General features: G+C 69.9%; 47 protein-coding genes and 1 pseudogene (2 of these 48 running past the window's edge). 23 read left to right on the forward strand and 25 right to left on the reverse strand.

Annotation, left to right across the window (positions count from 1 at the left end):
- From RWE79_RS01920 to RWE79_RS01935, 4 genes are all read right to left on the reverse strand, one after another.
- Positions 1-499, reverse strand: partial view of a lytic polysaccharide monooxygenase auxiliary activity family 9 protein gene (locus RWE79_RS01920; protein WP_475938234.1) — the 5' portion only. It extends 581 nt beyond the left edge of the window; only the first 499 of its 1,080 coding nucleotides appear in the window; it begins with the start codon at positions 497-499; the stop codon falls past the left edge of the window.
- A 554-nt stretch (positions 500-1,053) separates the two neighbouring features.
- Positions 1,054-1,698, reverse strand: a complete 645-nt coding sequence (locus tag RWE79_RS01925; protein ID WP_475938235.1) for a dihydrofolate reductase family protein — start codon at positions 1,696-1,698, stop codon at positions 1,054-1,056.
- 1,224 nt (positions 1,699-2,922) lie between these two features.
- Positions 2,923-3,519, reverse strand: coding sequence for a DUF4184 family protein (locus RWE79_RS01930; protein WP_475938236.1), 597 nt, complete (start codon positions 3,517-3,519; stop codon positions 2,923-2,925).
- Between the two features lie 23 nt (positions 3,520-3,542).
- Positions 3,543-3,989: an anthrone oxygenase family protein gene (locus RWE79_RS01935; RefSeq protein WP_475938237.1), complete on the reverse strand. Its 447-nt coding sequence runs from the start codon at positions 3,987-3,989 to the stop codon at positions 3,543-3,545.
- Positions 3,990-4,079: 90 nt separating this feature from the next.
- On the opposite strand from RWE79_RS01935, the gene RWE79_RS01940 reads away from it, so the two are divergent.
- Positions 4,080-4,658 (forward strand): TetR/AcrR family transcriptional regulator, encoded by a 579-nt coding sequence (locus RWE79_RS01940; RefSeq protein WP_475938238.1) that lies wholly within the window; start codon positions 4,080-4,082, stop codon positions 4,656-4,658.
- A 221-nt stretch (positions 4,659-4,879) separates the two neighbouring features.
- Here RWE79_RS01940 and RWE79_RS01945 read toward each other — a convergent pair.
- The 5 genes and pseudogenes from RWE79_RS01945 to RWE79_RS01965 all read right to left on the reverse strand — a co-directional run.
- A pseudogene (locus RWE79_RS01945) lies at positions 4,880-5,514 on the reverse strand (transposase); the annotation flags it as partial.
- Between the two features lie 239 nt (positions 5,515-5,753).
- The gene (locus RWE79_RS01950; RefSeq protein WP_475938239.1) at positions 5,754-5,966 is read right to left on the reverse strand and encodes a hypothetical protein; all 213 of its coding nucleotides are present in this window, start codon (positions 5,964-5,966) and stop codon (positions 5,754-5,756) included.
- Positions 5,960-6,691: an HD domain-containing protein gene (locus RWE79_RS01955; RefSeq protein ID WP_475938240.1), complete on the reverse strand. Its 732-nt coding sequence runs from the start codon at positions 6,689-6,691 to the stop codon at positions 5,960-5,962. Before RWE79_RS01955 ends, RWE79_RS01950 begins: the two co-directional genes overlap by 7 nt.
- A 104-nt stretch (positions 6,692-6,795) precedes the next feature.
- Positions 6,796-7,143: a PadR family transcriptional regulator gene (locus RWE79_RS01960; protein WP_475938241.1), complete on the reverse strand. Its 348-nt coding sequence runs from the start codon at positions 7,141-7,143 to the stop codon at positions 6,796-6,798.
- A 290-nt stretch (positions 7,144-7,433) separates the two neighbouring features.
- On the reverse strand, positions 7,434-8,303 hold the full coding sequence (locus RWE79_RS01965; protein WP_475938242.1) for a helix-turn-helix transcriptional regulator: 870 nt from the start codon (positions 8,301-8,303) through the stop codon (positions 7,434-7,436).
- A gap of 209 nt (positions 8,304-8,512) precedes the next feature.
- On the opposite strand from RWE79_RS01965, the gene RWE79_RS01970 reads away from it, so the two are divergent.
- Positions 8,513-9,256 carry an SDR family oxidoreductase gene (locus RWE79_RS01970; protein WP_475938243.1) on the forward strand — a complete coding sequence of 248 codons (744 nt, stop codon included), beginning with the start codon at positions 8,513-8,515 and terminating at the stop codon, positions 9,254-9,256.
- Positions 9,257-9,618: 362 nt separating this feature from the next.
- Here the strand turns inward: RWE79_RS01970 and RWE79_RS01975 are convergent, their stop codons facing one another.
- Entirely contained in the window at positions 9,619-10,080 is a 462-nt protein-coding gene (locus RWE79_RS01975; protein WP_475938244.1) for a MarR family winged helix-turn-helix transcriptional regulator, read from the reverse strand.
- An 85-nt stretch (positions 10,081-10,165) separates the two neighbouring features.
- On the opposite strand from RWE79_RS01975, the gene RWE79_RS01980 reads away from it, so the two are divergent.
- Both RWE79_RS01980 and RWE79_RS01985 read left to right on the forward strand, forming a co-directional pair.
- The gene (locus tag RWE79_RS01980) at positions 10,166-10,726 is read left to right on the forward strand and encodes an NADPH-dependent FMN reductase (RefSeq protein ID WP_475938245.1); all 561 of its coding nucleotides are present in this window, start codon (positions 10,166-10,168) and stop codon (positions 10,724-10,726) included.
- Between the two features lie 184 nt (positions 10,727-10,910).
- Positions 10,911-11,906, forward strand: a complete 996-nt coding sequence (locus RWE79_RS01985) for an LLM class flavin-dependent oxidoreductase (RefSeq protein ID WP_475938246.1) — start codon at positions 10,911-10,913, stop codon at positions 11,904-11,906.
- 363 nt (positions 11,907-12,269) lie between these two features.
- On the opposite strand, the gene RWE79_RS01990 is transcribed toward RWE79_RS01985, so the two are convergent.
- From RWE79_RS01990 to RWE79_RS02010, 5 genes are all read right to left on the reverse strand, one after another.
- Positions 12,270-12,824, reverse strand: coding sequence for a dihydrofolate reductase family protein (locus RWE79_RS01990; RefSeq protein ID WP_475938247.1), 555 nt, complete (start codon positions 12,822-12,824; stop codon positions 12,270-12,272).
- A gap of 96 nt (positions 12,825-12,920) precedes the next feature.
- Positions 12,921-13,640, reverse strand: coding sequence for a helix-turn-helix domain-containing protein (locus tag RWE79_RS01995; RefSeq protein WP_475938248.1), 720 nt, complete (start codon positions 13,638-13,640; stop codon positions 12,921-12,923).
- A gap of 632 nt (positions 13,641-14,272) precedes the next feature.
- The gene (locus tag RWE79_RS02000) at positions 14,273-16,012 is read right to left on the reverse strand and encodes a WD40 repeat domain-containing protein (RefSeq protein WP_475938249.1); all 1,740 of its coding nucleotides are present in this window, start codon (positions 16,010-16,012) and stop codon (positions 14,273-14,275) included.
- Between the two features lie 380 nt (positions 16,013-16,392).
- Entirely contained in the window at positions 16,393-17,145 is a 753-nt protein-coding gene (locus RWE79_RS02005) for a DUF6585 family protein (protein WP_475938250.1), read from the reverse strand.
- Positions 17,146-17,189: 44 nt separating this feature from the next.
- Complete coding sequence (locus tag RWE79_RS02010) at positions 17,190-17,621, reverse strand: MerR family transcriptional regulator (RefSeq protein WP_475945549.1); 432 nt, start codon at positions 17,619-17,621, stop codon at positions 17,190-17,192.
- A 116-nt stretch (positions 17,622-17,737) separates the two neighbouring features.
- On the opposite strand from RWE79_RS02010, the gene RWE79_RS02015 reads away from it, so the two are divergent.
- The 4 genes from RWE79_RS02015 to RWE79_RS02030 all read left to right on the forward strand — a co-directional run bounded on the left by RWE79_RS02015 (position 17,738) and on the right by RWE79_RS02030 (position 20,335).
- On the forward strand, positions 17,738-18,811 hold the full coding sequence (locus RWE79_RS02015) for an alkene reductase (protein WP_475938251.1): 1,074 nt from the start codon (positions 17,738-17,740) through the stop codon (positions 18,809-18,811).
- A 378-nt stretch (positions 18,812-19,189) separates the two neighbouring features.
- A complete protein-coding gene (locus RWE79_RS02020) occupies positions 19,190-19,624 on the forward strand; it encodes a hypothetical protein (protein WP_475938252.1) in 435 nt (144 codons plus the stop codon).
- A 350-nt stretch (positions 19,625-19,974) separates the two neighbouring features.
- Positions 19,975-20,136: a hypothetical protein gene (locus tag RWE79_RS02025; protein ID WP_475938253.1), complete on the forward strand. Its 162-nt coding sequence runs from the start codon at positions 19,975-19,977 to the stop codon at positions 20,134-20,136.
- Positions 20,126-20,335, forward strand: coding sequence for a DUF6011 domain-containing protein (locus tag RWE79_RS02030; protein WP_475938254.1), 210 nt, complete (start codon positions 20,126-20,128; stop codon positions 20,333-20,335). The genes RWE79_RS02025 and RWE79_RS02030 overlap by 11 nt, the downstream gene beginning before the upstream one ends.
- Here the strand turns inward: RWE79_RS02030 and RWE79_RS02035 are convergent.
- Together RWE79_RS02035 and RWE79_RS02040 are read right to left on the reverse strand one after the other, a co-directional pair.
- The gene (locus RWE79_RS02035) at positions 20,332-20,643 is read right to left on the reverse strand and encodes a hypothetical protein (protein ID WP_475938255.1); all 312 of its coding nucleotides are present in this window, start codon (positions 20,641-20,643) and stop codon (positions 20,332-20,334) included. The genes RWE79_RS02030 and RWE79_RS02035 overlap by 4 nt on opposite strands.
- 63 nt (positions 20,644-20,706) lie before the next feature.
- Positions 20,707-21,024, reverse strand: coding sequence for a Ku family protein (locus RWE79_RS02040; protein WP_475938256.1), 318 nt, complete (start codon positions 21,022-21,024; stop codon positions 20,707-20,709).
- A 284-nt stretch (positions 21,025-21,308) separates the two neighbouring features.
- On the opposite strand from RWE79_RS02040, the gene RWE79_RS02045 reads away from it, so the two are divergent.
- Positions 21,309-21,608, forward strand: a complete 300-nt coding sequence (locus RWE79_RS02045; protein WP_475938257.1) for a hypothetical protein — start codon at positions 21,309-21,311, stop codon at positions 21,606-21,608.
- A 9-nt stretch (positions 21,609-21,617) separates the two neighbouring features.
- On the forward strand, positions 21,618-21,869 hold the full coding sequence (locus RWE79_RS02050; RefSeq protein WP_475938258.1) for a hypothetical protein: 252 nt from the start codon (positions 21,618-21,620) through the stop codon (positions 21,867-21,869).
- A gap of 173 nt (positions 21,870-22,042) precedes the next feature.
- On the opposite strand, the gene RWE79_RS02055 is transcribed toward RWE79_RS02050, so the two are convergent.
- From RWE79_RS02055 to RWE79_RS02065, 3 genes are all read right to left on the reverse strand, one after another.
- Complete coding sequence (locus tag RWE79_RS02055) at positions 22,043-22,225, reverse strand: hypothetical protein (RefSeq protein WP_475938259.1); 183 nt, start codon at positions 22,223-22,225, stop codon at positions 22,043-22,045.
- 115 nt (positions 22,226-22,340) lie between these two features.
- Positions 22,341-23,642 carry an MFS transporter gene (locus tag RWE79_RS02060; RefSeq protein WP_475938260.1) on the reverse strand — a complete coding sequence of 434 codons (1,302 nt, stop codon included), beginning with the start codon at positions 23,640-23,642 and terminating at the stop codon, positions 22,341-22,343.
- A gap of 348 nt (positions 23,643-23,990) precedes the next feature.
- Positions 23,991-24,665, reverse strand: coding sequence for a TetR/AcrR family transcriptional regulator (locus RWE79_RS02065; RefSeq protein ID WP_475938261.1), 675 nt, complete (start codon positions 24,663-24,665; stop codon positions 23,991-23,993).
- A 121-nt stretch (positions 24,666-24,786) separates the two neighbouring features.
- On the opposite strand from RWE79_RS02065, the gene RWE79_RS02070 reads away from it, so the two are divergent.
- The 3 genes from RWE79_RS02070 to RWE79_RS02080 all read left to right on the forward strand — a co-directional run bounded on the left by RWE79_RS02070 (position 24,787) and on the right by RWE79_RS02080 (position 28,827).
- A complete protein-coding gene (locus tag RWE79_RS02070) occupies positions 24,787-25,557 on the forward strand; it encodes an SDR family NAD(P)-dependent oxidoreductase (RefSeq protein WP_475938262.1) in 771 nt (256 codons plus the stop codon).
- Between the two features lie 134 nt (positions 25,558-25,691).
- Entirely contained in the window at positions 25,692-27,314 is a 1,623-nt protein-coding gene (locus RWE79_RS02075) for a GMC oxidoreductase (protein WP_475938263.1), read from the forward strand.
- A 13-nt stretch (positions 27,315-27,327) separates the two neighbouring features.
- On the forward strand, positions 27,328-28,827 hold the full coding sequence (locus tag RWE79_RS02080; RefSeq protein WP_475938264.1) for an alpha/beta hydrolase domain-containing protein: 1,500 nt from the start codon (positions 27,328-27,330) through the stop codon (positions 28,825-28,827).
- Positions 28,828-29,581: 754 nt separating this feature from the next.
- Here RWE79_RS02080 and RWE79_RS02085 read toward each other — a convergent pair.
- Complete coding sequence (locus RWE79_RS02085; RefSeq protein WP_475938265.1) at positions 29,582-30,589, reverse strand: LysR family transcriptional regulator; 1,008 nt, start codon at positions 30,587-30,589, stop codon at positions 29,582-29,584.
- Positions 30,590-30,684: 95 nt separating this feature from the next.
- Here RWE79_RS02085 and RWE79_RS02090 point away from each other — a divergent pair, with 95 nt between their 5' ends.
- Positions 30,685-31,815 (forward strand): nuclear transport factor 2 family protein, encoded by a 1,131-nt coding sequence (locus tag RWE79_RS02090; protein ID WP_475938266.1) that lies wholly within the window; start codon positions 30,685-30,687, stop codon positions 31,813-31,815.
- Positions 31,816-32,090: 275 nt separating this feature from the next.
- Here RWE79_RS02090 and RWE79_RS02095 read toward each other — a convergent pair whose 3' ends face one another.
- Positions 32,091-33,356, reverse strand: coding sequence for an IS701 family transposase (locus tag RWE79_RS02095; RefSeq protein ID WP_475938066.1), 1,266 nt, complete (start codon positions 33,354-33,356; stop codon positions 32,091-32,093).
- A 143-nt stretch (positions 33,357-33,499) separates the two neighbouring features.
- On the opposite strand from RWE79_RS02095, the gene RWE79_RS02100 reads away from it, so the two are divergent.
- Positions 33,500-34,485 (forward strand): IS5 family transposase gene (locus RWE79_RS02100; RefSeq protein ID WP_475938267.1). Its coding sequence is split into 2 segments (ribosomal slippage): positions 33,500-33,886 and positions 33,889-34,485, totalling 984 coding nucleotides; the frame shifts between segments, so codons are not numbered across the junction.
- A 91-nt stretch (positions 34,486-34,576) separates the two neighbouring features.
- Positions 34,577-35,755: an IS4 family transposase gene (locus RWE79_RS02105; RefSeq protein WP_475938055.1), complete on the forward strand. Its 1,179-nt coding sequence runs from the start codon at positions 34,577-34,579 to the stop codon at positions 35,753-35,755.
- Between the two features lie 401 nt (positions 35,756-36,156).
- Here the strand turns inward: RWE79_RS02105 and RWE79_RS02110 are convergent, their stop codons facing one another.
- Positions 36,157-36,720: a dihydrofolate reductase family protein gene (locus RWE79_RS02110; protein ID WP_475938268.1), complete on the reverse strand. Its 564-nt coding sequence runs from the start codon at positions 36,718-36,720 to the stop codon at positions 36,157-36,159.
- Between the two features lie 413 nt (positions 36,721-37,133).
- On the opposite strand from RWE79_RS02110, the gene RWE79_RS02115 reads away from it, so the two are divergent.
- The 6 genes from RWE79_RS02115 to RWE79_RS02140 all read left to right on the forward strand — a co-directional run bounded on the left by RWE79_RS02115 (position 37,134) and on the right by RWE79_RS02140 (position 45,529).
- Positions 37,134-38,489: an enolase C-terminal domain-like protein gene (locus RWE79_RS02115; RefSeq protein ID WP_475938269.1), complete on the forward strand. Its 1,356-nt coding sequence runs from the start codon at positions 37,134-37,136 to the stop codon at positions 38,487-38,489.
- On the forward strand, positions 38,486-39,253 hold the full coding sequence (locus tag RWE79_RS02120) for an SDR family NAD(P)-dependent oxidoreductase (protein ID WP_475938270.1): 768 nt from the start codon (positions 38,486-38,488) through the stop codon (positions 39,251-39,253). Before RWE79_RS02115 ends, RWE79_RS02120 begins: the two co-directional genes overlap by 4 nt.
- 37 nt (positions 39,254-39,290) lie before the next feature.
- Positions 39,291-40,334: a sugar ABC transporter substrate-binding protein gene (locus RWE79_RS02125; RefSeq protein WP_475938271.1), complete on the forward strand. Its 1,044-nt coding sequence runs from the start codon at positions 39,291-39,293 to the stop codon at positions 40,332-40,334.
- A 45-nt stretch (positions 40,335-40,379) separates the two neighbouring features.
- Positions 40,380-41,930, forward strand: a complete 1,551-nt coding sequence (locus RWE79_RS02130; RefSeq protein ID WP_475938272.1) for a sugar ABC transporter ATP-binding protein — start codon at positions 40,380-40,382, stop codon at positions 41,928-41,930.
- Positions 41,923-42,957 carry an ABC transporter permease gene (locus RWE79_RS02135; RefSeq protein ID WP_475938273.1) on the forward strand — a complete coding sequence of 345 codons (1,035 nt, stop codon included), beginning with the start codon at positions 41,923-41,925 and terminating at the stop codon, positions 42,955-42,957. Before RWE79_RS02130 ends, RWE79_RS02135 begins: the two co-directional genes overlap by 8 nt.
- Positions 42,958-43,048: 91 nt before the next feature.
- Positions 43,049-45,529 (forward strand): SpoIIE family protein phosphatase, encoded by a 2,481-nt coding sequence (locus RWE79_RS02140; protein ID WP_475938274.1) that lies wholly within the window; start codon positions 43,049-43,051, stop codon positions 45,527-45,529.
- A gap of 62 nt (positions 45,530-45,591) precedes the next feature.
- Here RWE79_RS02140 and RWE79_RS02145 read toward each other — a convergent pair whose 3' ends face one another.
- Positions 45,592-46,077, reverse strand: coding sequence for a hypothetical protein (locus tag RWE79_RS02145; protein ID WP_475938275.1), 486 nt, complete (start codon positions 46,075-46,077; stop codon positions 45,592-45,594).
- Positions 46,078-46,102: 25 nt separating this feature from the next.
- Positions 46,103-56,965 carry a LamG-like jellyroll fold domain-containing protein gene (locus tag RWE79_RS02150; RefSeq protein ID WP_475938276.1) on the reverse strand — a complete coding sequence of 3,621 codons (10,863 nt, stop codon included), beginning with the start codon at positions 56,963-56,965 and terminating at the stop codon, positions 46,103-46,105.
- 301 nt (positions 56,966-57,266) lie between these two features.
- Here RWE79_RS02150 and mycP point away from each other — a divergent pair, with 301 nt between their 5' ends.
- A protein-coding gene (gene mycP / locus RWE79_RS02155; RefSeq protein WP_475938277.1) for a type VII secretion-associated serine protease mycosin crosses the window boundary here: on the forward strand, positions 57,267-57,671 show its 5' portion. 786 nt of this gene lie beyond the right edge of the window; the window shows 405 of its 1,191 coding nt (coding positions 1-405); it begins with the start codon at positions 57,267-57,269; the stop codon falls past the right edge of the window.

Genomic DNA, 57,671 nt, shown 5'->3' on the forward strand with positions numbered 1-57,671 from the left:
CGTCCCGAATGGCGGCGGCCGCACGGCTGCGCGGGTGGTTGACGGTGCCGTGGCGCGGTGCCGCGTCCCTGCCCTTGGGGGTCTGCCGCGGCTGTTGCGGGGACGACCAGGGCCGGGAACTCGCCGGACGCACGGTCACCTCATTGGTGAACGGAGTGAACTGGCCGTCCACCTTGGCACGGATCTTCACGCTGTACTCGCTGTCCGGCTCCTCGCCCAGGTCCACCCAATGGGAGTTGGACGGTGTCCAGTCCCAGGCGGGCCAGAAGAGGAAGACGGTCTGCCGGGCCTCGCCGTTGATCCACACCTCGTAGACGTGCGGGTAGGGCGCTGCGCCGTTGTTCCAGTCCTCCGGGGGAGGCCACGTCCCCTGCTCGGGGCTGTTACCGCCGATCTGCCACCGCAGGCTGATGCCGCGCATCGTATGCGGGCCGTCAGCGCGGTGCCTGACGTCGGCGCGAAGGTCGGACGGGGCCGAGTTCTGAGAGCGGCCGCTCATGATGTCCCTCTTCCTGGAGAATGCGTCCTGCGGAATATCACCGTGAGACGTTTTAAATGACACATAGCGGCGCATCTCCGGACGCCGACACGCCCGACGCAAAGGCTACGTTCGCCCATTCATGTGGCACTCGGTCGAATGTGAGTACCTCTTATCAAAAGCTCGTATGCCAGCGGCGCGGGCGTTCCGCACCCGGCCCCGTGACGGTCATGTCCCACTCTCAAACGGCTACGGCGAACGGACATGCGGTCGCCGTGTGGCGCCCCGGCGGGCCCTCGCGGGATCGGAATGCTCGCTGAGGGAGGAGCCCTGACCGGTCGGTCAGGGTGCGGTTGAAGGTGAGCGGGCCACCCCTTTTGACGCTCCGTCCCCAACTCACAGAAAATTGCGCCAGACTCCAGAACAAGTGCTTACGGACACCCGGGCCCTGCACGCGACCCTCTGGCGAGGCTCTTCGTCGCGGCGTCGGCACCACGAACCGCCGACGCCGTGACGGAATGCCGACCTGACGGATTCACCGCCGACGACACGGACCCACCTGACGCGGGGCGGCTTCAGTCGTCGCGCCCGGCACCGCGATCGGGTGCGCTCATGTCGCCCGTCCCGGGCGTGCCATCGGCGAGCCCGTAGCGCAGGTACACCGTGCCCTTCGGAGCGGCTACCGGCGGTCCGAGGAGTGTGACGTTCGTGGGCACCGCGCCACCGTCGAACACCTTCTTCCCGACGCCGAGCACGACCGGGTGGACCCAGAGGTCGAGACGGTCGAAGAGCTTCTCGCGCAGGAGGGTCTGCACCAGGTTCAGGCTCCCGACGACCTTCACGTGCTCGTGCCGGTCGCGGATCTCGCGCACCGCGCCGGCCAGATCCGGGCCGAGCTGCGTGGACCCGGACCACGCAAGGTCGGGCCCGCCGCGGGAGGCCACGTACTTCGGGACGCTGTTGAAGAGCGTGGCGATCTTGTTGTCCTCGCCGCCCTCCTGGTACGGCCAGTAGGCGGCGAAGATGTCATACGTGCGCCGGCCGAGCAGGAGCGCGTCCGTGCCCTCGTACGCGGCAGCGACCTGCGCCCCGGTGACCTCGTCCAGCAGGGGCGCCTGCCAGCCGCCGAACGGGAATCCCTCCGGGTCCTCGTCGGGGCCGCCGGGCGACTGCCCGACGAGGTCGAGGGTTGCGAACAGCTCGATGTGGATGAGGCCCATGCCGTACTCCCGATGAGTTGGTTGTCCCGGTCGGGAGGTAGACCTGTGGGCGCCGGCAGACTCATCGCTGCGACGGCAACCAGTCTCGTACTCGTCGACCGTGACGGATTTGCCGCGGCGGAGCTCTACGGTGATCACCGCGACCTGCGGTCGGCTCTCTGACCGCCGCGGGTGAGGTGTACGCACTTCTCCGGCCACGTACACGAGCGCGGTCGAGCGGTATCTCACCGGCGCGGGCATCGCGAAGTCCTCCGCGCGGATCCACCGGATCTCGCTGACGACGTGGGGGGATGGTCGCCGGGGAGTCGGCACCGACCGGGCGGGCCCGCCGCGGCGCGAAGCCACCCGCGGTCCCCGTCCCTGTCATCGATGGCCCTGCGCCGCCCCAGGTGCTGGCCGAGCTGGCCGCCGCGCGGGCGGACGAGATGGACGCCGACACCGTCAACCGCGAGTTGTCCATCGCGCGCAAGGCGAGCGGGCTGGTGTCAGCGACAGGGCTGGATCACCTGCGATCCGACGATCGGCATCGAATGGCGCCCGGCCCCGCCGGACCGCACCAAGGCCCTGGCCGAGAGTCAGATCGCTGCCCTGTGGCGGCTGGAGGTGGCGCTGAGGGAGAAGACCTTCTGGAAGTTGCTCTACGAATCGGCTGCCCGAGCCGACGAGGTGCTGTGCCTGAACGTGCAGGACCCGTACCCGCAGGACAAGCGCGGCAAGATCACCGCCAAGGGCGGGGCCGACCGAGTGGATCCACTGGCAGTCCGGCACCGCCCAGCTCCTGCCCCGCCTGATCGCCGGCCGCACACGCGGGCCGCTGTTCCTGACAGGCCGCAAGGCCCCGGCCGGGGCGGCGACGCTGGACGTGTGTGAGGAAACCGGTCGGGCCCGGCTCTCCGGCCGCCGGGCGGAGGAGATCTTCGAGACCTCCCCCCGGCTGCTGGCCAACCCGCTCGCCCGGCCCGAGGATACCGAGGACCTGGAGGGGTGGACCCTGCACCGGCTCAGGCACAGTACGTTGACGCCCGACGCGGAGAAAGGCACGTCCACGCCTACGCTGTCGGCCCGCTCCCGCCACGCCTCCGTACGGTCCCGGGAACGGTACGCCCCGCCCCGGCGTCGACGCGGGACGCCCGGCACGTGGCGCAGCGCGACCCCATCGCCCGTCGCCGGAAGTGGACCAGGCACATCGGCGGTCAGGGCACGGATACCGTCTGCCGAGCGCCGTCACTTCCCGTCCTGAGTCGGTTGCGGCGAGGGGGCGGGGCTGGACGCCGTCGCCGGCCGGCGCGAGATAGCGCAGATCTGCCAGGTGGCGGAGTACAGCAGCAGTGCGACCGCCAACGAACCGCCCGCTCTCTTGGCGGCCCCGGTCAACACGCCTTCGGCGAGGGTCCCCCACGGAGCTTGGACCGTCTTGGAGGGATAGCTGGTCTCGCTCGCGCCGTCGCCCAGGTCGACGGTAGTCGGTTGGCTGTAGTCCACTTCGGTCACATAGCGGTAGGCGTTGAAGTCGTCACGGATGTTGACGGCGCCACCCAGCACGGGTGCCGCAACCAGCAGAGTCACCACGCTCCACCGCATGACGGGACCCAGGCGGGCAACGGCGTCGGTGCCGCCGTGGGTGCGCAGACGGTCCCGGCGCCGCCAAAGATGCCAGCCGCCGGCCGCCAGGCCGAAGGCGGTGCTCGCGTACTGCAGCAGCCGGGCGACCGTGAAGCCTCCCAGAGCCGAGGCGCGCAGCGGCTGCATGTGGGTGACCAGGAAGCCGTCGCGGGATTTCGGTGGCCCGCTGCCGCCCGGGGAGTGGAAATTGTGCGCCACCAGCGCGGTGTCGGCCTGAGGGATCAGGCGAGGGCGGCGGCCAGCAGGGCGAAGGCGGCGATGATGACGGCGACGCGGACGTAGTGGAAGCGGTCCCAGCGGTTCATCTGCTCCTTCCAGTCCTCGGGCCGGTTCTCGGTGGTCCACGCCTTGCCCCGGTTGTTGATCGGGACGAGCAGCAGGAGCGACATGACCACGCTGAGGATCAGCAGCGCGCCGGCGGTGACGACAAGGCCGGCGCCGTCGTGGTGCCATCCGGCGATGGCCCAGACCGCGCTCAGGACGAGCGAGCCGATGTACCAGAACGGCATCACGGCGCCGAGCATCCGGGCCCCGTGGCTTCGGCCGCGTTGGCTGCTGTCGTCGGGGAGGGCGTTGAGGATCGGGTTGATGACGAAGGCGACGGAGAACTCCACCCCCACCATCAGGCCGACGACCACGGTGGTGACGATCTCAAGTGCGTTGAGCACGATGACCTTCCCGGGTTCTAGTGTTGCTAGCTGATGAGGCAACGCTAGTTCTGCTGCCGCTTGATTGTCTAGCGGTGCTAGGGTCGAATCGTGTCGGTACAGGAACGCAAGGAGCGCGAACGGGCGGCCCGCGAGCGCCTCATCGTGGCGACGGCCCGCGAACTCGCCGAGCAGCAGGGCTGGGACGCGGTCACCACCCGCCGGCTCGCCGAGCGCATCGAGTACAGCCAGCCTGTCCTCTACAGCCACTTCCGCGGCAAGCGCGAGATCATCGGCGCCGTCGCCCTCCAGGGCGCCGCCGAGATGGCCGCGGCGCTGCGGGCCGCGGCCTCCGCCGCGGACGGCCCTCGCACCCGGGTCACCGCCCTCGCCCGCGCCTACCTCGAGTTCGCCGAGCGCAACCCGGCGGTCTACGACGCCATGTTCCAGCTCGACGGCGGCCTGGCGTTCGCGAACGAGGACACCCCGGAGCCACTGCAGGACGCCTTCGCCGCCCTGCTGGAGACTCTCGGCGAGGTCGCCGGGGACGGCGTCCACCCGGCACTGTTCACCGAGGCGTTCTGGGCGGCCCTGCACGGGCTGGCCACCCTGACCCGGGCGGGACGGCTGCCGCCGGAGGACACCGAGCGGAGGGTGGAACTGCTGGTGGACCGGCTCGCCATGGTCTGACACACCGTCCCGGCGGGCACGCAGCCGGGTCCTCGGGCCCCGCTGCCTGCCTGCGGCATCACTTCCGGTCACTCGCGCCCACACGGCGCAGCCGCAGATCGCCGGGCCCCCTACCCCCGACGCGGCACCCGCCCCGGAAGCTGCGGTGCTCATTGATCACGACCCGATACGCGCCCTGGTACTGCGGGGGAGGCTGAGGGGGACGAGGTCGGAGGATCCCCTTCGACGGCCCAGCGGCTTCCGGCAATGCGGATGAGTTCGTCCAGCCGCAGCGCCAGCCAGCCGAAGGAGATCTCCCACTACATCGCCTACTGCCCGGCCGGCACCACACGGGCCAGGACCCAGTGTTGCCGGTCCTGGCGATGCCAGGGACGCACCTCGACGCGGGCCCAGCCGAAGACGCGCGGCCCGTGGGCGCCGTCGCCGCACGAGCGGCGTTTCCACTTCTGCCGCGGCAGGCCGGGGAACAGGTCGTGGACGGGGTGGTCGATGGCCCAGCGGGTGACGACTGTGTCGTGCCGGGTGGTGGCCATGACGTGGAAAACATCAGCCTGCTCAAGCTCGCCGCCGGCCTTTGCTGAAGCCGTAGGCGGCGTCCGCGGTCACCCACCGGAACGGGATCTTGTCCGCGATCGCCCGGCGGACCATGGTCTTGGCCGTCACCACCTTGGTGTCGAAACCCACGTCGTCCTTGACGCCGGCCCTGCGGCACGGTCGGCAGATACAGTCTGCGGTCGATCGGAGTGCTCGCCGGTGGTGCCCGCGCCGACGTTCGGGCACCAGCGTCAGGTCCACCGGCGAGACCACCGGACCGTCCACGCACAACATCGCATCCGCGAGTTCGAAGAAAATTCGTCCCGCCGGGCGGTCAGACACTCATAGAACTCGCCCAGCAGGCTCACCCTCACGGCCTTCGCAGTGGCCACGTGCACCTTGGTCGGAGCACCTGATCAGACGAAGGCCGCCCCCACGTCCAGCGATTCCCCTTGCGAGCGATCCGTTCGAGACGCCGTTCGAGACCGTGGCACCATGTACCGCATGACGACGAACCGAAAGGATCGGCGCCCCACTGGAGGATTTCCGGAGCAGAAACCCTCAGGGGCGTGCGTGCCAGGCCTGGATCAGCCTGACCAGTCGGCGGGCCGGGACGTCGCTGCGGACGAAGAGCACGGCCGCGAGCAGGAGCAGCATGCCCAGAGCGAGGGCGCCGGCCGCCCCTGCGGTGAGGCCTCCTCGTGCCATCGCCGCGGCGAAGGCCCCGACGGTGCCGAGCGTTCCGGCGATCCTGGCTGCGGTCGTGCTCACCATGGCGCATCACCCGTCCGAGGCGGATGGTGAAGGATCAGTGACAGACGCGGTATGCCGAGCAGCACCCGGGCGGTGAAGCGGGTTCGTGCGCGCCGCGTTGGGAGCGTGGCCAGTTCGCCGATCCACTCCTGCAGCCACCGCGCCCGCACGGTGGGAGGCAGCAGCAGGGTAGTTGCGGCGAGCACCCGCTGAGAAACCGTGTGGAGGGGCGCAGGTGGGCGAAGGGCGGCCGAGGCGAGGTCCTGGAGTTCGCTGCTGAGCGTGTCCAGCCCGAGCGCGCGGGCGACCGGGGCTTGGATGTCCAGGGTCTCCTGGGCCTTGCGCAGTTGGGTCGCGCGGGCCAGGAAACGGACGGTGCGTATGTTGTGCAGCCGATCGGCCAGTTTGAGCACCAGGACGGCTCGTTCGCGGTCCGGCAGAGTCGGCGTTAGGTTCGTGAGGGCTGTCAGGGCCCGCCGGACTCGCGTGTCGTCGGCTTGGCCGGCTACCAGGTCGGCGATCTCCTCGCCGAATTCGTCGCGGAGCCGGTCGGCGGGGTACGCCGTGTCCTCCAGGAGGTCGTGCAGCAGCGCTGCACACACCACTTGGTGGTCCATACCGACATCGGCGGCGATCGTCGCGACCGCGACCGGGTGGGTGATGTAGGGGTGACCGCTTTTGCGTTTCTGGCCGTGGTGCCAGTGCGCGGCCACCGCGTAGGCGCGTTCGATCAGCTCCACGTCCATCTGCGGGTGCCGGGCCCGGACGGTCTCCAGCAGGGCCCCGAACGCCAACTCCGCGGCAGCTTCGGGCTGGGTGCCCGGTCCTGCGCCTGACCGCCGCGGGCGTTTCATGGCTGTCCCCCGCCGGTGCCGGGCTGGGCGGCGACCCAGCCCGGCACCGGCCGCCTGCCGGAACGGTAGGCGCGGGCCAGGGCGTCCCGGGCCTGTTCGGCCCCGTCGATGGTGATCCGGTAGAAGCGGCGGCGCGGCCGCCCGGCCTTCTCGTGGACCGCCGGGTCCTCCCAGGCGCTTTCCACCCAGCCGACGCCTTCGAGTCGGGCGAGGATCGGGTAGATCGTGCCCGACGGCAGTCCCGCCAGGTCGCACAGCTCAAGGCCGTAGCGTTCCTTGGCGGGTTCCTCCAGTAGTGCCCGCAGGACCAGTTGGGTCTGCAGGGTCATCCTCGGTGTACCCATACCCGTACTCTACATAGCCTGTATATGGCATGTCTAGATGCCGGAATTGGGTGCCGGTGCGGCAGGGCGAGCCGACCGGGACGGCGCAGGTGGACATCGGACGCGCGTGCGATTCCACGCGCCTGAAGTCGTCGGTCACGAGCGCTGACTGTGAGGGCGTTTCAGACGTCCAAGCGTTTGCAACAACTCATGACACATGAAAATCCGCAGCATGATCGGCGACCGTCGCCGTGTTTCACGAGCGAACATCTATGAAAAAACCCTCTGGCTTCTCCAGGACGGCTGGCGCGTCAAGTGGACGTATGCCGCGTGCGCGGCGGGTCAGTGGTGAACTGCTGGTGTCCTATGACCGAGAGCAGTTGGAGTTTCCCGTGGCTCTCCGTGCCGGGACGCGTGGTCATCACCAGAAGGGTCTGTGCTCGGTTGTCGGTGAACAGGACCTGGCAGTCGATGTCGATACGGCCCAGCTCGGGGTGAACGAGGGTTTTGTGGTCCTCGAACCGCTTGGCGACCTCGTGCCGATCCCACACGCGGACGAATTCGGGGCTGCGTTCGCGTAGTTCGGCGACGATCTGCGCGGCTCTGGGGTTGCTGCTGTCGGCGGTCAGCGCGGCGCGCAGCGCGGCTGCCTGAATTCGGCTCTGCCTCGGGTGGTCCTCTTCCGGGTAGCGAGTCCGCTCGGCCGGGTCGGTGAACCAGCGGTAGTAGGCGCTGCGTCCCAGACCGGTGTGGCGGGTCTGGTCGCCGAGCAGTGCGATCGCGAGCGGGTTCTGCACCAGGACGTCGGCGAGATCGGACAGCACCAGGGCCGGGGTGTCGTCGAGGCGGTCCAGGACCCGCATCAGAGCCGGGCTGACGTGCTCGGAGCGAAGGAAACGGGCCGGGGCACTGTGCCCGATGAGGCGGAAGAGGTGGTCGCGTTCGTCCAGGGTCAGGCGCAGGGCGCGGGCCAGGGAAGCTGCGATCTGCTCTGAGGGCTGCGGGCCGCGCCGCTGTTCCAGTCGGGCGTAGTAGTCGGTGGACATGCCGGCGAGTGCGGCGACCTCTTCGCGGCGCAGTCCCCGGGTGCGCCTGCGTGGGCCGTCGATCAGTCCGATATCGCCGGGCTGCAGCGTCTCACGCCGCCGGCGCAGGAAATCCGCCAGTCCTTCTCTGTCCATGCCCTCCATGGTGGCTGCTGCCTGCCCATTCATCCAGGGACCGCCGATCCGCGGCTCAGCCCCCTTCGCAGGCCGGGTCAGCCGCCGGCGGGGCTCGGGCAGGGATCGCCGGTCCCTGGACAAGCGCTCCTCTCCCGCCCGGCCACAGACGCCCGCAAGGTAGGTGGTGCGGGGCGCACCGGCTCCCGCAACGAAGGAGAGAACATCCCTTGAAGACCACTGGCAACACGATTCTGATCACAGGCGGCACCTCGGGCATCGGGCTCGGTCTGGCCCTGCGCTTCGTTCAGGCCGGCAACAAGGTGATCGTCGCCGGGCGGCGCAAGGACCTGCTCGACCAGATCACCACCGACCACTCAGGCATCGAGACGATCGTCCTCGACGTCACCGACCCCACCTCGATCGCCCGCGCCCGCGAGACGGTGACCAGCACCTATCCGGAGGTGAACGCCCTGGTCAACAACGCGGGCATCATGCTGCCGGAATACCTCCTCGACGCCGACTCCCTGCGCGTCGCCGAGGACACCGTCACCACCAACCTGCTCGGCCCGATCCGGATGGTCAACGCCTTCCTGCCCCACCTGTCAGCCAAGGACGACGCGGTCATCATCAACGTCAGCTCCGGGCTGGCGTTCGTACCGCTGCCGATCACCCCGACCTACAACGCCACCAAAGCCGCGGTCCACTCCTTCAGCGAGAGCCTGCGCGTCCAGCTCGCCGGCACTTCCGTCAAGGTCATCGAACTGGTCCCGCCGGCCGTGCGGACCGCCTTGATGGGGCAGCAGGAGAGCGCGCGGGCCATGCCGCTGGAGGACTTCCTCTCCGAAGTCATGACCCTCCTGCGCACGCAGCCCGACGCCAGGGAAATCCTCGTCGAGAACGTCAAGTTCCTGCGCCATGCCCAGGCCAACGGCACCTACGACAACGTCCTGGCCATGCTCAGCGGCCACTGACCCATCGTCTGGGCCCTGGTGCCGGCGAGCCGGCAGGAGTCCGGTGCCGGTCTGGATGATGTTCCCGCCGACGGTGCGGCAGAGCTGACGGGGCTTGGCAGCAGAATCCGGCGTGCAACGCGACGCCGGTTGCGATGGCGTACGGCCGGATCGGCGGCGCCGGCAGTGCTGCCGGCGGCGCGATCTCCAGGGCGATGACCGCGACGGCCACCGTCCGCCGGACCCGCACGTTCCCTTCGCTCAGCGACCCCCGGGCTCGTGCGGTTGACGGCGGGCATCCAGCGCTCCGGCGGGGACAGGTGCACGCGAGGGGATCAGACGTCGCCGCGCTGCCGAACGACCAGGAGCGTCTGTTCGTACGGTCAGGGTGCGATCGCCACGCGTTCGAGTGCGGCGGCGAGTGCGGCGAGGTCGTGACCTGCGAGGTTGTCGAGGACGTGCCGTCGGATGCTGGCCAGGTGGGCGGGCCAGGCCTGCTGGAGGCGGGCGAGGCCGTCGTCCGTGAGGACGGCGTTCCAGCCACGCAGATCTTCCTGACACTGGGCTCGTTGGACGAGTCCCTGCCTTTCGAGGCGCTTGACGACTCGGGTCATTCCGCTGAGCGAGAGGTTGCAGGCAGCGGCGAGCTCGCTCATGCGCATCCGGCCGTGGGGCGCCTCGGACAGGAACATGAGGGGGGTGTACTCGGAAAGGGGCAGCGCTCCGTCGCCGACCATGTCCGCGTCCACCAGTCGCGGCAGCGCCGTCATGACGTGTCCCATGGCGCGCACAAGCAGTTCCTCGGTCCGGTCCAAGGGGCGCAGGGGCTGTTCGTCGTAGGGCATGCCTCACATCCTATCTGCTTGACACGACAAGCACCCATCCATTTACTTGACTCAGCAAGCACAAATACAAGCAAAGGTTCAAAACATGACAAGGATTGGCATCATCCTCGGCAGCACGCGCCCCGGACGTAACGGCGAGGCCGTCGCTCACTGGGTGCACGAGCTGGCCACGCACCGGACCGACGCGCAGTACGAGCTCGTCGACCTGCTGGACTACAAGCTGCCGCTCCTGGATGAGGCCTACCCGCCGGCGATGGGGCAGTACAGCCAGCCGCACACGCGGGAGTGGGCCGCGAAGATCGCCTCGTTCGACGGCTTCGTCATCGTGACCCCCGAGTACAACCACTCGGTGCCCGGCGCGCTGAAGAACGCCATCGACTTCCTGGCCGCCGAGTGGGCCAACAAGTCCGTCGGCTTCGTCAGCTACGGCTCCACCGGCGGCACCCGTGCCGTGGAGCACCTGCGCCTGATCGCCGGTGAACTGCAGATGGCGGACGTCCGCTCCCAGGTGGCGCTCTCCCTGTTCACCGACTTCGAGAACTTCAGCGTCTTCAAGCCCGCCGACAGTCAGCGCGACGCCGTCACCTCCACCCTCGACCAGGTCGTCGCCTGGAGCAACGCGCTCGCTCCGCTGCGCGCCAGCTGAAGCGAGGAATCACGGGGCGCCGCCGGGCAGTGCCCCGTACCGGCATCCGACGCCGATACGGGGCACGGCGCCTGGGCCGCCCCTTCGACCGTTATGGGAAATGAGAGTTCCGTCGATGTCAGAACGTGTTGCCTCCCCCGCGGGTGGGCACCCCATCACTCTTGGACTGGACACGTTCGGTGACGTGACCGACGACGCCCAGGGCCGGCCGCTGTCGCACGGCGAGACGATCCGCAACCTGGTGGCGGAGGGTGTCCTCGCCGATGAGGCCGGAGTCGACCACTTCGCCATCGGTGAGCACCACATCGACTGGATGCCGCTCTCGGCGGCGGACGTGGTGCTCGCGGCGATCGCGTCGCGCACCTCGCGCATACGCCTCGGATCCGGTGTCACCGTCATCAGCTCGGACGATCCCGTTCGGGTCTACCAGCGATACGCGACACTCGACGCCGTGTCCGACGGCCGTGCGGAGGTGATTCTCGGCAGAGGATCGAGCACGGAGTCCTTCCCTCTGTTCGGCTACGACCTCGGCGACTACGACACTCTCTTCGAGGAGAAGGTCGGCCTCTTCGCCGAACTGCGCAAGGAGAAGCCCGTCTCCTGGTCCGGCAGTACCCGGCCGGCCCTGACGGACCAGCCCGTCTACCCGCACAGCGAATCCGGGGCGATCCCCACCTGGATCGGCGTCGGGGGCAATCCCCAGTCCGCCGTCCGTGCCGCACGCTACGGATTTCCGCTGATGCTCGCGATCATCGGCGGTCCGACGGCGCGGTTCGGCCCCTTCGCGCAGCTCTTCCGCCAGGCGCTGGAGAAGTTCGGCCGGCCCGACCAGCCGATCGGCGTGCACAGTCCGGGGCATGTGGCCGCGACCGACGATCAGGCGGTGAAGGAGTTCTGGCCGTACTACGAGAAGACCATCCGCATGGTGGCCCGGCAGCGGGGATTCCGCGCGCCGACATTCGAGCAGTTCATGAACGATGTCGGTCCGGGCGGCGCGCTGTTCGTCGGATCACCCGAGACCGTGGCGCAGAAGATCGCCACCACCCTCACGGAGCTCGACGCCAGCCGCTTCGACCTCAAGTACGGGATGAAGGGTCTGCCGCACGAGACGCTCATGACCACCATCGAGCTCTTCGGTACGAAGGTGGCCCCCCGTGTGCGGGAACTGATGACCTCGTGAGGTGTTCGCCCTCAAGCCGATTGCCGTTGCCGACGTAGAGACTGCCGGGTGGCCGGTTGATCACGCTGCGATGAGGTCCTCGACGGTCTCGGGTCGGGTCGGGCGGTCCTGCGGTGGGATTCATGGCTCCACCGCGATGGCTGCCCGGCGAGCCGGACGGGCATCAGGCGGATCATCGCCACCTTGATCATGGTCTCGCAGCGCGGTCAGCCGTTCGTAATCGCGGACCAGCCGGCGGTTTCGGACCAGCCAGCCGAAACTTGGCTCCGCTCCTCCGTGATGCCTCAGCCCGGCGACGCAGTGCGCAGTCTGCTGCTGGCCCAGTCGTCACGCAAGCGCGGTCAGAACCGCGCCGAGCAGCGCTCAGCGCGTCGGACGGTAGGTCGCGATGATCACTCCGCTGCTGGTCGGCCGGGCGCTCACCAACTGCAACTTCTTCAGGGCGGCGTCGTCGGCGAACAGCTTCTTGCGGCCCTCGCCGGCCACCACCGGGTGGATCAGCAGCACCAGTTCGTCCAGCAAATCCTGCTCCAGCAGCGAACGCACCAGCGTCGGGCTGCCCGCGACGGTGATGTCCTTGCCCTCGCCCGCCTTGAGCTCCTCGATCGCGGCCGCCGGATCGCCGTTGACGAGCGTGCTGTTCGCCCAGTCCTCGACACCGTCCAGCGTGGAGGAGACGACGTACTTGGGCGAGTCGTTGATCCACTTGGCGAAGCCGGCGTCCTCCCCGCTGGTCACCGTCGGCCAGTACCCGGCCCACTCGGTGTACGTCACACGGCCGAGCAGAATCGTGTCGGCCGTCTCCAGCGTCTCCCCCAGCGCCGCGCCCATCTCCTCGTCGAAAGCGAACTGCCACTCGTTCGGCGACTGGACGACACCATCGAGCGAGACAAACAGACCCGAAACGACCTTGCGCATGATTCCTCCGTGATGAGTTCGGGGTCGTCTGCCCGGTCCCGGTCGGGACAGCTCTCTGGCCGGGACGAGCCGACCCCGTCGGCTACGTCAGGAAGACTATGCGGGCACCGAGGAGGAGGGCTTGTACAGAAGCGACAGCGGCTTCGCCCTGTCCGGAACGCTCAGCTGAGTGGCGGTCCGGCCGATGTACCGGGTCAAGGACCGCGCCAGGTGCGGCTGGTCGAAGTAGCCCAGCCGGTACACGACGTCCTGGGCCGGCGCACCCTCCTGGATCAGTACCGCCGCCTGGCGGGCACGGTGGATCTGCCGGATGGCGCCACGGGTGAGGCCCGTCGCCGCGACGAAGCGCCGCTGGAGGGTGCGTTCGGAGACATCGGGGGTGGCGCCGTCGAGTACCGCGGGCACGATCGGGTCGCGGTCCACGATGCCCTCGCGCACCATGCGCCGTACGAACGCCTCCGCGTTGTCGTAGTCGGGCACGTGCCAGGCGGAGCCCTTCAGCCAGACGGATCGCCGCGTCACGTCTGGGATCTCCGCGATACCGCCCACGAGCCGGCTGATCGGTACGTGCGGCATTGAGGTGCCGAGGGCGAAGCTGATGCCGAAGAAGGTGGCGTCCTTGGGGACGGGGGCCGGGCAGGCATTGGGCTCCGGACCCAGTACGGCGGCCTGCACCTGGCCGTCGTGCTCCCAGAAGACGAGCTCCCAGTGCGACGTCGCGATCGACGTCATCCGACCCACGTCGTCACTGCGGCTGCGCCACACCCGCTCGATGTACGGCAGCTCCGACGGCCGGCTCTCGATCTCCAGGCCCAATCGGATCGCCCCCCGTTCACCGCTGCCCGAGCCGCCAGTGTGTCACGTCGTCCGGACGGCCAGAGCGCGTGCGAGATGCCCGGGGAGGATCGCCGCGGCTCGGCCTGAACGTGCCCAGTGCCCAGTGCCCGATGCCCGCAGGGCGCGCGTGGAAGCCCGGCCCCATCGGGCCCAGTCGCGGCTGCTCGCGGGCGAGCCGTTCAAGAAGAAGGCGGCTGTCGCGAAGCTCTGCTCCTCGGAGATCGCGGGCTGGTCCTGACGAACCGCGAAGTCTCCCGGTGACCGAGGATCTTCGCCGAAGTCATCCGCCCGCGACCAGCCCGAGCACCCCGGACCCCGCGCACACCAGACCCGTGACCAGCAACTTCACGTTGCACAGTGGGTGGCGGCCGAGAGGGCGAGCGCCCGGCGACCCGGCCGGGCTTCAGGCGCAGGCCGGTGGCGCGGGATCCGGGGAACAACGCGGCGGCCTACGGGCGGTGTACGTGGCCACATCGTGCGTGTCGGACCACGGCCCGGCCGCCGGTCCGGGCCTGCGGAGCTGGTGGCCGGGACAGTTGTGCGGGGTGCGCGTCACCCCCGGGTCCCGGTCAACTCTCCACGCCAGGCGAGGAATCGCAGGTCCCCGAGGTTCAGACACTGACGTTGACGACGGCAAGTCCGTCGGTGCATCCGACGACCAGATACGACCCGACACCGGCCAGAGCCGCGATCGGTCGCTCCAGGAGATGGGAGCCCACCCATTGGCAGGTCAGGGGATCCCACAGCTCGATCGCGCCCCGCCTGGCGACGGCCAGTACCGGGTGCCCGCCGGACGGGACGACCGCGGCCATCGGGCCGCCGGTGAGTTCGCCCACGAGTTGGCGGCTGCCGGCATCCCAGACGCGGATCGAGCCGTCGAAGTCCTGAACTGCCAGGAGCGTGCGGTCGTCCGCCAAGGGTATCGCCGCGATGTGCCTTACGTGCCGGTGGTTTTCGAAGGGGGCGGCGACCGGTAGGCCCGTGCCCGGGTCCCACAGCCGGACCGCCTTCGTGCCACCCCGGGCGGGGGTGGCTTCGCTGCTTGCCAGGAGAGTGAGTCCGTCCGGCATCGGAACGCAGGCCAGTACGAGCGGTGGCCGGTCGGGCCGGTTGAAAACATCACTCGCGATTTCGCAGGTCTCGGGGTCGCGAAGACGGATGATGCCCGAGTGACTACCGGTGGCTACGAGTACCCGTCCGTCGGGCGTCGTGATCGGCACCATGGTGAGGATCACGCCGGTGCGGCCGGACGGCAACGAACCAACCAGCCCGCCCGTCGCCAGATCCCATGACTGGAGGGCGCCGCTCATGTGTCCGGTGACGAGAACGGTGCGCCCGTCCTGCAGGGGCGCGGCCGCCATCGCCGTGATGACATCCGTATCGCCGGTGTGAAGCCGCCCGGCGGCTTCGCCGGTGCGTAGGTCCCACAGCCAGACCTCGGTGTCGCTGCGGGTGGCGAGCAGCGTTCGCCTGTCGGGGACCGTCACAGGTGCCACAAGGCCCTTCCAGCCGGCGTCCTCCGGCTCGGTCGGTGGCCCCACCGCGGTGGGGTCCTCAACTGCGGCGGGGTCCCACAACCACACCGCACCACCGGCCACTTGTCCCACGAGCAGCGTGGGGCCGTCCGGCAACGGAACGGCTGCCACTGCGGCGGGGACACGGTTCGTCCCCGAGTCACCGATGCGGCGCCCGGATACCGGGTCCCACAGTCCCGCCCCGATCGACAGCAGCGTCGTCCCGTCGGTCATGGGGACGGGGTGCAGACCGGGACCGGTGATGGGCCGGCCGACCGGCGCACCGGTCGCCACGTCCCACAGCCGTACCGTCTCGTGATCGTCGTAGTCGCGGGACAAGGCCAGCAGGATGCCTCCGTCGGGCAGCGGCACGGCCGTCAGCCCGCTCGGCCAGCCCTCGTCCTCCTGGGGGCACAGCAGTTTCTGAACCAGCGTGCCCGTCGCCGGGTCCCACAGGCACACCACGGCGCCTTCCCCGTGACCATGGGCCGTGGCCAGCAGTGTGCGGCCGTCAGCGGGCGTCACCGCGGTCAGCGCGCCCGGGCCGTCCACACCCGCCGGGGCGCGCAGCGGACCGATGACCCGCTCGGCCGTGGCCGCGTTCCACAGCCACACCTCCTCGTCTTCGCAGGGGGCGACGGCCAGCAGGTTCCGCCCGTCCGGCATGGGTACGGCGGCCAGATTCGACGCGGATTCCGGGCCCGGCAGCGGCCCACCGACCTGCTCGCCGGTGACCGTGTCCCACAGGTACACCACATGCCCGTCGTCGTCCTCGTCGTGGTGCGCCGTGGCAAGCCGGGTATGCCCGCCGGCGAACGGCAGGGCCACCATCGCCATGACACGCCCACCGTGCTTCGAGTTCTGCCGCAGGGGGCCACCAACCTGTTCACCGGTCACCGGGTCCCACAACCGCACGGTGCCTTCTTCGTCATCGCCTGACGTGGCCAGCAGGACGCGATCCTCCCCGACGGGCACGGCGACCGCCGCACACAGACCGCCCCTGAATCCGCGCAGCGTCGACGAAGGCCGCACCCGCTCCGCCGGCCTTTCCCACACCTGGGTCAGTTCTCGTGGACCGCCGTCATGAAGAGCGTCAGACATGACCGGCACAGTATCCGGCCCGACCCACACCGACCCGGCCGCACGCCTCATCCGGGCGAACACCAGCGTCGAAGATGCGTAGTTCTACGCACGTCCGCCACCCGCCCCGGGAGTGTCTAGTCAACGGCGGACTGCTCGCGCAGGCTGTGGGCGAGCGCCAGGAACAGGGACAGGTTCGTGATGTCCTTGGCCAGGTGGTGGGACCAGCGGACGGGGTCGCCCGAGGAGCCGGTGTTCATGATGCGGACCAGGCCGCCCGAGGCACTGACCTCCCGGACCTTGGGCCACGGCAGGCTGCCCTTCCCGGGGGCGGACACGGCCGTGCGGGAGAGCGAGAGCGCTCCGAACGGGACTGTGCCGCCCTCCCGGAGCGTCTCCAGCACGGACGCTCCTTGGGCGCGCATCACCGCGTCCTGCATCCGGGGACCCCAGGCGTCGGGATCCTCATAGAACTCCGTGATCCGCACCGACCCCTGGCCGGGGGCGCTTGCCGTGTAGACGTATCTGGTAGGCGCGGGGCGGCCGTTGATGATCGGCTGGGTGATCTCCTGCTGGAGGCGCAGGGAGTCCCAGCGCAGGGCGACCGGCTCGCCGCCGGACGGCGGGTCCACGACCAGCCCCTCCTCGAACAGGTGCAGCCGCTGGGCGGCCCGCTTCCGGCTGAAGTCGGGGAAGCGGCGCATCCAGAACCAGTAGTACAGCACCCCGGGGACCAGGAAGAACGGCATGAGCATGAGGCAGTTGAAGACATGGGCGGCGAACACCGTCCGACGGAGGCGCTTCGGCGCGACCACGTCCTGGAGCGCCCCGAGCCGATGGCGGGCGGCCAGATCGGCGACCTCGGGCGACGCGGGGGCGAGTGGAGTCATGAGGTCGAGCCTCCGAGCCGCGTCCACGCGTGTCAACCATGGATCTATGTGGATCGGTCAGGTATCTTCCGCGCGCCGCCACGCACCTCGCCCGGTGGGCCCGCAACCGCGGCAGTCCCCAGCTGTTCCCGGTGCGCCCGGGCCGTGGCCATCAGCCCGTCGAGTGCGTCCCTGGTCCGCACGAGGTCGGCGATGTGCGTGGAGAGCCGGTCGCGCTCCAGCGCCATCCGCTCCAGCGCGGAGACGGAGTTGGCCTCGCTGGGCGCGTCGACGCAGGGCAGCAGCTCGGCGATGGTGCGACTGGACAGGCCCGCGGCGTACAGCCGCTGGATGAACGCGACCCGCTCGACCTCGCCGTCCGTGTAGTGCCGCTGCCCGCTGGCGCTGCGGGTGCTGGTGAGCAACCCCTGCTCCTCGTAGTAGCGCACGGACCGGACGCTGACTCCGGCCTGTGACGCGAGCTCCCCGATCCGCACGAAGTCCTCCCGGCTATGTCCCACGTCACAACAGCTTGCCTCTGACGTCAGTGTGAGGTCTTAGCTTAGCTGCCGTGCCCGACGTCCGGGCGCTGCGGACCGCGAAGGAGTCCTTGATGACGACCCTTTTCACCAGTTACCGGCTCGGCGGCCTGACTTTGCCCAACCGAGTGGTCATGGCCCCGATGACCCGGGTCCGGGCTGCCGTCGGCGGTCTGGCGACGCCGTCGATGGCGACCTACTACGCCCAGCGGGCCACGGCCGGATTGATCGTCAGCGAGGGCGTGCAGCCGAGCGCGATCGGACAGTCCAACCCGGGTACGCCGGGGCTGCACACCGACGAGCAGGTCGCCGCATGGCGGCCCGCGACCGCGGCCGTCCACACCAACGGCGGACGGATCTTCGCCCAGCTCATGCACGGCGGCCGGGTCTCGCATCCCGACACCACCGGCATGCAGCCGGTCGGGCCCTCGGCGGTCCCCGCCGTCGGCGACGTGTTCACCCCGACCGGGCCCCAGGCCGCCCCGCGGCCACGCGCCCTGGACACCGCCGAAGTGCCCGAGCACGCCCAGGCGTACGCCCATGCCGCCCGCCGCGCCATCGAGGCGGGCTTCGACGGCGTGGAACTGCACGGCGCCAACGGCTACCTGATCTCGCAGTTCCTCTCGTCCAACGCCAACCTGCGCACGGACCGCTACGGAGGCCCGATCGCCAACCGGATCAGGTTCGCCGTCGAGGCCGCCACCGCCACCGTCGAGGCCGTCGGCGGGGCCAGGACCGGCATCCGGCTCTCACCGGGCGGAACCTTCTGGGGAGTCGAGGAGACCGAGGTCCGCGAGCTGTACACCGCCCTGCTGACCGAACTGGCCCGCCTCGAAGTGGCATACGTGCACCTCGAAGCCACCGCCGACGAAGAGGTGCTCCTCACCCTGCGCCGGGCGTGGCCGGGCGCCCTCGTCATCAACCCCGTGCTTCCGATGGGGCCCAAGCAGACCGGCCGGGACGACGCCGACCACTGGCTCGCGCTGGGTGCCGACCTGATCAGTTTCGGCCGTGCGTTCATCGCCAACCCCGACCTGGTCGAGCGGCTGCGCGGCGGACTCCCGATCGCCCCCGTCGACGAAGCCACGTACTACCAGGGCGGTGATGCGGGCTACCTGACCTACTCCGCCCACCAGTACGCGGCTTGACCCCGAACTGCGGAGAAGGAGCTGAACCCGCGCGGGCGGTGGTGCTCAGCCTCGCTCACGAGCACCTCCGCCAGCTGCCCCGGCCCTGTATGCACGGGCGTGGTTCGTCCAAGGCAAGGACCAGATCGATAGACACAGGACACCCGCGCCCGGTCATCGCTGGGGGTGGTCACTGTCCTGAGCCATCGAACCCTGATCGTTGTCACCGAAGATTGGTGACCAGTAGGTTCGTGCCACCGGAGGTTGAGTGGCGCGGCAGCTTGCGCGTCGCCAGGCGGCGAGAGGTGACCCGGTGCAGGCTGTTCCCCGCCCCGTCGAGGGGCATCGACAGGCTCCTGATTGTGGGTCCAGAACTGTTCGGTCGGCGGGGTGGGTTGAATGATCGAGCAGTTGTGGACGGCCAGGGAGATGCCGTTCCGTGACGGGCTGTACAGGCCGAACGACACCGGCCTGAAGGTGCACGTGGACGGCCCCGGGGCCTACCACCCGGACGCTGGGCAGCCGATTTCCTTCCGCCTCGGCGAGCCGCTCGACGTAGCCCGGGCTATTGAGGAGGACGGCACCACCGAGGTGGACACCTGCTTCGAGAGCCCGTTGCCTGACGGATCGGGATGGATGTCCGGCGGCGGCAGCGGGATGGGCAACATCGGCTACTTCGCCCGTCTCGACGCCGACCGCTCCTTGCGGTGGGTCGCCGTCATGTTCTACTCCAACCCGTTCGTGAGGGTGCACTACGAAGGAGCGACTGCCATCTTCACCAACGACTGGGGAAACCGGCTGACCCTGGACCTCGGCAGCCTCGATCTTGCCTGACCCGCACCAGGCCGCCACCCGCAGAGGGGAATCGGCTGACCTTGGGGCCTTCGCGTCCCAGCCCGGCAGTAATGCGCGACGGCCCCACCACCCCGCAGTCGCGGTTCCGGTGAGGCAGACAGGGCCGCCCCCACTCAAACTTCGGCGGCACACGCTCAACCTCCGCCGTCACAGGGCAGCCACGCCTCCGGCGGATCAGAACCGGTCGGCTCAGGCGGGGCAGGCCCCGGCCGCGGTTGTGGGCCCTGCCCCGCGTTCTTCGGCGCGAAGCCCCGGAGACCCGCGACGTCGGCGACCGCTGGTGGCCAGAGTCCCCCGGAGACCCACGACCGGCAGGCATGATGACCCGCATGAGCGACGACCCGCAGGACAACGTGCCCCCGCTCGAAACCCGCCGCCGCGCTACAACCCGCCCTGGGCCTCTCTCGCCTGAAGCCGACGCGCGGCTCCTGGCCCACTTTGATGAACTCAAAGCGGACAGCCCGCAGACCTACGAAGACCGTGACAACTGACCCCGACGCGACGCCCTTGTGGGATCTCCCTCCCGAAGGGCGTCCGCGTGTCGTCTGCGCGCTGTGCGAGGAGCCGCTGACCGCCGCGGAGTCCCGCCGCTGGGGCCTCGGGCCGCGCTGCCGGCGCAAGCTCGGACTGAGCGGTGCGCCGGGCGTGGGGCGGTTCGAGGTCGAGCAGGACGGGCTGCCGGGTTTCTAACCGGGGGAGACGGATCCCGGCGTCGTGGTGGTGTCACTGTCGGCTTCCTGGAGGTGCCGCATGTCCCAGTCGAGGGTGCCGTCCTGCTGTTCGAACTGGCTAAGGGCGAGTCCGAGACCGAAGAAGGTGGGCGCCCATTCGCCGACGTAGATGCCCCACCGGTCGGCGCGTGCGAGGTCTGCGTGGGAGCCGGGTTCGACCTTGAGGCTGGTGGCCCAGGTGGCGACGGAGAGTCCGATGGAGACCATAGCGGCGAGATAGGCGTGCTCACTGCGCAGGCCCATGTGATGGAGCTTCTTGATGATCATGGAATGCTCCTTTCGGGTTCTTTGTCGGGTTGCCCGCTCAGAGGTAAATCACACATACCAGGATCAACCGGACTCGGTTTGACTGGCTTCCAGAATCGACGCCGCCGGCTGCTCCAGGGCCGCGGCGTGGTCGTCGCGCAGCTCAGCCAGGTCGACGGCGGCCGGCTCATCCATCAGCACCTCGGCGAGCCGCGGCTCCCGGTCCGTCACCGGCACCGCGGACGTGACCCGCGACCGCAGCGCCACCTCGCAGACACCCACAGCGCCATGCCGGGCCAGTATCGGATCCACGTCGTCGTCGGGCACGAACCCCAGGACATCGATGGTGCGCTTCGTCGGCGGCGGCAGAGCATCCAGATCAGCGGCGCCCAGGACCACCATCCGCCCGTCCGTCGCCCCCGACCGCGTTGCACATCCTCCGGCGGTACCTCCCGCTGCTCCCGCTCACACACCCTGCGATGCCGGATCCTCGAACGGGTAGCGGCGCATGACACCAGCCTGCGGAAAGCCGGAACAGCGCGCGCGGCAGGTCAGGTCGACAGGAGCCACGCAACCAGCCGAGCCCAGACACCTGTGACCAGCGCAAAGAGGCGGAGTGATATCGCCTTGACATCAGAGACGCTAGGCTGCAAATCACGACTGGTGAATCCACTCGGAGGATGAGTATGAGCGCCCAAGCTGCGGACGCCGGATACCCCGCGCGCCCTGAGCCGACCATCCGCACCGTGCGCTCCGCCCTCCCCGAGGGGCACCGTGAGGCGTTCCAGGCAGAGATCGAACGCAGCCCGCTGCACCTCATCACCAAAACTCTCGCCGACTGGGACATCCGCGCCCGCGCCCTCGCCAGCCCCGCCATCATGGCCATGGTCAGCCGCATCGGCGACGAAGAAGCCGGCCACGCCGACCGCCCGGCCGTGCTCTCCGATGACGAGGTTCGGGCTCTCATGCCCTCGCTCCGGCAATAAGCTTGCCGGGTGGCATACCGCGTCGACCTCACCGCCGAGGGCTTCCCCGAGGACTTCCAGCGACTCCAGCCCTGGGCGAAAACGTCACTCGAACAAGCACTCGTCGCCGCCTCGGTCGACCCCCACCTGCTGCCCGACCTGCCCCAGGCGTTCCCCGGCGCCCGCATCCTCACCTTCGCGGGCAACGACGGCATCTGCCTCGTCAAGCTCGACGACGAGACCAAGACCATGACCGCGCGGATCATCCAAGCCCCCCGCTGACCAGCTGACGCGGGCAGCGCCACACGCCGCCGAGGCACTGCCCGACGGCCGTGAAACCGCGCCGGCAACGACGAAGCCCCCGGCGCCCACCACGGGCCCGGGGCGAGGAACGCTTCGAACTGCTGGCGAGATCCGGAGGTTTCGGTCTTGTCAGGTCTGCTGGAACATCGGTGTCAGGCTGCTGCGCCGCGGGCCTGGGTGCGCGTGGGAATCCTGCCGGGCTCCTTGTTCGGCACGATGCCGTACCGGATGAGGGTGTCGCCTGCCGCGATGACGGACTCCGTCGCCGGGCGTGGTGTCCAGCCGAAGGCCGCCGCGTCCGGTTCGGCACCACTCCCGTGCAACTCACCGCGCACATCACCACCATGCTGGAAAACATGATGCTCACCGGATCACCGACCGCGGGAACCAGCGGTTGCAAATGAGGCCTGGTTACTGGTGTTCGGCACGGCCCAGTCGATGCGGCAGCACCTACAACAGGCTCTCGGCGTCACCCCGACCGCCTGTCGCCGGACCTTCCGGGCCGGGGGCGACGGGATCGAAAGCGGCGGGACGGGAAGCGGCGGAGCCGAGAGTTACGGCGGTGTCGGCTCCTGGCGCTGCACGGCCGACCCGGCGCACCTCGCCCCACCAGCCGACCCCTGTCAGCACCAGGGCCAGGCCGACTCCGGCCAGGATGGCCGTGGACGGCGCCACCACCTTGAGGAGGGCACCGGCGAGCGACCCCGTCGCCGCGTAACCCGCCCCCGCCGCCGCGTACATCACCGAGTAACCCGCGGCCAGAGCCCCCGGCGGAAGCGCCTCGCGCAGGGACAGGTTGCGGGTGAGCATCGCGCACGACTGGAGCGTGCCCCCCACGACCAGTGCGACGGCGATCCCGGCCGTGTCCGGTATCAGTGCGGCGACGGCCACGCAGACCGACGTCCCACACATCAGCACCACGCTGCGGGTGCGCAACCGCCCCGGCCAGGAGCGAAGACCGTGGACGAAGGCACCGAGCCCCCCGCCCACCGCCATCCCCGTCAGCAGCGGACCGGACCAGCCGACGCCGACGCCGCGCTGTTCGAGCATGGCCGGCAGCACGAGTTCGGCCAGACCGAGCAGGGCCAGACTGGCCGCGCCCATGACGTACACCGGCCAGGCGCCGGTCAGCAGTCGCAGCAGCGACGCGCCCGTCCGGTCCTCCCCGCTCGTGTCGTCCGCGCCCCAGTCGGCCGGCAGCAGCCACAGGCCCGCGACCGACGACGCCATCAGGGCGGCGGCGAGGAGCAGCGGGACGGGCGGTGCGACGCCGAGGGCCAGGCCGGCGACCGCGGCCGGGGAAACGGTCCATACGCCGGCCGTCAGTATCGATTCGACGGACAGCGCCTGCGCCGCCGCACGCTCCGGGACGAGTACGGTGAGCAGCGTGCGCAGGCCACCGGTGGCAGCGGCCGGGGCAGCACCGGCGAGAAACGCGAGCCCGGCGAGGACCGTCGAGTGCCCGTCGGGGAACACCCCGAGCCCCGCGAAGGCCGCGGCCCCGACCGCGAGGCCGACGGCCAGGTGAGCGCGGGCACGGTCGGGGCGCAGGCGCATCCCGAGGACGGGGGCGCCGACAATCTCGCCGATGACATAGGCCGCCGCCAGGATCGCCCCCAGCGAGTAGCCGCCCGGCCGCTCGCGCACCAGGAAGACCAGGGCCAGCGGGGCCATGGCTACGGGCATGCGGGCGCCGATGGTGGTGCAGGCCCAGAGCAGGACCTGTTTGGAGGCGACGTCGCGGTAACTCATGAGACGACGCTAAAGGCCGGCACTGACAACACCCCAGGGGATTTCCGGCGCCTGTGGAAATCGTGAGCACCCCTTCAGAACGTCACCAGGGGTGGCGGCTTCTTCGGTGAGTTCGCGCCGGCGGGGAATGGTCATGCAGCACAAGTGAGCGGCACAGCGGGGCCGGTGCGATCGGCTCAGCGTGGCCGGCCGGCTCCGGTGAGGCGGATACCTCGGGACCAGGAGCCGACCTGCGCCGTGCGGTGAGTCACCTGCGACCGGTGACCGTCCGGTCCACGTCGGCAACAGGGCCCAAAGCCTGCCCCTGGGGGCTTGTACGGAGAGTTCGCCGCCAGGCGAGGGATCGGGTCAGGAATCCATGGTCGGGAGGTGGATCATCCGCTTCCGGCCGGGAGCGGAGGAAGCGTCGGCGTCGAGGAACTGGGTGATCGCCTGCAGGGCCTCGCCGAGGGTCACGCCGAGCGGCGGGCCGGTCGGCTCATGGGGTTGGAGGGCCCAGTGTTCGACCGCGACGCGTAGCGCGGTGTTCATCATGCCCGCTTCCAGGCGTACGGCCAGGTCGTCCTCGGAGCGGCCGGTGCCTTCGGCGATCAGGCCGGCGAGGACGATTTCGGCGTCGAAGTGCGCTTCCAGCCAGACAGCGCGCAGTCCGGGCTCGTCCCGGCTGAGGCGGACGAGCCCGCGCAGGGTTTCCAGGTGCCGCGCGACAGGAATGCCGGGATCGTCGATGGCCGAGATCGCCCCGGCAAGCGTACGGCTGCCCCTCCAGTAGTCCCGCAGGCGTTCGGTCAGCACGTCGATCCCCGCCGTGAGCCGGGGACGCGCACACTCCTCCTTCGAGCGGAAGTAGCGCCACAAGGTGCGCGTGGAGATCCCGGCAGCGGCGGCGATGTCCTCCGCGGTGGTACCTGCCACACCCCGCTCGACGAAGAGCCGGACCGCTTCGTCGGCGATCTCCATGCGCGTGGCTTCACGACGCCGTTGCGTCAACGGTGGTCGCCCCACTCCGGCTCGCCCGGCCATCCGCCCCTCCTCGCCTCGATGCGGTGATCATAATTCATGTCGCAGTGCGACAACATGGCGCACTACGACATAAGGCAGTACGGTGTTGCCGCACCATCAGCCCCCACACAAGGGAAGCCCCATGAGCACCACAGGTCTGTCCGGCAAGAGCGTCATCGTCACCGGAGCCGCGAGCGGCATCGGCCGCGCCACCGCGCTGCTCTTCGCCGCCGAGGGCTCGAAGGTCCTCGTCGCCGATCTGAACGCCGAAGCGGCCAAGAGCGTCGTGAGCGAGATCGAGACAGCGGGCGGAACGGCACTCGCCGTCACGGGAGACCTGAGCGACCAGGCGGTGATCGACGAGGTCGTGGCAAGCGCGGTCGGCATCTTCGGCGGCATCGACGTCCTGGTCAACAACGCGGGCATCATGGACGGCATGACCGCGGCGGCGGACGTCACCGACGTCGAGTGGGAGCGGGTCCTGCGCATCAATCTGACGGCGCCGTTCCTGCTGACCCGGGCGGTCCTGCCGCACATGCTCGCCGCCGGGGGCGGAGCCATCGTCAACACCGCCTCCGAGGCGTCCCTGCGCGGCAGTGCGGCGGGCACCGCGTACACCGTCTCCAAGCACGGCATCCTCGGGCTCACCCGGTCCCTCGCGGTGATGTACCGGGGCCGGGGCATCCGCGCGAACGCCATCGCACCCGGTGGCACGGCGACCGGCATCACCGCCGGCGTCAGCATCGACCGGGAGGCCCTCGGGCCGTCCGTCCTCATGAAGCACATGGTCAACATGGGCCGCGTCGCCGCGCCCGAGGAGCAGGCCGCCGCCATCGTCTACCTCGCGTCCGACGCGGCCGGCGGCGTCAACGGCGTCATTCTGCCGGTGGACGACGGATGGTCGGCGGTCTGACGACACCGCCCCGGCCGTCCGGGGCCCTGCCGGGGCCCCGGACTCCGGTTCCAACCGTCAGAGTCGGCATCAAGCACAGGAATTGACATGTTCGCGACATTACCGGTTCATCCCCACCTCCCGATGGGAGTCCCATGTCCGACAACTCCTCCTCCTTCTCCTCCCCCGCATTCACCCGCCGCAGGCTGCTGACCTCGGCCGCACTCGGCGCGGCCGCCGTGGGCGGGTCCGTGACCGGCACCGGCCGGGCCCGGGCCGCGACGCCCTCCGCCGCGGTCTCCGTGACGGAGCGGCGCGAACGCGCCGTGGTGGTGGGCACCGGTTTCGGCGGCGGCGTCACCGCGCTGAGGCTGGCCCGGGCCGGGGTGTCCGCCCTGGTCCTGGAACGCGGCCGGCGCTGGGTGACCGGCCCGAACTCGAGCACGTTCTGCCGCTTCGCGAACATGGACAACCGTTCCGCCTGGCTGACCGACCACGCTGTCGTCGGCGGCGTCGACAAGACCTGGACGCCCTACACCGGCGTACTCGAAGCCGTCGAGGGCAACGGGATGACCGCGATGTGCGGAGCCGCGGTCGGCGGCGGCTCGATCATGTACCACGGCATGTCCCTGAAGCCGACGAAGGCGAACTTCGCCACCTCCATACCGCAGGCCGCGGACCTCTACGACGACCTGGACCTGTGGGCCTACCCGACGGTCTCCCGGATGCTGGGCATCTCGACCATCCCGTACGACCTGCTGGCCTCCGACCCCTACAAGTCCTCCCGCCTCTTCCAGGGCGTCGCCGCCCGGGCGGGCCTGACCCCGTTCAAGGTGCCCCTGCCCATCGACTGGAGCTACGCCCGCGGCGAGCTGACCGGCCAGTACGAGGCGACCTACACCAGCAGCGACATCGCTTTCGGCGTCAACAACGGCGGCAAGCACTCCATCGACGTCACCTACCTCGCCCAGGCGGAGTCCACCGGCCTGGTCGAGGTGGCGCCGCTGCACGTCGTCCGCGACCTCTCCCTGACCCCGGACCGGCGCTGGGTGCTGTCCGTCGACCGCATCGACACGGCCGGCACGGTCCGGGAACAGATCCGGATCACCGCGGACGCGGTCTTCCTCAACGCCGGTTCCCCCGGTACGACCCGGCTCCTGGTCAAGTCCCGCGCCAAGGGCCTCATCCCTGATCTGCCCGATGCCGTCGGCACGCAGTGGGGCAACAACGGTGACCGGATCTGGGCCTGGATCAACCCGGCCGGGGATGCCGGAACCCAGCAGGGCGGACCGGCCTGTATCGGCGGCCAGGACCCGGACAGCCCCGTCCCGCTCACCGTCGTACATGCCGGATCCCCCGTCCGGACCCCCGGAGTCACCGCCCTGACCGTGGTCGGATTCGGCGTCGTCGCCGGCGCGGGCACCTGGGCCTACGACGCGGACAAGGACGACGCCGTGCTCACCTGGCCCGCCGACGCCGACGCCGCACTGCAGCAGCTGATCGCGGCCCGCATGCGGGACATCGCCGCAGCGGGCGGCGGCCTCATGATCGACACCAACGCGGGCAAGCCCTCCACCTGGCACCCCCTCGGCGGCGTCCCCATGGGCGACGCCGTCGACCTCACCGGCCGCATCCTCGGCCACAGCGGCCTCTACGTCCTCGACGGCTCCCGCATCCCCGGCTCCACCGGCGCCTGCAACCCCTCCATGACGATCGCCGCCCTCGCCGAGCACAGCATGCAGACCATCGTCCGCCAGGACGTCGGCCGTGTTTTCTGACCCAGGAGATCTCATGCCTTTGAACTTCCGGTGGGGACGCGGAGTCCGCCGCCAGCTCTTGGCGGCAGCCGCGCTTTTCTCCCTGCTCCTCGCAGCCCCCTCCACGGCCGCCGCACAGTCCGGCCGCACGGGCTCCGAGCCGGCAGCCCGGGCAGCCGCGAGCCCGACGGTCACCGGGCCGGTGACGGGCGGAAACGGCGCCGTCGTGCTCCAGGGAACAGCGTTCGACCTCGCCTCAGTGGGATACACGCAGTCCGAGTACTTCCTGTCCGGGAGCGCCACGTCCTACGTGCCCGAGGAGCCGCTCGACTCCGACGGGCGCTGGCAGGTGACGCCGGCGAGCAGCGCGCCGTACACCACCCGGATCGTCGTGAACCGGCCGGCCGATCCGGCCCGCTTCAACGGCACCGTCGTCGTGGAATGGCTGAACGTCAGCGCCGGGCTGGATGCCGCCCCGGAGTGGATCTACACCCACAACGAACTGATCCGCGAGGGCTACGCCTGGGTGGGCGTCTCCGCCCAGGCCACCGGAGCGGCCGCCACCGAGACCGCGGACCCGGTCCGTTACGCCGACCTGTCCCACCCCGGCGACAGCTACTCCTATGACATCTTCAGCCAGGCCGGCCAGGCGGTCCGGGACTCCGCCGTCACGATCCTCGGCGGACTGCGTCCCCGCACCGTGGAAGCCAGCGGAGAGTCGCAGTCCGCTTTCCGCCTCACCACCTACATCAACGCGATCCAGCCCCTGGTGTCCGTGTACGACGGCTTCCTCGTGCACAGCCGGCGGGACATCGGCGCACCGCTGTCGCAGGCCCCCCAGGAGGACGTGCCGACTCCTCAGGTCGTCCGCTTCCGCACGGACCCGCACGCACCGGTGCTCGTCGTGCAGACCGAGACCGACGTGATCGCGCTCGGTTCCCTGTCGGCCCGGCAGGCCGACTCCTCCCGCCTCCGGCTGTGGGAGGTGGCCGGCACCTCCCATGCCGATGCCTACATCGGCCTCGGCATGAGCGACGACGGCAGCGGAACCACGGGCCTCCAGGGGCTGAACGCCATGCTGACTCCCCCGGCCCGGCCCGGCTGTGCCTCGCCGATCAACACCGGCCAGGCACACTACGTCCTGGACACCGCCACGTTCGCGCTGAACCGCTGGGTGACAACCGGCATCCCCCCGGCCAGGGCGTCCCGCCTCCAGGTGGACACCTCGGGCTCCGCACCCGCCTTCGTCCTCGACCCCCACGGCAACGTCATCGGCGGCCTGCGCACACCGGCAGTCGACGCGCCGGTCGCCACCCTGTCCGGCCTCGGGCAGACCGGGGCGTCATTCTGCTTCCTGTTCGGCACGACCACCCCCTTCCCCGCCGAGAAGCTGGCGGCCCTGTATCCCCATCACGCCACCTTCGTCACGAAGTGGTCGGCCGCCACCGCACAGGGGGTCGGCGCAGGGTTCATCCGCCCGGCCGACGCGGCTGAGCTGGTCAGAGCGGCCGCCCAGTCCGGCATCGGAGGCTGACGCGTAACGGGCGACGCTTCCCGGTGGGCAGGGCGAGGTGTCCTGTCCCAACTCCCGGCGCGGGAAGCGTCGTCCATCGGGTCGCCACCGGCTGCGGCGCCCGCGCCGGCTCCGCATCGCCTTCCGTGACGGCCTTGCTCCGGGGCTCTCACGGGAGACGACAGGGAATGGACAGTGCCGGACCTGATCTTGTGCTCGGGGTCAGGTAGGACCGAGGGCTACGCTCGTGCGCGTGATCCACGAACCCGATGACAGCTGGTCCTTCGCAACCGCGCGGGAGTTCGCCCGATTCGGCGCGGCCTGGCCCGTGTCGAAAGCCGCTCTTGGAGCTTCCTTGTCGTCCTGCCGCAAGATGGCAGCTGTCCGTTGATCGTCTACGTATGTCGGTTGGACGTACGTGATGCATCACGCCCCGTTGGCGGCCGCCGCCTTCCTGACAGCGTCCAGAGCGGCGGCATGCGAGACAAGGGGCTTCTCCCACCGCATGCCGTCCTGCACGACGACGGGAAACGATGTTCGAACGCGGGTATCGACAGCGCCACTCCCCCGGGGCCCCGCTGTTCAGGACCTTCCATCGATGCCCCATGAACCGGTCTCGTGATCGGCAGGATGGCCCTGACGATGCGCGGATCCCGGACGTCGGGACAGGGCCCGGTCGGAGGTGCGGGGATGAGATTCCGGCCGGCGGCATACGCCGTGTGCGTCAAGGACCGGGCGGGTTCTGCTCGCCGTCACGTGCCACCGGAGGGCGAGGTTAACTGGACTCTTCCGGGCGGCAGGGCTTGTCGTGGGGCGTTTCCGTGATGCCGTCGTGAAGTGCCGGCGCAGCGGCGTGGGCGACCGTCTCGGTCGGCTGGTGAGCGGCTCGGGCCGGACGGACCGAGGCGAAGGCTGTGGCGAGTTGGCCGAGCAGGGGCGCTGCGGAGGGATGGGGGTCGCGACGTGGTGTGATCGTGTAGATGCCGCGGGTCGGGGGGTCGACGAGGCCTACTGTGGTGACGTCGGTCCGCAGCGCGCACGTCAGCACCCCGGGTATCAGCGCGATGGCGTGACCGGTTGCCACCAGGGCCAGCTTGCCGAGCAGATCGGCCGCGGTGAGGCCGATGCGGGCGCTGACTCCGGCGCGGGCGGCGTGCCGGCGCAGGAGTGCCGCCGAGCCGTCGTTGTCCTCGACCCATGTCTGGTCGGCCAGCGTCTGAATGCGTACCGGGCCGCGCCCGGCCTGCGGATGGTCGACGGGCAGTACGACGACCATGTCGTCCAGTCCGAGGAACCGTCGGTCGATCCGCGGGTCATGGGGCAGCCCCGGTGGTGCGTCGGTGACGACAGCGATGTCGAGATCGCCGGAGATCACTCGGTTGTGCAATTGTTCGCTCAGGCCGGGCAGCAGGCTCCACCGGATGGATCCGGCTCGCTCCAGCAGGCTCCGGATGGCTTGGGGGACGATCCCTGCGGCCAGAGAGGGTGTCGCACCGACCGCCAGCGGCCGATCGAACGCCCCGTCACGAACGTCTCGCGCGGCGCGAACGGCGCGGTCGGCCTCATTGAGCGTGGCCAGGGCGTGGCGCCGGAACACCTCGCCGGCAGGCGTCGGACGCACACCGCGCGCATGGCGCTCCACCAGAGGCACGCCGAGCTGCCGCTCCAGCCCGGCGATCTGCCGGGAGACGGCCGACTGCGTGTGATTGAGCTCGGCGGCCGCCGCCGACAGCGACCCGAGCCGGCACACGGTCACGAAGGTCCGCCACACCGTCAGTTCCATGGAACCAGTATGACCAGCCGATATGCGGTCACCGCAGGGATGCTCTGCAAGATCTGCGCTTGTCGCAGCCATCGCGGTGGACCACGGTGGCACGCATGACCACACCGCACACGATCGCCGTCCTCGGCCTGGGACGCATGGGCGACACCCTCGCGACACGACTCGCCGCGCACGGCTGGGACGTCGTCGGCTGGACACGCTCCGGACACCCGTCAGGCGCCGTCGAGACGACCGGTGATCCGAACGACGCCGTGGCGAGGGCCGGCCTCGTGCTCCTGGCGCTGTTCGACGGCCCGGCCTGCCAACAGGTCCTCGACGCCGTCCGGGACTCGCTGCGAGCGGACACGATCGTGCTGAACACCAGCACCGTCGCCCCCGCCGAAGCGTCGAAGCTGGCCCGGCAACTCGGCCCGTCCTACGTCCACGCGCCCGTACTCGGCTCCGTGCCGGCTGCCGCCGCCGACCAGGACGCGCTCGATCGAGCCCGGCCGGCTCTGGAGACGCTGGGCACGGTGCGGCGCGTCGAGGACGCCTCAACGGCCGCCGCGCTCAGACTGATCGCCAACAACAGCCTCGCCGGCGCCGTCCTCGCGCTGCGCGACTCACTGCGGCAAGCCGACGCCCTCGGCCTGCCCCGTGCCCAGGTGCTTGACGTCCTCGAACTCGGCCGGCTCGGCGGGCTCGTGGCCCGCAAACGCCCCTTCCTCGCCGGCCGGTCGGCCGCTGTCACGGCCGAATTCACGATCGGCGCACTGGCCAAGGACATGACTCTGCTGGCCGACGCGTCGAACATCCCCCTGCGCAGCGCAGCCAACCTGGCCGACTCCCCTGCCGCCCCTGAGGCCGACATCGCCGTTGCCGCCACGGCCCCTGCCGTGGAGGACGCCGTGCTCGAACCGCTCCGCGCCTACATCCGCGGACACGCCACCGGCGACCCCACCCACTTCCGCGACGCGTTCCTGCCCACCGCCCACATCGAGGGAATCCGGGACGGCACATTCGTCTCGTGGCCCCTGGACGAGTACTGCGCTCTCTTCCACGGCCGGCCGGCTCCGGACGAACCGACCCGCTCCCGCCTCATCGACGCTATCGACGTCCACGGCACCGTCGCGACCGCAACCATGACGCTCCGGCACGGACCGGACACGTTCACCGACATCTTCCTGCTGGTCCGTGTCGAGAACAGTTGGCGCATCGCCAACAAGGCTTATCACCGGCGCTCCTGAGAGGGCGGGAGGTTTTGGTGAGGCAGCCGTCGGCCTTGTCGCCTGCGGTACTGGATCTCGCGGAGCGTGCGCCGCAGGGCTCGCACGAAGGCGCTGGTCGATCCCACCCGTGAACACCCGGGAGTCGAGCACGCGGAGGATCCGTTCGCTTGCTGGAGTACTAGTAGTGCCTGGTCAGGTTGATATGGACGTTGGTATGTCGCGGTGACAGGTCGGGCAGGCGCCGGTCCAGAGGGCGAGGAGTGTCTGTAGCTCGCGGACGACTTGGTAGAGGCTCAGGCCGGCGCCGTGTCTTTTGGGGCCCGGGCCAGTCGTTGCAGGGTGCAGAAGGCGTGCGCGACGGAGACGAGGGTGACGTGGTGGTGCCAGCCGTTCCAGGTTCGGCCCTCGAAGTGGGCGAGTCCCAGGGCCTGCTTCATCTCCCGGTAGTCGTGCTCGATGCGCCAGCGGAGTTTGGCGAGCCGGACCAGCGTGGTCAACGGCATGCCGGAGGGCAGGTCGGACAGCCAGAACTGCACCGGCTCGCTCTCGCCGGCAGGCCATTCGGCCAGCAGCCAGCACACGGGCAGTTCCGGGCCGTCGACGTTCTGGCGGACCTCGCGTCCGGCGGGCCGGATGCGCAGGGCCACGAAGCGCGAGTACATCCGCCTGCGGCCCGAGCGGCCGGTGCCGGGCCGGGAGCCCTCCCGCCACTGCACCGGCCGGGCCGCCTTCCGGCCCGCCGCGGTGACCAGCTCCTTCACCGACTGCGGCTTGTCGGGATACTTCGCCACCGGCGGGCGTCCGGTCCCCGCATACGGCTCGGCCACCGGCACCGCGCCGGCGGGCTGAGCCGACAGCGTGCTGGAGATTCCCACGACGTAGTTCAGGCCGCGGGCCTGCAGTCCGTGCCGGAACGCGGCGGCGTCGCCGTATCCGGCGTCCGCGATGGCCAGCGGCACCTCGATCCCCCAGGAGCGGATCTCGTCGAGCATGTCCAGGGCCAGCTGCCACTTCTCCACATGCCCGATATCGTCCGGGATGCCGCAGGCGGCACGTCGGGCGACCTTGTCCGCATCGGCCTTCGGTGAGGCAGGGTCCCAGGTCTGGGGCAGGAACAGCCGCCAGTTGACCGCCGCCGAAGCGTGGTCGGAGGCGAGGTGGAGCGAGACGCCGACCTGGCAGTTGGTGACCTTGCCCGCGGTGCCGGTGTACTGCCGCGACACGCATGCCGAGGCCGTCCCATCCTTCAAGAACCCGGTGTCGTCGAAGACCAGGGCCTCCGGACCGATCGCCTCCTCCATCCGCCAGGCCAGCCGGGCCCGGATGTGCGCCGGGTCCCAGGGGCTGGTGGTGATGAAGTTGGCCAGTGCCTGACGATTGCCGTCCTCCCCGAGCCGGGCGGCCATCGGCTCGACCGACTTACGCTGCCCATCGGTCAGCAGCCCCCGCAGATAGACCTGCCCCCACCGACGCTGATCCTTGCGCGCAAACGGCTCGAACACCCCCGCCGCGAACGCCTCCAACTCACCACGCACCACAGCAATCTCGTCCGGAGTCACACACACTCAACGCCACACCCGACCCACAGGACACGCACCACCACAACCAACCTGACCAAGCCCTACTAGGGACTGTGCCGAGTTGGGATCACGGGTTTGGCTGTTTCGCTGTCCTGGCTGGGTCGGGACGGTAGACAGGCGGGATGACCCGGGGTGATCTCACGGACGATGAGTGGACTGTGTTCGAACCGCTGCTGCCGCTGGGCGAACGCGGTCCCATTCCTGACCTGCGCAGGCTCGTCAACGGCGTGATGTGGCGGTTCCGTACGGGCGGTCCGTGGCGGGACATGCCCGAGCGGTACGGGCCCTGGTCCACCGTCTACGGGCGGTTCCACCTGTGGGCCGGGTCCGGGGTCTTCCAGAGGCTGATGGAAGCGGTGATCGCCGAGGCCGCCGCGCGTGGTCAGGTGGACCTCGGCTTAGTGAGCGTGGACTCCACCGTGGCCCGGGCCCACCACCATGCCGCCGGGATGACGGTCGATGCGGAGCTGCTCGAAACCCTGGAGAAGGCCGTCGCGGAGGAAAAGGGGCTTCGCCAAAGGGACAGAACGCCCCGGTAGCCGGGCCGGACGGGCAGGAGGCTGCCGCCCGCGAGGAGCGACGGCGCCTGCGTCGGCGCCGCAAGGCCCGGCTCCGGGCCGCTGAACTGGGGCGCTCGCGCGGCGGGCTGACCAGCAAGGTGCACCTGTCGGCGGACCGCCGCTGCCGCCCGCTGTCCTTCGTCCTCACCCCCGGCCAGGCCGCCGACAGCCCCCGCTTCACCGCCGTCCTGGAACGCATCAGGGTCCGGGGCCCGGTCGGCCGGCCCCGCACCCGCCCCGCCGCCGTGGCCGCGGACAAGGCGTACTCCTCCCGCGCCAACCGCGCCTACCTGCGCAGACGCAGGATCCGGGCGGTGATCCCGGAGAAGACCGACCAGACGGCCAACCGCAAGAACAAGGGACGCCGGGGCGGGCGGCCCCCCGTCCATGACACCGAGCTCTACCGCGACCGCAACACGGTGGAACGCTGCATCAACAAGATCAAGGACTGGCGCGGGCTCGCCACCCGCTACGACAAGACCCCGGACAGCTACCTCGCCGGACTCCACCTACGCGGCGCGGTCATCTGGCTCCGGAGCCTCACATGAAGATCCCAACTCGGCACAGTCCCTAGGGCCAATGCCGTTGCCTTTGCTGTAGGCGTACTGTGCTTGGCAGTTCGTCCCGGGGGTGGTTCGGATGGCTGCGAGTGTGTCTGACTTATCGGGTCTCGGCCTGTTGACCTGGGTGTATCCGCCAGGCTTGGTGGACCGGGTGGTGACGGCGTGCGGCCGTGCCGAGCGACGTCAGCGGCTGCTTCCCGCGCGGCTGGTGGTGTACTTCGTGCTGGCGTTGGCCCTGTTCTCACCTGCCCCGTATCTGGAAGTGATGCGCCATCTCGTCGAGGGCTTGCGGGGCTCGGGGCTGCTGGGCAACTGGCGTGTTCCGGCGAAGTCCTCGCTGTTCAGGGCCCGGCAGCGGCTGGGCTCCGAGCCGCTGCGGGTGCTGTTCGCCACGACCGCGAAGCCGATGGCGACCGAGGCGACGCCCGGCGCGTTCTGGCGGGGCTTGCGGCTGCTCGCCGTCGACGGCACGTGCTGGGACGTCGCGGACAGTGAAGCCAACGAGACTGCCTTCGGACGTCCGGGCAGTGGCCGCGGGTCGGGCAGGAGCGCGTTTCCGCAAGTGCGGATGGCAGCTCTGGTGGAGATCGGCAGCCATGCGGTGCTGGACGCGGAACTGGCCGGCTGCCGCACCGGGGAAGTCACTCTGGTAGGCCGCCTGCCGCGTTCGACCGGCCCAGGTCAGCTGGTCCTGGCCGACCGTGGGTTCCTTGGCGTCCCGTTGTGGCAGGCGTTCACCGCCACCGGCGCCGACCTGCTGTGGCGGGTGCCCGCCAACCGCGTCCTGCCCGTCACCAAACAGTTCCGCGACGGGTCATGGCTCTCACACATCAGAGCGAGCGGCGGCCCGGCCCGCAAGGAGCCGGTTGTGGTCCGTGTCCTGGCCTACCGGCTCAAGGACCGGGCCGGTGAGGGTGAGACCGACGACTATCGCCTGGTCACCAGCCTGCTGGACGCCCGACGGTATCCTGCCCGGCAGCTGGCCGCGCTCTACCGCGAACGCTGGGAGATCGAGTCCGTCTTCGCCGAGATCAAAACCCATCAGCGTGGCGCACGCGTCGTGCTCAGCAGTAAAACACCCGACGGTGTTCACCAGCAGATCTGGGCACACCTGCTGGTCCACCACGCTCTGCGGGAACTCATGCTGAGAACGGCTGCCACCCGTGGCCTGGACCCTGACCGGGTCTCCTTCACCGAAACGCTGCGCTCTGCCCGGCGCAGCGTGACCGTCACGCCGGGCAGTTTTTCCCCCTGACCTCCTGGTCAGAGCACTGGTGATGCTCGAGCAGGACCTCCTGGAACGGCTCCTGCCCGTCAGACGCCTCCGCAGCCAGCCCCGCGTGGTGAAACGCAAGATGTCCAACTACCGCCTCAAGCGAACTGAACACCGTTCCTGGCCACAGCCGACCCGCACCGGACCTCAAGCGGTCCTCATCACAAGACCCCAGCCCGCAAGCCCGTAACGCAACGGCATTGGGCCTAGGCCGTGTTGCGAAAGTCCCGCCTGCTCCACGAGGCCTGGCACGCACGCTCGCCGCGTTGTCGGGATCATCCAAGTACGTCCAGTACGAGGACGACCCTCCGCCTTGCGATCGCACGCACCAGACGCCGCGGAGCCCGCCCTACGGGCGGACGGCGCTACTTTCGCAACACGCCCTAGCGCGCCACGCGGTAGTGGAGGTAGACGACCCTTGAGCTGAAAGTGCGGGTCTCGACGAGTTCGAGATCCACCCGGCGCTCGTGCTGGGGAAAGAACGGAATGCCACCGCCGACCAGCACCGGGTGGACCCGGGCCCGGTACTCGTCGATCAGACCCGACGCGGCCGCCTCGGCGGCGAGAGTCGCGCCGCCGATCGCGATGTCGCCCTCCCCCGGCTCGGCTCGCAACCGCTCGATCTCCTCCGCCAGGCCGCCGGAGGCCAGGCGGGCATTGCCCCGCACCGCCGACAGCGTGGTGGAGAACACCACCTTTGGCAGCGGCTTCCAGATCGCGGCCCACTTGAGCATTGAGTCGTCGAGCGATGGATCCTGGTCGGCGGTCTCCCAGTACAGCATCGTCTCGTACAGCCGTCGTCCCAACAGGTGGACGCCGACCTCTCTTATCCCGTCGGTGACGAAGCGAAAGACCTCCTCGTCGGGCGCCGTCCAGTCGAAGGCGCCGTCCGGCCCGACGATGTAGCCGTCAAGTGAGACGTTCATCGAATAGGTCACGCTGCGCATCAGACGTCCTCCTCGGTAACGGGTTCGACAGTACGACCGCCGGGCGCCGCAGCGTCGCGGCTCGCGGTATCCCCTGGGCTGAGGCGGTTCCTTCTGGGCATGGCAGTCCCGGCGGTTCACCGTCCACCCGATGCGACCGCGCGCGTTGGCTCGCGCCCGGAGCTTGGTGAGCAGCCCCGCCCGGACTCCCAGGCGCCGAGGACGGGAGGGCCCGCCACGGAGCCCCGGTCCGCACTCGCCACCGGATTCCGTCGATCAGCATCCGCTTCGACCTGGCACACCAGCACCGGAGACACAGGCGTGCGGTCGCGCGACCGGGGCTTTTGGGCGATATACACTCATTTGGGTGTCCAAGCTTGCCGTCAGGCCCGATTCTCTGGAGTCCTCCCGATGACGTCGATGAGCCGCCTGCCATGAGGCCCCGTCGTCCGACGCGGGGGCGGATCACGGCACTGGACGCCTACGACATCCGGTTTCCCACGTCTCGTCGGCTTGAAGGGTCGGACGCGATGAATCCCGATCCGGATTATTCGGCGTCATATGTGATCATCCGGACCGATGCCGGGGACGGGCTGGAGGGGCATGGGTTCTGCTTCACCATCGGCCGGGGCAATGAGGTCGAGGTGGCGGCGATCAACGCGTTGCGCCCGCATGTGGTGGGGATGCGGCTGGGAAAGGTCCTGTCCGACCTCGGGGGGTTCTGTCGCTCGCTCGTCGGCGACAGCCAGCTGCGATGGCTGGGGCCGGAGAAGGGCGTGGCGCACATGGCCATCGGGGCCGTGGTGAACGCCGTGTGGGATCTGTACGCGAAGCGGGAGGGGAAGCCGCTGTGGAAGCTGCTGGCCGACCTTGCGCCCGAACAGGTGGTCGCGTTGATCGACTTCCGTTATGTGGAGGACGCGCTGACCCCCGATGAGGCGCTGGGGATTCTGCGGCGGGCGCGGGGCGGGATCGGGGCGCGGGAGGTGCGGCTGCTCGCTGAGGGGTATCCGGCGTATGCCACGTCTCCTGGCTGGCTCGGTTACCCGGACGGCAAGGTCGCCGGGTTGGCCCGGGAGGCCGTGGACAGTGGGTTCGGGCAGATCAAGCTCAAGGTCGGTGCCGATCTGGACGACGATGTGCGGCGGTGCCGTACGGCGCGGGGGGTGATCGGCCCGGGGGTGCGGATGGCGCTGGACGCCAATCAGCGCTGGGGGGTCGCCGAGGCGATCGGGTGGATCCGGCGGCTGGCGGAGTTCGACCCGTACTGGATCGAGGAGCCGACCAGCCCGGATGACATTCTCGGTCTCGCGGCGATCCGCCGGGAGGTGGCGCCGGTGCGGGTGGCGACGGGCGAACATGTGCACAACCGGGTGATGTTCAAGCAACTGCTCCAGGCGGACGCGATCGACTTTCTGCAGTTGGACGCCTGCCGGGTCGGCGGAGTCAACGAGAACCTGGCGATCCTCCTGCTGGCGGCCAAGTTCGGGATCCCGGTGTGCCCGCACGCGGGCGGGGTGGGCCTGTGCGAGCTCGTGCAGCATCTGGCGATGTTCGACTATCTGGCGGTCTCCGGCACCTTCCAGGACCGGGTCATCGAGTATGTGGATCATCTGCACGAGCACTTCCTCGACCCGGTGGTGATCGTCCGGGGGCGGTACGCGGCCCCGACCGCCCCCGGCTTCAGCTCGGCGATGCGGCCCGAGTCGCTCGCCGCGTACGCGTTCCCCGGCGGCGCCGCCTGGCAGGCCCCGTACGACGTGCCCCCTGCTGAAGGCTCCCCGGCGTGAACCCCGGGGAGGAATTCCAGGGGCTGGCCGCGGTCATCACCGGCGGGGCGTCCGGGATCGGCCTGGCCACCGCCGAGACCCTGGCCGCGAGGGGGTGCCGGGTGGCGGTCCTCGACCGGATTCCTGGGCCTGTGCCCGCATGGCTGCACCCGGTACAGGCCGATGTCGGGGACGCCGTATCGGTGGCCGACGCCGTGAGCCGGGTGGCGGACCTGTTCGGAGGCCTGGATGTGCTGGTCAACAACGCCGGCATCGGCGCGCTGGGCACCGTGGAGGACAACGCGGACGAGGAATGGCACCACGTGCTGGACATCAATGTGCTCGGCATCGTCCGCGCCAGCCGGGCGGCACTGCCGTATCTGCGCCGGTCTCCCAGCGCGGCCATCGTCAACACCTGCTCGGTCGCGGCGCTGGCCGGGTTGCCGCAGCGGGCGCTGTACGCGGCCAGCAAGGGCGCGGTGCTCGCGCTGACCCTGGCGATGGCCGCCGACCACATCGACGAGGGCATCCGGGTCAACTGCGTCAACCCGGGCACCGTGGACACTCCCTGGGTGCGCCGGCTCCTCGAACATTCCGACGACCCGGAGGCCGAACGCAGCGCTCTCATCGCCCGCCAGCCCTCCGGCCGCCTGGTCACCGCCCAGCAGGTCGCGGACGCCATCGCGTATCTCGCCGGGCCGCTGGCCGGTGCCACCACCGGGACGGCACTCGCCGTGGACGGAGGGATGCAGGGCATCCGCAGTCGTCCGGACTCCTTCCACTGACATGACCAACCTGACCACTTACTCGGAGCCGAGCACCATGAAGCGACGCATCGCCGCTATCGGGACAGCCCTCGCACTCGGCTGCGGGCCGGCCGTCACCGCCTGCGGTGGGGGCACGAGCAGCACCCCCAACACCGCTTCGGGCAAGGTCGGGGTGGTGCTGCCGCTGCTCACCTCACCGTTCTGGGAGTCGTACAACTCCTACGTCCCCGAGCAGGCCGCCGCCCAGGACGTCCACGTGCTTCAGACGGTGAACTCCGACTCCGATCCGAGCAAACAGATCACCGACATCCAGAATCTGCTCGCCCAGAAGGTGAAGGGCCTGGTCGTCTCGCCGCTGGACTCCGCGGCGATCACCGCCGGGCTCAATGCCGCGCAGCGCAAGGGCGTGCCGGTGGTCGCCGTCGATGTGGCGCCGGACAAGGGCAAGGTTGCGATGGTGGTCAGGGCCGACAACCGTGCCTACGGGGAGAAGGCCTGCCGCCGGATCGGCGGCGCGGTGAGGACCGGCAAGGTCGTACAGATCCAGGGCGACCTGGCGTCGGTCAACGGGCGGGATCGCTCGGAGGCGTTCAGCTCGTGCATCAAGAAGAACTACCCGGGCATCAAGGTGCTGGACATTCCCGCCGTCTGGGAGGCGGAGCGGGCGGCGGCCGGCCTGGAGGCGCTGTACACCGCCCACCCGGATATCAAGGGCATCTACATGCAGGCCGGAGGCGTGTATCTGGCCCCCGCGTTGAGCACGCTGCGGCGGCACCACGCGCTGGTGGCGGCCGGTAATCCCAAGCACGTCGTGATCGTCTCCAATGACGGCATCCCGCAGGAGCTGGACGCGATCCGCAAGGGCCTGATCGACGCGACCGTCTCCCAGCCGGCCGACCAGTACGCCAAATACGGCATCTTCTACATCAAGCGGGCGATGCAGGGCCAGACCTTCCACCCGGGCCCGACCGACCACGACAGCACCATCGTCCGGCTGCCCAGCGGAATCCTTGAGGACCAGCTCCCGGCACCGCTGGTGACCGAGGGCAATGTCGACGACGCGTCGCTGTGGGGCAACCAGATCGGCAAGAGCTCCTGATACCCGGGAGACCGTCTCCCCGGGTATCCAGGAAGCGAGACCGCGATGAACCAGACGCCACTGACTGAAACCCGCGCCGACGGCCCCGGCCGCCGCGTGGTGGCCGAGGCCCACGGGATCCGTAAGCGCTACGGTCCCACCGTGGCCCTGGACGACGTGCGGATCGCCGTCCGGGCCGGTGAGTCGCACGCCCTGGTCGGCCGTAACGGGGCCGGCAAGTCGACCCTGGTGGCCATCCTGACCGGACTGCAGCGGCCGGACCGCGGCGTTGTCCTGTTCGACGGCGAACCCGCGCCCGGCCTGGCGGACCGTGAGGCGTGGCAGCGGCGGGTCGCCTGCGTCTACCAGCGGTCAACGATCATCCCTGATCTCACCGTCGCCGAGAACCTGTACGTCAACCGGCAACCCACGGTTCTCGGCCAGGTGATCAGCTGGCGGCGGATGCGCTCGGCGGCCCGCGAGCTGCTGGACGAATGGGGTGTGGAGGTCGACGAGAACGTGCCGGCCGGCGGGCTCACCGTCGAGGACGCCAAGATGGTGGAGATCGCAAGGTCGATCTCGCGCGGAACCCGGTTCATCATTCTGGACGAGCCCACCGCCCAGCTGGACAGCCGGGCGATCGACCGCCTGTTCACCCATATCCGGCGGTTGCAGCGGGCCGGGATCACCTTTCTCTACATCTCCCACCATCTGGAGGAGGTCTACGCCGTCTGCCAGGTCGTCACCGTCTTCCGGGACGCCCGCTGGATCACCACGGCGCCCGTGGGCGAGCTGGGCAGGACCGAACTCATCGAGGCGATGACCGGGGAGCGGGACGCGGGCGCGGCCCCCGGCTTCGGCGCGATCCGGTCGCAGTCGGCGGACGCGCCCCTGGCCGTACGGGTGCACCGGCTGAGCGGCCCGCATTTCACCGACGTCAGCTTCGCCGTCCGGTCCGGCGAGACGGTGGGGCTGGCCGGGCTCGCGGGCTCCGGGAGCCGTCAGGTCGCCGAAGCGCTGGCCGGGCTGTACCGGCCCGACAGCGGGCGGATCGAGGTTCTCGGCCGTCCGACGCGGCCGGGCAGCGTCGCCTCGGCGCTCGCGGCGGGCGTGGGCTGTGTGCCGCGCGACCGGCATTATGAAGGGCTGGTACCGGAGCTGTCGGTGGCCGAGAACGCCTCCATGACCATCATGGACCGGCTGGGGCGGCTGGGCGTGATCTCGCGCCGGGCCCGGGACGCCTTCGCCCGGCGGACGATCACCGGTCTCGACATCACGACGGACGGCCCGGACCAGCCGGTCAAGGACCTGTCGGGCGGTAATCAGCAGAAGGTCGTCATGGGCCGGGCGCTGGCCACCGACCCGGGGGTACTGGTGCTCATCAATCCGACGGCGGGTGTCGACGTGAAGTCCAAGCGGGCGCTGCTGTCGGTCGTCGACCGAGCCAGGGCCGCGGGACGCGCGGCCCTCGTCGTCTCGGACGAGCTGGCGGACCTGCGGACCTGCGACCGCGTCCTGGTGATGTTCAACGGCTCTCTCGCCGCCGAGTACACCGTCGGCTGGACCGACGAAGAACTGGTGGCCTCGATCGAAGGGGTCAGCACCGGCCATGAATGACACCGCGCCAAAGGGCCCGACGCCCGGTGGCGGGCCGGACAGAGCGGTCCGCCACCCCGCCCGCGCGATCGTCCTGGGCCGGATCCGCGACCTGGCGCTGCTTCCCGCGGTGCTCCTGCTGCTGCTCATCGGTGCGGTCAGCAACGAGAGCTTCCTTGAGCGGGACAACCTGCTGAATGTGCTCAGCGCCTCCTCGGCGCTCGGACTGCTGGTGCTCGCCGAGGCGTTGATCCTGATCAGCGGCAAGATGGACCTCTCGCTGGAGTCGATCGCGGGGCTCGCCCCGGCCCTCGGTTTCATGGCCGTGATCCCGGCCGCCTCGGCGGGCTTCGGCAGCGAGTTGCCCACCTGGTCCGGCCTGCTGATCATTCCGCTCACCGGGGCGCTGATCGGGGCCGTGAACGGTCTGCTGATCGTCAAGCTCCAGCTCAACGGCTTTATCGTGACCCTGGCGATGAACATCGTGCTGCGCGGAGTCCTGGTCGGCATGGTGTCCGGCAAGACCTTGTTCGACGCGCCTGCCGCGTTCTTCGCCCTCGGGTCCGACACCTGGCTCGGCGTCCCCGTCTCCGTGTGGCTGACCGGCGCCTGTTTCGCAGTCGCCGGGTGGGCGCTGCGCTACCACCGGCTGGGACGCGCGGTGTACGCGGTGGGCGGCGCCGCCCCCGCTGCGCGGGCGGCGGGCATCCGGGTCGACCGGGTGGCCTGGACAGTCCTGGTCATCGGCGGGACGCTGGCCGCGCTGGCCGGTCTGGTGATCGCCGGACGGGTCGGGGCGATCAACGCCAATCAGGGACAGGGCCTGATCTTCACCGTGTTCGCGGCCGCTGTCATCGGCGGCATCAGCTTGAACGGCGGCAAGGGATCCCTGGCCGGGGCGTTGCTCGGGGTCCTGCTGCTGGGCATGCTGGAGAACCTGCTCACCCTGGCGCAGGTGTCGTCCTTCTGGATCCAGGCCATCTACGGCGCGATCATCCTGGTGGCGCTGATGATCGCCCGGCTCACCACCGGCGAGAGCCAGGAGTAGGACGAAGTCCAGGAGCGGTCCAAGGGCGAGCCATGAAGGGCGATACATCATAGAATGTCCCATATGCCATCCGCCAGATGGGACGGCTGTCATGATGCTCCCCAAGGAGGTAACACCGGACGGAACGCATGGACCGTTCGAGATGGCGAATGTGGCTGCCGCGGTGATCGACGCGAAGGGCACGGTCATCGGCTGGACGGGGGCCGCCGAGCGGCTCCTGGGATACGGCGCGGCGGAGGTCCTCGACCGCCCCGCCGCCACTCTGCTGGCGCAGTCCGAAGACGCGTCACGGGCGGCCGAGATCGCCGAGGAGTGCGGGACGCGGGAGAGCTGGGGCGGTTTGGTGGGCGCCCGGCACCGCGACGGCCGCCGCCTCGAGGTCGGGCTGCGGGTGACCGTGATGTCCGACACCGACGACCGCAAGGCCTGGCTCGTGTCGGCGACCGACGTGTCGAAGGCTCCGACCTGGGCGGTCAGCGGGGAGGTGCTGGAAGGTTTCCTCACCCGCTCACCACTCGGCATGGCCGTGCTCAGCCCGGACCTGCGGTACGTGTGGATGAACGACACCCTGGAGCGCTACGGCGGTGTGCCGCGCGACGAACGGCTCGGGCGCCGGATGTCGGACTCGTTGCCGGGCCTGAACACCGAGGCGCTCGAAGCACAGATGCGGCGGGTGCTGGAGACCGGCGTGCCGGTCATCGACTACGAGTACCGGGGCTGGACCTGGGCGGATCCGCACCAGGAACACGCCTACTCCACCTCCTTCTTTCGGCTCGACAACCCGGACGGCAACCCGCTGGGCGTGTGCTACATGGGCATGGACGTCACCGACAGATGGCGGGCCCGGGAGCGCCTGGCCCTGCTCAGCGAGGCCAGCGCCCGTATCGGGGGCACGCTGAATGTGATGCGGACCGCCCAGGAGCTGGCCGACTTCTCGGTGCCGAGGCTCGCCGACTTCGTGAGCGTCGATCTGCTGGAAGCGGTGCTGCACGGCGACGAACCCGGTTCGGGGCCGGCCGACAGCGCGTATCTGGTGCGGCGTGCCGGGCAGCAGTCGATCCACGAGGGCTGCCCGGAGTCGGTGATCGCCACCGGCGACTCGATCGACGCACCCAGGTCCTCGCCGTACTTCGAGAGCATGGTCAAAGGCACCACGGTGCTGGAACCGTTCCTGGACCCGGCCACCGCCCCGTGGGTCGCGGAGGACCCGGCGCGGGCCAGGAGCATCGCGGATTTCGGGATGCACTCGGTGATGTGGGTGCCGCTGTCCGCGCGCGGCACCGTGCTGGGGGTGGCGACCTTCTTCCGTACGGAGCATCCGCAGCCGTTCGAGGAGGACGATCTGCTGCTCGCCGAGGAGCTTGTCAGCCGGGCCGCGGTGTGGGTGGAGAACGCCCGCCGCTACACCCGTGAGCACGCTGCGGCGCTGGCCCTGCAGCGCAGTCTGCTCCCGCAGGGGCTGAACGGCGGGACCGCCATGGAGGTGGCCTCGCGCTATCTGCCGGCCGATGTACGGGAAGGGGTGGGCGGCGACTGGTTCGATGTGATCCAGTTGTCCGGCGCCCGGGTCGCCCTGGTCGTCGGTGACGTCGTCGGGCACGGCCTCAACGCCGCGGCGACCATGGGCAGGCTGCGTACCGCCGTACAGACGCTCGCCGACATGGACCTGCCGCCCGACGAGCTGCTGGCCCACCTGGACGACCTGGTGATCCGACTGACGGAGGAGAAGAGCGGCGACGACGAGCCCATCACCACCGCGGTGCTGGGCGCCACTTGCCTCTACGCCGTCTACGACCCGGTCACCCAGCTGTGCACCATGGCCCGGGCCGGACATCCGCCACCCGCCGTGGTCACCCCCGGCGGCAAGGTCACCTTCCCGGACCTTCCCGCGGGACCTCCGCTGGGCCTCGGCTCGTTGCCCTTCGAATCCGCCGAGATATCCCTCCCCGAGGGAAGCCTGATCGCCCTCTACACCGATGGCCTCATCGAGACCAGCGACCAGGACATCGACGTCGGGCTGGCCCGCCTCCGCGATGTGCTCGCGCGGTCCGGCCTGCCGCCGGAGGAGCTGTGCTCGGCGGTCGTGAACAATCTGCTGACCGGCCCGCAGACCGACGACGTCGCTCTGCTCCTGGCCCGGCCGCATGCGCTGGGCGCCGACCGGGTCGCCTCGTGGGACCTGCCGACGGATCCGGCGATCGTCGCGAGCGCCAGGGAGCTGGCCGTCCGCCAGCTCCTCGGATGGGCGCTGGACGACCTGGTGACGACCACGGAACTGGTGGTCAGCGAGCTGGTCACCAACGCCATCCGGCACGGCACCGGACCCGTCAGGCTGCGCATCATCCGGCATGACACGTTGATCTGCGAGGTGTCCGACGCCAGCAACACCTCACCCCGGATGGGCCATGCGCGGACCACCGACGAAGGCGGCCGGGGGTTGTTCCTGGTCGCCCAGCTGACCCGCCGTTGGGGTACGCGCTACACCCGGGCCGGAAAGATCATCTGGGCCGAGCAGGAGCTCCCGGCGCGGGCGGGCAACCGGGACGGGCGCGCTGACGGCCCGGGAGCTTGAGCGCGGTCCATGCTGCTGCGGCCGACGCCAGGAGGCATCGGCCGCAGCGGCCCGGTGCCGGGTCAGGCCGTGAAGATCTCAAGCGTGTGGCGTTTCGGCCACTCCGGAAGCCAATCCGTGGCGATCTCGCCCGAGAGGGCCGCCCGGAGCCATTCTGTGTGGTTCAGACGGGACTCGTACCAGTCGGCCCAATTCCGGCGGAATGCCGACACGGTCCAGCCCGCTGTCCCGCGATCCACCAGGAAGAGCTGGTCGCCCTCGATCGTGTTCCCCCAGAGCAGCATGCCGCCCGCGGTCGGGAGCACGGCTCCGGGAACATAAGGGCTCCGTTCGAGCCTCGGTCCCATCCTTTCGGCATAGGACATCAAGGTCCTCGGGCCACAGACGAAGATGAACTCGGAGATCGTGGCGTCACCGTACTTCACCCCGAAGTCGATGAATTCTTCAGGAAGTTCCGTTCTCCACTCGCTCTGTACCACGTCGAAGCCACCGGCCTCTCTCCTCGGAGGTGCCCCGAGGAGAGGGACCAGCACGTCTGTCGCTGCCACGGTGTTGCCTTTCCGAACCGGCGAGTCACTTGCAATGGGCGCCGCCATGCGGCGTGTTGTCGATGACACAGTCCACATCTGTGGTGCCGAACGCCGTGAACTGTATCTGGGTCGGTATCGGCGAGGCCGGATTCCCGTAGACCGGGAAGACTTCCATGTACTCATGGCCGCCGCCTCTGATGGCAGCGAGCACCGGCGCCTCCGCATAGTCGAACATGTCCTGATTCGCCACCTGATACATCGTGACGAAGTTCCGGGTGTCCTTGTTTGATCCGCCGAACGCGTACCCGATCAGGTGCCCCCTGGCACGGTTGTCGGCCGGCAGGGTTGTGAGCCCCGGAAGGCCGAATCTCAGATTCGGCCTTGGAGGCGGCGTGTAGTCGGACTGGTCGAGACTGGCGAACGCTCCGGTGGCCACGCATTCGCCCGCCTGCTCATGCCGGGGCAGATAGACGATGTTGCCCTTGTCGTTGAAGCCGGCCCCGGTGTCGCAGCGACCGCTGCGGTCGACGGTGCCGGTGCCACCGGAGGCGTTGCTGTCGGTGGCCACGCCCGTGTCGGTGGTCGCCGACGAGCTGGTGGCCAGATGGCCCGCCGCCGCGTCGGCGTCCTCCGCCGGGGTGGTGCCCAGGATCGGGGTGGAGTTGGTGCCGCCGAGGTTCTGGTTCTTGGGGCGGGTGGGGATGCCGTTGGCGCCGCAGTCGTCGTTGGCGGAGGCGGCCAGGACGAAGACGACGGCGGCCTCGGGGGCGAAGAAGAGGCTGGCGCCGAGCGCGAGGCCCAGTACGACCGCCCCGCCGATCGCCCATGCGCTGGTGTGCGAGGAGGAGCCGTACGACAGGGCCCCGCCGGTGGCCACGCCATGCAGGTGGCCATTGTTCGAACTCGAACCCGAACCGGAATTGGAGCCCGAGTCCGAGCCCGTGTCGTGCGACGGGGAGTGCGAGCGCGGGCTCGAATAGTCCTCGTCCATGGCGTCGTTGAAGTCCTTGTCGAACTGCCGCTCCCACGCGTCCTGCTGCTGCTTCAGGGCCTTGTCGTCGGCGGCGTTCTTGGCCTGCTGGGCGCGGGCCTTCTCCTTCCCGATCGCCCACTGCTCCTGCGACCACTCGATCATCCGGCCCATCTGGCCCGCCTGCCAGTTCTTGAGCCAGGCCTGCATCTGCTCGTAGGCCTCCTCCTGGGCCTTGATGTCGTCGCTGGTGCAGGCGTCGTGGCCACTGGTGTCGGTGTTGTCCAGAGGGTCGTCGTTGCCGTACGCGTAGGGGTTGGCGTTGACCGCCGGGGTGGGCGCGTTGCTGGCCGAGTCCGCGCTGGTGAAGGCTCCGTTGGCGGGGTCGTACCAGCGGGTGGCGGTGTTGACCTGGCCGGTGGAGGAGTCGGTCCAGCCGCCCTGGTAGCCGAGGTCGGTCTGGCTGCCGCTGGACGCGGTGCGGCGTCCGTAGGCGTCGTAGGCGGTGGAGCCGGTCAGGGCGCTGCCGGTGGCGGTGAAGCTGCCGGTGATGTCGCCGTGGCTGTTGGAGAGGGCGAGGGCGGCGCCCGTGCCGTCGGCGGCGGAGGTGGAGAACACGTCGCCGTTGGCGTCCCGGCCGAAGTTCTGGGTGCCGTCGGAGACCGGGGTGTTGGTGGCGCTGCCGTAGCTGAAGGTGGCGTTGTGACCGCCGGAGGACGCCGTGGCGAGCCGGCCGAGGCCGTCGTAGGTGTAGCCGGCGCCGGTGCTGGAGCCGGTGACCTGGTCGAAGGCATCGGAGGTGTAGGTGGTCGTGGTCCCGGCGGAGCTGACGCTCGTGGTGGTGCCGCGCGCGGTGTAGCCGTAGTTGGTGGTGGCGGAGCCGCTGGAGACGGAGGTCAGCTGGTTGCGGGCGTTGAAGGTGGCGGTGGCGGAGCCGGCTGTGGTGCGGTTGCCGTTGCCGTCGTAGGCGTAACCGGTGGTGCCGGAGCCGGTGGTCGCGGACTTCAGGCGGCCGGCGAAGTCGTAGTCGTAGGTGCTGGTGCCCGAGCCGGCGGTGCCGGTGGCGGTGACGGTGGCGATCTGGCCGTCAGGGTTGTAGGTGTACGCGGCCGATGCCTCGGATGTGCCGGAGGGGGAGCTCAGGACGTCGGACTTGAGCTGGTGGAGCGCGGTGTAGTCGTAGGCGCGGGTGGCTCCGCCGGTGCCGTAGGCGATGGTCTTGACCTGGCCGACGGGGTTGTAGGTCAGGGTGGCGGTGGTGCCGGTGAGCGGGTCGGTCTCGCTGTTGACCCGCTGGTCGGCGTCGTAGCCGAAGGTGGCGGTCCCGGCCTTGTCGGTACGTGAGCTGATCTGGCCGTTCTCGTTGTAGCTGTAACTCGCGGTGCCGGACGGCCCGGCCATGCCGACGACGAGCCCGCGGTCGTTGTAGGTGAAGGTGTCGGTGCCGCCGGGCGCGGAGACCGAGTTGGGGCGGCCCGCCGCGTCGTAGCCGTAGGAGCGGGCCGTGGTGGCGGCCTCCGCGCCGGTGCCGGTCTGGGAGGTCAGCTCGCTGCCGGCGTCGTAGCCGTTGGTGAGGACCACCCCGCCGGGGCGGGTGATGGTGTGCGTTCTGCCGTCGGCGTCGTAGGCGGTGGTGGTGGTCCGGTCGGCGGCGGAGGTGAGCCCGGTGACGCTGGGCAGGATACTGCTCTCCGGCAGGCCGAGGGAGTTGTAGGTGTAGAGGGTGATGTTCTTGTCGGCGTCGGTGTAGCGGGTCCGGCCGCCCGCCGCGTCATAGCCGAAGGAGGTGGTGATCGAGGTGGTGGCGTCGACCGGCTGGCTCTGGCTCACCATCCGGTTGAGCGCGTCGAAGGCGGCGGTGCTGGTGTGCTGCCGGGCGTCGGTGGCGGAGGTCTCGTTGCCGACCGCGTCGTAGCCGTAGGCGGTGGAGCTGAGGGCGGTGCCGTTCGCGTCGAGCTTGGTGGTCGAGGTGAGCCGCTCGGCGAGGTCGTACCCCTGGGTTGTCTTCGTGCCGTCGGCCGCGGTGGTCGTGAGGACCCGGCCGGTGGCGTCGTAGCTGTAGCCGGTGACATTGCCCACCGGGTCCTTGACGGTGAGCGGTTGGCCGAGGGCGTCGAAGGTCGCGGTGGTCGTGTTGTGCAGCGGGTCCTCCAGCGAGGTGAGGTCGCCGAGCCCGTCGTAGCCGTACTTGGTGGTGTAGGCCGCCGCCGTGGGGGTGCGCTCCAGCTGGGTCGCGGTGATCTGCCGGCCGAGCGGGTCGTAGGTGGCCTCGGTCCGGGCGCCGGTCGGGTCGGTGGTGTTGAGCGGCTCGCCGTCGGTGTCGTAACCGGTATGGGTGACGCGCCCGCCGGGCAGGGTCTGCCGCACCTGGTCGCCGAGCTGGTCGTAGGTGTACGACGCCTGGTTGTGCAGGGGATCGGTCTCGGTGAGGACATCGCCGAGCTCGTCGTAGGTGTAGGAGGTGGTGGGGGTGACGGCGGCGGAGCCGTCGGGCGCGGTGTACGAGGGCTGGGAGACGGCCAGGACGCGGCTGTCGGCGTCGTAGGTGGTGGTGACGATCCGGCCGTCGGGGTCGTCGGACTCCACCTGGTCGCCGAAGGTGTTGTAGCCGTTGCTGGCGACGGCCACGGTCTGCTGGGCGGCATTGCCGCCGCTCTCCGTGCTGATCGGTGGCGAGGAGGTCGTCGTGAGCTGCCCGGCCTCGTCGTAGGTGACGGTGGTGGTGTAGGCCGCCGCGTTCACCCCGGCCGCGTTGCCGCGCGGATCGGTCTCGGTCCTGGGCAGGCCGCGCTGGTCGTACGTCCAGGTGGTGGTGAGCGGCGCGGACCCGGCGGTGCCGCCGGAGCTGTAGAGCGAGGCCGCCTCGGCCGCGGTGAGGACGCGGTTGTAGACCTGCGCCTTGCTGACCGAGCCGTTGAAGTACTGGGCGGCGGCTCCGGCGGCGTAGCCCCGGCCGATGGCCAGCGCGCCGGTGCTGGCGATGGGCGTGGTGTCGGTCGCGGTGCCCTGGGCGACGCCGTTGACGTACAGCGTCATCTTGCCGGTGCCGGCGTCGTACGTGCCGAGCAGCTGGGTCCAGGTGTTGAGGGTGGGCGCCGCCGTGGAGTTGGCGCCCGCCAGGGTGGGCGCGGCCACATCGGTGGTCGCCCGGTCGAAGGCCCAGCGGCCGGCGGTGGGGTTGTAGTCCAGCGAGAAGCCCGCGGCCTTGGAGCCCTGCTGGGAGATGACGGTCTGCCAGGTGCCGGCCGGGGTGGTGGTGATCTTGGCCCAGGCGGCCACGGAGAAGCTCTTGGCGGTGTTGACGACGGAGCCTGCTGTGGCGATCTGCCCGGCTCCGGCGAAGACGGCCGAGCCGCCGTTGTCGGAGGACCAGCTGGTGGCGCTGTTGAGGGTGCCGACATTGCCGGTGCCGGAGTAGTCGGCGGCGGTCGGGCTCTCTCCGTCGTTGAGCTTCCACCAGCCGTCGGCGCCGACGGAGACGGCGGACTGGCCGCTGGTGGTGGCGGAGGTGTACAGCTCGCTGATCTCGTTCTGGGCGAGCCCGCGGCCGTACAGCTGGACGTCGCGGATCCGTCCGGGGAAGAAGTTGACCGAGACGGTGGCCGCCTTGCCCCGGCCGATCGCGACACCCGCGGTGCTGGCCATCGGGGTCAGGTCCTGCACCGGGCCGGTGCAGGAGGTGCAGACCCCGCTGACCTCGACGCCGTTGACGTAGAGGCTCATGTTGCCGAGCGCGTCCTCGACACCCACCAGATGGGTCCACACCCCGGCCGTGGCCGCGGCGCTGGCGGCGGCGGTGTAGGTGGTCGAGGTGGCGGTGTCGCTGGCGGCGCGGACGAAGGCCCAGGACTTGGTGGTGTGGTTGTACTGGATCTGGAAGGCGCTGTTCTGGGCACCCTGCTGGCTGACGACCGTGTAGTCCTTGGTCGTGCTGGTGGCGCTCAGATACGCCCACGCGGAGACGCTGAAGGCCTTGGAGGTGTCCACCACCGGCGTGCCGCTGGTGGTGATGGCACCCGTGGTGCCGTTGAACTGGGCGTAGTTGCCGCCGGGCGGTGCCCAGGTGGCGCCGGAGTTCGGGGTGCCGGTGAAGCCGTTGCCGGAGGAGTCGGCGGCGTTGACCGCGCCGTCGGTCAGCGGCCAGTAGCCGGTCGGCCCGGTGGCGTCGGTGCGTACGGACTGCGAGGTGGTGTTGCCGGCGGCGTCGTAGGAGTAGCCGACCTGGCGGGTCTGGCCGTCGCCGGTGAGCAGTTGGGACAGGACGTTGTCATTGGGGTCGAAGGTGTTGGCGGTGACCCGGTTGGCGCCGGCGGGGTCGACGGCGGTGCGGGTGGTGCGGTCCGCGGCGTCGACGGTGTACTGGGTCTGGCGGGTGCAGGAGGTGCCGGTCCAGACGTCGCATTCCCAGGTCAGGTTGCCGGCGGCGTCGTAGTCGTACGCCTTGTCGGTGACGGCGGAGGAGGTGCCGGAGGCGACGGTCTCGGACTGCAGGCGGTCGTCGTCGAAGTAGCTGTAGCCGGTGGTGCGGCCCATGGAGTCGGTGACCGAGGCCAGCCGTCCGGCCGGGTCGTAGGCCCGGGACTCCAGCACGAGGTCCTGCGCGTCGGAGGGCGCGGTCGGGTCACCGGTCCAGCCGTTCAGGGTGGTGGTGAGCAGTTGTCCGGTCGCCGAGTAGCCGTAGCTGTAGGTGGTCCCGGACGGGTCGGTCCGGGAGGTCGTCCGGCCGAAGGTGTCGTACGTGTAGTGGGTCGCCAGGTTCGCCGGATCGGTGGCGGTGATGACCCGGTTGTGGTCGTCGTAGACGTAGCCGGTGGTGCGGGTGGCGTCGTGGCCGGTGGTGTCGGCGGTCGACCTGCCGGTGAGGTCGCCGTCCGCGTCGTAGGTGTAGGTGGTCTTCGGGGTGTGGACGGTGCTGGTGACGGCGTCGGTGGTGGCCTGGCCGGTGACGGTGGAGACCCGGTCCAGGGCGTCGTAGGTGTACTTGGTCTGCACGCCGCCGACGGGCGCCCCGTAGGAGGTGAAGGTCACCGGGTAGGTGTCGGAGCTGACCGCCTGGGTGGTCAGGCGGCCGAACACGTCGTGGCCGTAGTAGGTGGTCTCGCCGGAGGGGTCGGTCTCGCTGCAGACCCTTCCGTAGCAGTAGTCGAACCGGGTGACCTGGCCCCTGGGGTCGGTGACCGTGGCGAGCATGCCGTAGGGCTCGTTGGTGACGACGCCGAGGGTGTTGGTGAACGTCTCGTTGTTGTTGTAGTACGTGTAGCTGACGGTCCGCCCGTTGGGGTAGTCCGCCGTCGGGGGTGTGGTCACCGAGGCCAGCGCCCCGAACGGGGTGTAGGTGTACGCCGTGCGGTAGGCGGGGTTGGCGGTGCCGGTGGCGCCGGAGCGGGCGTCGGCGGCGTAGAGGACCTTGCCGTTCAGCGGGTCCATCGGGTTGGCCGCGTTGGTGTGGTAGCTGAAGTAGGAGGTCTGGCAGGAGTTGGCCTGCCGGCAGGTGGTCGTCTCCAGCACATTGCCGTAGGCGTCGTGCTTACGGCTGACGCTGTGCCCGTCGGGGTCGGTGCTGGCGTCCTGGAAGCCCAGGGAGTCGTAGGCGTACGTGGTCCTGCCGCCGAGGGCGTCGGTGACGGCGGTGGTGCGGTAGCCGTTGGCCGGGTCGAAGGTGTACTTCGAGGTGGACCGGGCGGGATCGGTGACGGTGACGGTGGTCGACGGCATCAGGGCGGTGGCGGAGCCCTTGGCCTTGTACAGGCCGAGGGCGGCTTCGACGCCGGTCAGGTCGAGGTCGGTCTTGTAGATGCCGACCTGGCCGATCTCGCCGTTGAAGTAGCCCTGGGCGTTGCTCGCCGGGGGCTTGGGCCAGGATCCGGCGATGTACCCGGCGCCGACGGTCACATTGGTCTCGCCCCAGGTCGCGACCTGGCCCGCGATGGACTTGCCGGTGCGGGTGGCCTGGGTCTGGCCGTCGAGCCACAGCGTCTGGGTGGTGCCGGTGGCGGTCAGTTCGACCAGGTGCCAGTTGCCGTCGTTGACCGCGGCCTTGGATGCCATCGGGGAGGTGGTGCCGTCCCACAGCTGGCCGTGCAGCAGGCCGTCCGAGCCGATGTAGAGGGCCGGGGTGTAGCTGGTGGGCACCGTGCCGATCTGGCTGTTCTGGTACGACAGCAGCACCCCGCCGGCCTGTTTGGTGTTGAACCACAGGGCGACGGTGGCGTTCCCGGTGCTGTCGTCCAGGGCGCCGGAGGGCAGGGTGAGGTAGGAGGAGGTGCCGTTGAACCCGGCGGCGGTGTCCCCTCCGGGGCCGAAGATGCCGGGTTCACCCAGCATGACGTCGTTGTAGATGCCGTCGGTGGCGCTGTCGGCCGCCTTGTCGATGCCGTACTGGTTGACGGCGGTGATGCCGGCGGACTCGGTCATCGGGTAGTCGTACGAGGGCCGGGTGCCGCGCACCGCGCCGTAGTAGTAGTCGTTGCTGCCGGTGGTGACCGGGGTGGCCAGCTGGAACGTACCGCCGTCGGCGTCGGTGACGGACGCGGCGCGGTCGGTCAGTGCGTTGTAGCTGACGCCGAGCGCGGTCTTGCCGGAGGGCAGTGTGGTGCCGGTGAGTTCGTCGGCGGCCAGGGTGGCGGAGGCGTACTCCTGCTGGACGGCGGGCAGTCCGAGCGGGTGCTGCAGGAAGGAGACGTCCTGGATCTGGCCGCTGAACCAGCCCAGGGCATTGGCCGTCGGGACGGACGGCCACGATCCGGCCAGCTCGCCCGCACCGACGGAGGTGTAGGGCTGGCCGCTGACCGCGATGGTGTGGGTGCCGGTGCTGGTCCGGGTGGCGACCTGGGCGCCGTCCAGGAACAGGGTCTGCGCGGTGCGGGCGCCGGAGAGCACCACATGGTGCCACTTGCCGTCGTTGACGGCGGCGGGCGAGGCCATCGGGGTGGCCACGCCGTCCCAGAACTGGCCCCGGAGTTTGCCGTCGGTGCCGACGTAGAGCGCCGGGGTGTAGTTCGCGGTGACGGCGGTGCCCGGCTTGCCGCTCTGGTACGAGAAGAGGGTGCCGCCGGCCTGGGTGGTCTTGAACCACAGGCCGACCGCGAGGTTGCTGCTGGAGGCCACCAGGCTGCTGGGCAGGGCGGCGTAGGAGCTGGTGCCGTTGAAGGAGGCGGCGGTGGCGGGGGTGCCGGCGAGGGCGCCGGGCTGGCCGAGGGTGACATTGGCCAGGGTGGCGTCGGTGGTGCCCTGGTTGACCACGACGCTGTCGGCGGCCGTGGTGGAGCCGGCGGCGTCGCCGAGGCGCCAGTAGTCGGTGGGGTTGGAGTCCTGGACCATCGACACGAAGTGCGATCCGGAGCTGGTGCCGGAGGTGTAGGTGTAGCCGGTGCAGGCGGTCGAGGTGGTGGTGCTGGTGGCCGGCGGGCACACCGAGGTGAGGTAGTTCGCGGCGTTGTAGGCGTAGGTCCAGGGGTGGGTGACGCCTGCCACCGTGCGGTCGGTCACGGAGACGACGTGCGGCACGTTCTTGACGGCGCCGTCCGTCGCCGTCACCTGCTGTACGCCCCAGCTCAGTTCGAGCAGGATCGTCTGGTCGGGCAGGTGGTTGGTGGCGCCGTCGTTGTAGCCGTTGTCCTGGTTGAAGCCGAATCCGGCCTGGACGGGTTCACTGACGGCGGTGGTGCTGCCGTCGGGCAGGGTGAGGGTGACCGTCTTCCAGGTGAAGTCCACGCCGTGGCCGTTGCGGTTGCCGAACTCGGTGAGGCCCCAGTAGACGTGACCGGTGACCGGGTCGGTGGCCGAGTGGGTGAAGATGTAGCGCATGCCGGACTTCTCGGTCAGCGCGAAGCCCGAGGTGCCGTAGGCGGCCGGCGGGGCCGAGAGGACCGCGTAGTCGCCCGCCGGGGGGCTGTAGGTGCCGTCGCCGTTGGCGCCGAACCGTTCCTGCAGGCCGTCGGCCATCGTGATCACGATGTTGCCGGAGCCGTCCTCGTCCGGGGTCGCCCGCATGTCCAGCATGGAGGACCAGCCCGCGCCGAAGGCCTTGAAGACGCCGGGGTCCAGGCTGTTGTAGGTGCGCTCGATGTTCAGTGCCGGGCCGTCGGCCACCGCGCCGATCGACAGGTCGGTGGCCTGCGTGGAGTAGTCGCCCATCTGCGGGTCCACGCCCTTGACCGTCGCGTCGTACGGGGCGACGCCCAGGTGCGAGGTCACCAGCGGCTGAGGCGCGGACGGCACGGTGAAGTAGACGGGCGCGGACCACAGGGAGGTGGCGTTGCCGTCGCTGACCAGGGCCGTCCAGTAGTAGGTGCCGCCCCAGGCGAGCTTGGCGGCCGGGACCGTCCAGGTGGAGGTGGTGAGGGCGCCGGAGCTGGCAAGCGCGGTGGTGGAGCCGTTGGCGTAGAGATTGAAGGAGTAACTGAGCGCGGTACCCGGGTAGTTGTCGGGGTCGTGGCCGGTCACCCCGAGCACCGGGGTGAGGCTGAAGACCGAGGCGTTGTTGCCGGGGGTGAAACTGTCGATGATCGGCGGATTGTTGACCACCGGCAGCGAGTAACAGGTCTGCGGCACGCCGTAGGTGGAGAACAGCGTCCCGTTGTACGCCATGTCCCAGCAGATCAGATAGGTCTTGTCGGCGGTCAGCGCGGGTATCGACGCGGTGACCGTGACCGGTTTGTTGGGCGCCACCGTGGACGGCATCACGGCCGGGGTGGCGGCGGGACTGGTCAGCAGGGTACGGGTGGTGCCGGAGACGCTGTAGAGCTGGTACGAGAGCTTGTAGCCGTTGGTCGGGGTCCAGGTGGCCGTACCCCGGTTCTGCACCGTGACCTGGGCCCAGCCGGGCTGGTTGTTCCACGGCGAGGCGTAGCTGACCTCGGAGTACGAGGCCCCGGCGCCGTTCGGCGTGTACTCGATCGCCAGGTAGGGGTCGTCGGCGTAGAACTCCTTGGCCGCTGCCGCCGTGCTCGCCGCGCTGAGCGCGAGGCCGTAGTTGGGCGCCCAGCCGTGGGCCCAGTTCATGACCGTCTTGGTGTTGAGGCTGATGCCCTCCCACTGGCGGCCGTTGGCGCAGTCGGTGCCGGCGGCGAAGGTGGCGCTGCCGATCTGGGCGCCGGCGGCGGGGCCAGGGTAGGTGTTGATCTTCGTCGGGTCCCAGGAGGCGCTGACCGGGGCGACGTTCACCGCCTGGGCCGAGCAGGTGCCGGAGGTGTCCTGGCCGGAGAACTCGGTGTCCAGCCACAGCGTCGAGTTGACGATGTAGGCGTTGGCGAACTGGGTGCCGAAGCCGCTGAACTGGAGGAAGGAGTTGTAGTCGTGGCTGAGGTAGCGCCCGACGTACAGCTGCCCGTTGCCGTTGAAATTCTGGGTGACGCCGGACTCGACATAGGTCGAGGAGGTGCCGTTGCCCTGGCCGGTCGGGTTGGCGGCCGGTGTCACCGTCCGGTAGGAAGCGGCGGAGGCCGCACCGGCCTTCGCGGCGGAGGTGCCGCCCGTCGCCGTGATGCGCGCCCATGTGCCGTCGGATTTACGGTAGTTGACCGCGTGGGTGTGGATCTGGGCGGTGTAGGTGCCGTCGGTGTTCTTGAAGACGGTGGTGGTGGCGGTGTCGAGCTTCGGCTGCTCCACGCTGGTGGACGCGGCAAAGCCCCGGTGCTTGGCCGCCGACGGTGCGGCGACGGGCTTAGGCGCCTTGTGGATCCGGCTGCCGGAGTCCGTCGGGGTGCTCTTGCGGCCGTGGGCCCGGTACTCCCCCACCGCGCCTTTGACCTTCCCCGGCCCGGAGTTGGCGAGGGCGGTTCTGGCCCTGCTCTTGGTCGCCGACGCGGACACCGCGTGCTTCTTGCCCGCCGCGGTGCCGGTCTGCTGTCCCGGGGTGGCGGGAGCGGCCGCCGGTCTCGGTAACGCCTGGGCGGCCTGGCCGCCCTGTACGACGATCAGCGCGGCGATCGCCACAAATGCGGTTGCTCTCAACGAAACCGGCGCACGCCGTACGGATACCCACAAGCGACCCACTGTTGTTGCCCCCCGCAATGTCCAACATCCAACTCCAGACAGCGGGTTCTTCTATCAGCGGAACGACGGACCGGGACATCCATATATCCCGGGCCATTGGGATCAAAGTGCGGTATTGCGCTCCCAAGGTTGACCAGCGCATGGAAACCTCTTGGGTTTTTTATGAATGAACACTGGTCTGAACTTTTCATTCCGCAGAGCAAGCTGCTCTCACAGATCATCAGAGGGGCTGCGGGGGCGGATGGGATTCGGACGGCCGGGCGTTTTGCGGGCTTGCGCGTACATTGGGCTCCCGCCGCTGCTGTTACTGGTCCCGTTACTGGCCCACGCCGCTCCGGCCGCCGCTCAGGAGGCCGCCCCGCCCACCCCGCTCGCGGCCGAATGGCCGCTGGACGCACAGCACTTCAAGGCCTCCCGGGTCTGGCGGCTCAGCCAGGGGGCCGGTGTCACCGTGGCGGTGATCGACACCGGGGTGAACGCCCGCCACCCCGATCTGGCGGGCCGGGTCCTGCCGGGCACCGATGTCACCCACCAGGCCGCCGACGGACGGGTCGACCTGTCGGCGGACTCGCACGGCACCTCGGTCGCCGGGGTCATCGCGGGCTCCGGCGGCGCCGGAGCGGACTCGGGCAAGGGCATGGGCATG

The sequence above is a fragment of the Streptomyces sp. RLA131 genome, from assembly GCF_056270125.1.

Bases quoted from the DNA above. Each gene is read 5' to 3' on its own strand.
- RWE79_RS02140 (WP_475938274.1), top strand. From the start codon at position 43,049: ATGATGCTCCCCAAGGAGGTAACACCGGACGGAACGCATGGACCGTTC.
- RWE79_RS01975 (WP_475938244.1), bottom strand. From the start codon at position 10,080: ATGCCCTACGACGAACAGCCCCTGCGCCCCTTGGACCGGACCGAGGAA.
- RWE79_RS02065 (WP_475938261.1), bottom strand. From the start codon at position 24,665: ATGGCCGGGCGAGCCGGAGTGGGGCGACCACCGTTGACGCAACGGCGT.
- RWE79_RS02080 (WP_475938264.1), top strand. From the start codon at position 27,328: ATGCCTTTGAACTTCCGGTGGGGACGCGGAGTCCGCCGCCAGCTCTTG.
- RWE79_RS02025 (WP_475938253.1), top strand. From the start codon at position 19,975: ATGAGCGACGACCCGCAGGACAACGTGCCCCCGCTCGAAACCCGCCGC.
- RWE79_RS02040 (WP_475938256.1), bottom strand. From the start codon at position 21,024: ATGGTGGTCCTGGGCGCCGCTGATCTGGATGCTCTGCCGCCGCCGACG.
- RWE79_RS02135 (WP_475938273.1), top strand. From the start codon at position 41,923: ATGAATGACACCGCGCCAAAGGGCCCGACGCCCGGTGGCGGGCCGGAC.
- RWE79_RS01960 (WP_475938241.1), bottom strand. From the start codon at position 7,143: ATGGGTACACCGAGGATGACCCTGCAGACCCAACTGGTCCTGCGGGCA.
- RWE79_RS02035 (WP_475938255.1), bottom strand. From the start codon at position 20,643: ATGATCATCAAGAAGCTCCATCACATGGGCCTGCGCAGTGAGCACGCC.
- RWE79_RS02015 (WP_475938251.1), top strand. From the start codon at position 17,738: ATGACGACCCTTTTCACCAGTTACCGGCTCGGCGGCCTGACTTTGCCC.
- RWE79_RS01980 (WP_475938245.1), top strand. From the start codon at position 10,166: ATGACAAGGATTGGCATCATCCTCGGCAGCACGCGCCCCGGACGTAAC.
- RWE79_RS01955 (WP_475938240.1), bottom strand. From the start codon at position 6,691: ATGGACGTGGAGCTGATCGAACGCGCCTACGCGGTGGCCGCGCACTGG.
- RWE79_RS02125 (WP_475938271.1), top strand. From the start codon at position 39,291: ATGAAGCGACGCATCGCCGCTATCGGGACAGCCCTCGCACTCGGCTGC.
- RWE79_RS02110 (WP_475938268.1), bottom strand. From the start codon at position 36,720: ATGCGCAGCGTGACCTATTCGATGAACGTCTCACTTGACGGCTACATC.
- RWE79_RS02090 (WP_475938266.1), top strand. From the start codon at position 30,685: ATGACCACACCGCACACGATCGCCGTCCTCGGCCTGGGACGCATGGGC.
- RWE79_RS02020 (WP_475938252.1), top strand. From the start codon at position 19,190: ATGATCGAGCAGTTGTGGACGGCCAGGGAGATGCCGTTCCGTGACGGG.
- RWE79_RS02075 (WP_475938263.1), top strand. From the start codon at position 25,692: ATGTCCGACAACTCCTCCTCCTTCTCCTCCCCCGCATTCACCCGCCGC.
- RWE79_RS02130 (WP_475938272.1), top strand. From the start codon at position 40,380: ATGAACCAGACGCCACTGACTGAAACCCGCGCCGACGGCCCCGGCCGC.
- RWE79_RS02005 (WP_475938250.1), bottom strand. From the start codon at position 17,145: ATGACTCCACTCGCCCCCGCGTCGCCCGAGGTCGCCGATCTGGCCGCC.
- RWE79_RS02070 (WP_475938262.1), top strand. From the start codon at position 24,787: ATGAGCACCACAGGTCTGTCCGGCAAGAGCGTCATCGTCACCGGAGCC.
- RWE79_RS02060 (WP_475938260.1), bottom strand. From the start codon at position 23,642: ATGAGTTACCGCGACGTCGCCTCCAAACAGGTCCTGCTCTGGGCCTGC.
- RWE79_RS02000 (WP_475938249.1), bottom strand. From the start codon at position 16,012: ATGGCGATGGTGGCCCTGCCGTTCGCCGGCGGGCATACCCGGCTTGCC.
- RWE79_RS02105 (WP_475938055.1), top strand. From the start codon at position 34,577: ATGGCTGCGAGTGTGTCTGACTTATCGGGTCTCGGCCTGTTGACCTGG.
- RWE79_RS02085 (WP_475938265.1), bottom strand. From the start codon at position 30,589: ATGGAACTGACGGTGTGGCGGACCTTCGTGACCGTGTGCCGGCTCGGG.
- RWE79_RS02045 (WP_475938257.1), top strand. From the start codon at position 21,309: ATGAGCGCCCAAGCTGCGGACGCCGGATACCCCGCGCGCCCTGAGCCG.
- RWE79_RS01965 (WP_475938242.1), bottom strand. From the start codon at position 8,303: ATGGACAGAGAAGGACTGGCGGATTTCCTGCGCCGGCGGCGTGAGACG.
- RWE79_RS01990 (WP_475938247.1), bottom strand. From the start codon at position 12,824: ATGCGCAAGGTCGTTTCGGGTCTGTTTGTCTCGCTCGATGGTGTCGTC.
- RWE79_RS01950 (WP_475938239.1), bottom strand. From the start codon at position 5,966: ATGGTGAGCACGACCGCAGCCAGGATCGCCGGAACGCTCGGCACCGTC.
- RWE79_RS01925 (WP_475938235.1), bottom strand. From the start codon at position 1,698: ATGGGCCTCATCCACATCGAGCTGTTCGCAACCCTCGACCTCGTCGGG.
- RWE79_RS02115 (WP_475938269.1), top strand. From the start codon at position 37,134: ATGAGGCCCCGTCGTCCGACGCGGGGGCGGATCACGGCACTGGACGCC.